Annotated in this window: 43 protein-coding genes, 3 tRNA genes and 3 rRNA genes; 29 read left to right on the plus strand and 20 right to left on the minus strand. The window is 35.3% G+C overall.

Features of this window, described 5'->3' with window-relative positions:
- The first annotated feature begins 9 nt into the window (after window positions 1-9).
- The 6 genes from ACOOWA_RS09375 (at window position 10) to ACOOWA_RS09400 (ending at window position 5558) form a co-directional block, all read left to right on the plus strand.
- The gene (locus tag ACOOWA_RS09375; protein WP_421374845.1) at window positions 10-399 is read left to right on the plus strand and encodes an HIT family protein; all 390 of its coding nucleotides are present in this window, start codon (window positions 10-12) and stop codon (window positions 397-399) included.
- 64 nt (window positions 400-463) lie between these two features.
- The gene (gene clpX / locus ACOOWA_RS09380; RefSeq protein ID WP_421374846.1) at window positions 464-1651 is read left to right on the plus strand and encodes an ATP-dependent Clp protease ATP-binding subunit ClpX; all 1188 of its coding nucleotides are present in this window, start codon (window positions 464-466) and stop codon (window positions 1649-1651) included.
- Between the two features lie 74 nt (window positions 1652-1725).
- The gene (locus ACOOWA_RS09385) at window positions 1726-3777 is read left to right on the plus strand and encodes a T9SS type A sorting domain-containing protein (protein ID WP_421374847.1); all 2052 of its coding nucleotides are present in this window, start codon (window positions 1726-1728) and stop codon (window positions 3775-3777) included.
- A 10-nt stretch (window positions 3778-3787) separates the two neighbouring features.
- Window positions 3788-4018 (plus strand): signal peptidase, encoded by a 231-nt coding sequence (locus ACOOWA_RS09390; RefSeq protein ID WP_421374848.1) that lies wholly within the window; start codon window positions 3788-3790, stop codon window positions 4016-4018.
- A 135-nt stretch (window positions 4019-4153) separates the two neighbouring features.
- A complete protein-coding gene (locus ACOOWA_RS09395) occupies window positions 4154-5440 on the plus strand; it encodes a peroxiredoxin family protein (protein WP_421374849.1) in 1287 nt (428 codons plus the stop codon).
- A gap of 44 nt (window positions 5441-5484) precedes the next feature.
- Window positions 5485-5558: transfer RNA gene (locus ACOOWA_RS09400), tRNA-Met, on the plus strand.
- A 93-nt stretch (window positions 5559-5651) separates the two neighbouring features.
- Here the strand turns inward: ACOOWA_RS09400 and ACOOWA_RS09405 are convergent.
- The 6 genes from ACOOWA_RS09405 to ACOOWA_RS09430 all read right to left on the minus strand — a co-directional run bounded on the left by ACOOWA_RS09405 (window position 5652) and on the right by ACOOWA_RS09430 (window position 11254).
- Window positions 5652-6596 (minus strand): ISAon1 family transposase, encoded by a 945-nt coding sequence (locus tag ACOOWA_RS09405; RefSeq protein ID WP_421374626.1) that lies wholly within the window; start codon window positions 6594-6596, stop codon window positions 5652-5654.
- Between the two features lie 28 nt (window positions 6597-6624).
- Window positions 6625-6978 (minus strand): ISAon1 family transposase N-terminal region protein, encoded by a 354-nt coding sequence (locus ACOOWA_RS09410; protein ID WP_421372726.1) that lies wholly within the window; start codon window positions 6976-6978, stop codon window positions 6625-6627.
- Window positions 6979-7515: 537 nt separating this feature from the next.
- On the minus strand, window positions 7516-8583 hold the full coding sequence (locus tag ACOOWA_RS09415) for a DUF3810 domain-containing protein (RefSeq protein ID WP_421374850.1): 1068 nt from the start codon (window positions 8581-8583) through the stop codon (window positions 7516-7518).
- The gene (locus ACOOWA_RS09420) at window positions 8573-10018 is read right to left on the minus strand and encodes a sugar MFS transporter (RefSeq protein ID WP_421374851.1); all 1446 of its coding nucleotides are present in this window, start codon (window positions 10016-10018) and stop codon (window positions 8573-8575) included. Before ACOOWA_RS09420 ends, ACOOWA_RS09415 begins: the two co-directional genes overlap by 11 nt.
- A gap of 48 nt (window positions 10019-10066) precedes the next feature.
- Window positions 10067-10792 (minus strand): lysophospholipid acyltransferase family protein, encoded by a 726-nt coding sequence (locus tag ACOOWA_RS09425; RefSeq protein WP_421374852.1) that lies wholly within the window; start codon window positions 10790-10792, stop codon window positions 10067-10069.
- 3 nt (window positions 10793-10795) lie between these two features.
- Window positions 10796-11254 carry a GtrA family protein gene (locus ACOOWA_RS09430; RefSeq protein ID WP_421374853.1) on the minus strand — a complete coding sequence of 153 codons (459 nt, stop codon included), beginning with the start codon at window positions 11252-11254 and terminating at the stop codon, window positions 10796-10798.
- Between the two features lie 230 nt (window positions 11255-11484).
- Between ACOOWA_RS09430 and ACOOWA_RS09435 the strand changes: the two genes are divergently transcribed.
- The 3 genes from ACOOWA_RS09435 (at window position 11485) to ACOOWA_RS09445 (ending at window position 14998) form a co-directional block, all read left to right on the plus strand.
- Complete coding sequence (locus ACOOWA_RS09435; protein ID WP_421374854.1) at window positions 11485-11748, plus strand: hypothetical protein; 264 nt, start codon at window positions 11485-11487, stop codon at window positions 11746-11748.
- Between the two features lie 86 nt (window positions 11749-11834).
- Window positions 11835-12686 (plus strand): ATPase, encoded by an 852-nt coding sequence (locus ACOOWA_RS09440; protein WP_421374855.1) that lies wholly within the window; start codon window positions 11835-11837, stop codon window positions 12684-12686.
- Between the two features lie 14 nt (window positions 12687-12700).
- Window positions 12701-14998 carry an NADP-dependent malic enzyme gene (locus tag ACOOWA_RS09445; protein ID WP_421374856.1) on the plus strand — a complete coding sequence of 766 codons (2298 nt, stop codon included), beginning with the start codon at window positions 12701-12703 and terminating at the stop codon, window positions 14996-14998.
- A gap of 125 nt (window positions 14999-15123) precedes the next feature.
- Here ACOOWA_RS09445 and ACOOWA_RS09450 read toward each other — a convergent pair whose 3' ends face one another.
- Together ACOOWA_RS09450 and ACOOWA_RS09455 are read right to left on the minus strand one after the other, a co-directional pair.
- A complete protein-coding gene (locus ACOOWA_RS09450; RefSeq protein WP_421374857.1) occupies window positions 15124-15507 on the minus strand; it encodes a DNA-binding protein in 384 nt (127 codons plus the stop codon).
- A 227-nt stretch (window positions 15508-15734) separates the two neighbouring features.
- Entirely contained in the window at window positions 15735-16112 is a 378-nt protein-coding gene (locus tag ACOOWA_RS09455) for a helix-turn-helix domain-containing protein (RefSeq protein WP_421374858.1), read from the minus strand.
- Window positions 16113-16249: 137 nt separating this feature from the next.
- On the opposite strand from ACOOWA_RS09455, the gene ACOOWA_RS09460 reads away from it, so the two are divergent.
- The 16 genes from ACOOWA_RS09460 (at window position 16250) to dusB (ending at window position 37941) form a co-directional block, all read left to right on the plus strand.
- On the plus strand, window positions 16250-17560 hold the full coding sequence (locus tag ACOOWA_RS09460; protein ID WP_421374859.1) for a hypothetical protein: 1311 nt from the start codon (window positions 16250-16252) through the stop codon (window positions 17558-17560).
- 10 nt (window positions 17561-17570) lie between these two features.
- Complete coding sequence (locus ACOOWA_RS09465) at window positions 17571-18104, plus strand: DUF6705 family protein (RefSeq protein WP_421374860.1); 534 nt, start codon at window positions 17571-17573, stop codon at window positions 18102-18104.
- Window positions 18105-18245: 141 nt separating this feature from the next.
- Window positions 18246-19139, plus strand: coding sequence for a hypothetical protein (locus ACOOWA_RS09470; protein ID WP_421374861.1), 894 nt, complete (start codon window positions 18246-18248; stop codon window positions 19137-19139).
- Between the two features lie 16 nt (window positions 19140-19155).
- Entirely contained in the window at window positions 19156-19740 is a 585-nt protein-coding gene (locus tag ACOOWA_RS09475; protein WP_421374862.1) for a DUF6705 family protein, read from the plus strand.
- Window positions 19741-19755: 15 nt separating this feature from the next.
- Window positions 19756-20310 (plus strand): hypothetical protein, encoded by a 555-nt coding sequence (locus tag ACOOWA_RS09480; RefSeq protein WP_421374863.1) that lies wholly within the window; start codon window positions 19756-19758, stop codon window positions 20308-20310.
- A 51-nt stretch (window positions 20311-20361) separates the two neighbouring features.
- Window positions 20362-20601 (plus strand): hypothetical protein, encoded by a 240-nt coding sequence (locus tag ACOOWA_RS09485; RefSeq protein WP_421374864.1) that lies wholly within the window; start codon window positions 20362-20364, stop codon window positions 20599-20601.
- A 177-nt stretch (window positions 20602-20778) separates the two neighbouring features.
- The gene (gene ruvA, locus ACOOWA_RS09490; protein WP_421374865.1) at window positions 20779-21363 is read left to right on the plus strand and encodes a Holliday junction branch migration protein RuvA; all 585 of its coding nucleotides are present in this window, start codon (window positions 20779-20781) and stop codon (window positions 21361-21363) included.
- Between the two features lie 6 nt (window positions 21364-21369).
- Complete coding sequence (sprA, locus tag ACOOWA_RS09495) at window positions 21370-28443, plus strand: cell surface protein SprA (RefSeq protein ID WP_421374866.1); 7074 nt, start codon at window positions 21370-21372, stop codon at window positions 28441-28443.
- A gap of 283 nt (window positions 28444-28726) precedes the next feature.
- Window positions 28727-29104 (plus strand): glycine cleavage system protein GcvH, encoded by a 378-nt coding sequence (gene gcvH, locus ACOOWA_RS09500; RefSeq protein ID WP_421374867.1) that lies wholly within the window; start codon window positions 28727-28729, stop codon window positions 29102-29104.
- Window positions 29049-29456 carry a VanZ family protein gene (locus tag ACOOWA_RS09505; RefSeq protein WP_421374868.1) on the plus strand — a complete coding sequence of 136 codons (408 nt, stop codon included), beginning with the start codon at window positions 29049-29051 and terminating at the stop codon, window positions 29454-29456. The genes gcvH and ACOOWA_RS09505 overlap by 56 nt, the downstream gene beginning before the upstream one ends.
- A gap of 1547 nt (window positions 29457-31003) precedes the next feature.
- A 16S ribosomal RNA gene (locus ACOOWA_RS09510) occupies window positions 31004-32520 on the plus strand.
- A 208-nt stretch (window positions 32521-32728) separates the two neighbouring features.
- Window positions 32729-32802 (plus strand) — tRNA-Ile (locus tag ACOOWA_RS09515).
- An 82-nt stretch (window positions 32803-32884) separates the two neighbouring features.
- Window positions 32885-32961: transfer RNA gene (locus ACOOWA_RS09520), tRNA-Ala, on the plus strand.
- A 202-nt stretch (window positions 32962-33163) separates the two neighbouring features.
- Window positions 33164-35930: ribosomal RNA gene (locus ACOOWA_RS09525) — 23S ribosomal RNA — on the plus strand.
- 149 nt (window positions 35931-36079) lie between these two features.
- A 5S ribosomal RNA gene (gene rrf, locus ACOOWA_RS09530) occupies window positions 36080-36187 on the plus strand.
- Together the 16S, 23S and 5S rRNA genes with 2 tRNA genes alongside form the textbook arrangement of a ribosomal RNA operon.
- 755 nt (window positions 36188-36942) lie before the next feature.
- Window positions 36943-37941 carry a tRNA dihydrouridine synthase DusB gene (dusB, locus tag ACOOWA_RS09535; protein WP_421374869.1) on the plus strand — a complete coding sequence of 333 codons (999 nt, stop codon included), beginning with the start codon at window positions 36943-36945 and terminating at the stop codon, window positions 37939-37941.
- Between the two features lie 47 nt (window positions 37942-37988).
- Here the strand turns inward: dusB and deoC are convergent, their stop codons facing one another.
- From deoC to ACOOWA_RS09560, 5 genes are all read right to left on the minus strand, one after another.
- Complete coding sequence (gene deoC, locus ACOOWA_RS09540) at window positions 37989-38735, minus strand: deoxyribose-phosphate aldolase (RefSeq protein WP_421375581.1); 747 nt, start codon at window positions 38733-38735, stop codon at window positions 37989-37991.
- Between the two features lie 2 nt (window positions 38736-38737).
- Window positions 38738-39208, minus strand: a complete 471-nt coding sequence (locus tag ACOOWA_RS09545) for an Lrp/AsnC ligand binding domain-containing protein (RefSeq protein ID WP_421374870.1) — start codon at window positions 39206-39208, stop codon at window positions 38738-38740.
- A gap of 22 nt (window positions 39209-39230) precedes the next feature.
- Window positions 39231-40172 (minus strand): endonuclease, encoded by a 942-nt coding sequence (locus ACOOWA_RS09550; protein ID WP_421374871.1) that lies wholly within the window; start codon window positions 40170-40172, stop codon window positions 39231-39233.
- A 277-nt stretch (window positions 40173-40449) separates the two neighbouring features.
- Entirely contained in the window at window positions 40450-41124 is a 675-nt protein-coding gene (gene trmD, locus ACOOWA_RS09555) for a tRNA (guanosine(37)-N1)-methyltransferase TrmD (protein WP_421374872.1), read from the minus strand.
- Window positions 41121-42383: an NAD(P)/FAD-dependent oxidoreductase gene (locus tag ACOOWA_RS09560; RefSeq protein WP_421374873.1), complete on the minus strand. Its 1263-nt coding sequence runs from the start codon at window positions 42381-42383 to the stop codon at window positions 41121-41123. The genes trmD and ACOOWA_RS09560 overlap by 4 nt, the downstream gene beginning before the upstream one ends.
- 64 nt (window positions 42384-42447) lie before the next feature.
- On the opposite strand from ACOOWA_RS09560, the gene ACOOWA_RS09565 reads away from it, so the two are divergent.
- Both ACOOWA_RS09565 and ACOOWA_RS09570 read left to right on the plus strand, forming a co-directional pair.
- On the plus strand, window positions 42448-43311 hold the full coding sequence (locus tag ACOOWA_RS09565) for a glycoside hydrolase family 25 protein (RefSeq protein ID WP_421374874.1): 864 nt from the start codon (window positions 42448-42450) through the stop codon (window positions 43309-43311).
- A 171-nt stretch (window positions 43312-43482) separates the two neighbouring features.
- Window positions 43483-44889, plus strand: a complete 1407-nt coding sequence (locus ACOOWA_RS09570) for a hypothetical protein (protein WP_421374875.1) — start codon at window positions 43483-43485, stop codon at window positions 44887-44889.
- Between the two features lie 97 nt (window positions 44890-44986).
- On the opposite strand, the gene gap is transcribed toward ACOOWA_RS09570, so the two are convergent.
- Both gap and pfkA read right to left on the minus strand, forming a co-directional pair.
- On the minus strand, window positions 44987-45991 hold the full coding sequence (gap, locus tag ACOOWA_RS09575; protein ID WP_421374876.1) for a type I glyceraldehyde-3-phosphate dehydrogenase: 1005 nt from the start codon (window positions 45989-45991) through the stop codon (window positions 44987-44989).
- Between the two features lie 35 nt (window positions 45992-46026).
- Window positions 46027-47013, minus strand: a complete 987-nt coding sequence (gene pfkA, locus ACOOWA_RS09580) for a 6-phosphofructokinase (protein WP_421374877.1) — start codon at window positions 47011-47013, stop codon at window positions 46027-46029.
- A 444-nt stretch (window positions 47014-47457) separates the two neighbouring features.
- On the opposite strand from pfkA, the gene ACOOWA_RS09585 reads away from it, so the two are divergent.
- The gene (locus ACOOWA_RS09585; RefSeq protein WP_421374878.1) at window positions 47458-48963 is read left to right on the plus strand and encodes a S8 family peptidase; all 1506 of its coding nucleotides are present in this window, start codon (window positions 47458-47460) and stop codon (window positions 48961-48963) included.
- Window positions 48964-49020: 57 nt separating this feature from the next.
- On the opposite strand, the gene ACOOWA_RS09590 is transcribed toward ACOOWA_RS09585, so the two are convergent.
- The 3 genes from ACOOWA_RS09590 to ACOOWA_RS09600 form a co-directional block, all read right to left on the minus strand.
- The gene (locus tag ACOOWA_RS09590; RefSeq protein WP_421374879.1) at window positions 49021-50190 is read right to left on the minus strand and encodes a carboxypeptidase-like regulatory domain-containing protein; all 1170 of its coding nucleotides are present in this window, start codon (window positions 50188-50190) and stop codon (window positions 49021-49023) included.
- A gap of 57 nt (window positions 50191-50247) precedes the next feature.
- A complete protein-coding gene (gene ygiD / locus ACOOWA_RS09595) occupies window positions 50248-51075 on the minus strand; it encodes a 4,5-DOPA dioxygenase extradiol (protein WP_421374880.1) in 828 nt (275 codons plus the stop codon).
- 110 nt (window positions 51076-51185) lie between these two features.
- On the minus strand, window positions 51186-51698 hold the full coding sequence (locus tag ACOOWA_RS09600) for a YceI family protein (protein WP_421374881.1): 513 nt from the start codon (window positions 51696-51698) through the stop codon (window positions 51186-51188).
- A gap of 293 nt (window positions 51699-51991) precedes the next feature.
- Between ACOOWA_RS09600 and ACOOWA_RS09605 the strand changes: the two genes are divergently transcribed.
- On the plus strand, window positions 51992-54133 hold the full coding sequence (locus ACOOWA_RS09605; protein WP_421374882.1) for a DPP IV N-terminal domain-containing protein: 2142 nt from the start codon (window positions 51992-51994) through the stop codon (window positions 54131-54133).
- 340 nt (window positions 54134-54473) lie between these two features.
- On the opposite strand, the gene ACOOWA_RS09610 is transcribed toward ACOOWA_RS09605, so the two are convergent.
- Together ACOOWA_RS09610 and dinB are read right to left on the minus strand one after the other, a co-directional pair.
- Window positions 54474-55946, minus strand: coding sequence for an alpha-amylase (locus ACOOWA_RS09610; protein WP_421374883.1), 1473 nt, complete (start codon window positions 55944-55946; stop codon window positions 54474-54476).
- A 39-nt stretch (window positions 55947-55985) separates the two neighbouring features.
- Window positions 55986-57080 carry a DNA polymerase IV gene (dinB, locus tag ACOOWA_RS09615; RefSeq protein WP_421374884.1) on the minus strand — a complete coding sequence of 365 codons (1095 nt, stop codon included), beginning with the start codon at window positions 57078-57080 and terminating at the stop codon, window positions 55986-55988.
- Window positions 57081-57180 lie beyond the last annotated feature (100 nt).

The raw sequence follows: 57180 nt of genomic DNA on the forward strand, positions 1-57180 counted from the left end.
TAGAGAAATATGAGCTCAATTTTCACAAAAATTATCAACGGAGAAATCCCGGCCTATAAAATTGCGGAGGATGAAAACTTTGTAGCTTTTCTGGATGCGATGCCTTTGGTAAAAGGTCATACTTTGGTTATTCCTAAGAAAGAAATAGATCTTATTTTTGATATGGAAAGCGAAGAGTACAAAAATCTTTGGGCTTTTTCGCAACAGGTGGCTAAAAAAGTGAAAAACGCAATTCCTTGCATTAGAGTAGGAGTGGCGGTTGTAGGATTGGAAGTTCCTCATGCTCATATTCATTTAATTCCGCTAAATAAAGTGGAAGACATGAATTTCAAAAACGAAAGACTGAAACTTTCTGCGGAAGAATATTCCGAAATACAAAATTCAATAATCAATTCTTAACTCAATAAAAGGATCGTAAAAAAGAAATTTTTTACGATTTTCTTTAATAATATACTTAATCAAAATGAATTCAAACCAATGTTCTTTCTGTGGTAAGAAAAGAAATGAAGTGCAGATGCTGATTTCGGGACAGAATGGCTTTATTTGTGAAAACTGTATCGAGCAGGCTCATACAATTGTAAAAGATACGGTGCATCCTGCAGGATTTTCGCCTGCAGAAAGTATTGATGAGCTTAAAAAACCTAAAGAAATAAAAGAATTTTTAAATTCTTACGTTATCGGACAGGATCAGGCTAAAAAACAGCTTTCAATTGCTGTTTACAATCATTATAAAAGATTGCTTCATGCAAAAGACGAAAACCGAGAAGTAGAGCTAGAGAAATCTAATATCATCATGATTGGTGAGACAGGAACGGGTAAAACGCTTTTAGCTAAAACAATTGCGAAAGAATTGAATGTTCCTTTCTGTATTGTTGATGCAACGATTTTAACGGAAGCAGGTTATGTAGGAGAAGATGTCGAAAGCATTTTGTCAAGACTTTTAATGGTTGCTGATTATGATGTAGAAAAAGCAGAAAAAGGAATTGTGTTTATCGATGAAATAGACAAAATTGCAAGAAAATCAGATAATCCGAGTATTACCAGAGACGTTTCCGGAGAAGGAGTTCAGCAGGGTTTGCTGAAACTTTTGGAAGGAAGCATTGTGAATGTTCCGCCGCAAGGAGGTAGAAAACACCCTGATCAAAAATATATTCAGGTAAATACTCAGAATATTCTGTTTATTGCGGGAGGAGCTTTTGATGGTATCAAAGAAATCATCGAAAGAAGAATGAATAAACAGGCGATAGGTTTCAGTTCTGAAAAAATCAACAAAGTAGAGGAGGATGAATATATATTAACAAATATTAATGCGATAGATCTTCGTTCGTTCGGATTAATTCCCGAACTTTTGGGAAGATTTCCAATCATTACTTATCTCGAAAAACTTACGAAAGAGACGATGATCAGAATTATGAAAGAGCCAAAAAACTCAATTATCAATCAATTTGTGGAACTTTTTAAAATGGACGGGACTAAATTGGTGTTCACAGATGAAGCAATTGAGATTATTGTAGATGAGACAATGGAAAAGGGATTAGGAGCAAGAGGTTTACGTGGTACAACTGAAAAAGTATTGGAAGATTACATGTTTACAGTTGGTGAACAGCATGAGATTATTTTAACAAAAGATAATATTTTGATTAATAAGTAATTTTAACTTTTTTTTTGGAAAATTATTCTATCTTTGCATGGAATATTGTATTAACACAAAAAAAATAATATACAATGAAAAAAAATTTATTAACGTTAGGTGTTTTAGCAATTAGCTTATCTGTTCAGGCGCAGACAGTTTTATTGCATGTCGACGATGCTGCAAAAATGTATGTAAGCGACGGTACTCTTGTGTATAACGGAGGCGGTGTTCAAACAAGAGGTGAAGGTAGTATTGATCTTCACGGAAATATGATGATTGTAAGTAGTGCATCATCAGATGTAATTAGAGCACTTCCGGCAATTTCAACAACTGCTCCCAGAACAGGAGATAACTTTTTTATCAGACTAAATGATCCTGTAAATTTTACCACTTCTACATATGGACAGTTATATATAAGTGGCTTTAGTCAGAATAATATTACTGCTATTGTCGATAAAGAGTATAAAGACGTTTCCCACGGAAGTTTTCAGCAGATAGCTATGCCCTTTTCGAATAAAACGATTGCGTCTATTGCGACTAATTTAGGTAAAGGAAGTAATTTTACTAACAATAGAACTACGAATGCTTTAGCATATTGGGATCATACCAAAACTGTTATGAGGGTTGTAAATCCTTCAATCACAACAGATTACGGTGATTTAAGCGTTTCTGCAAATAATTTGTATGGTCCTACAACCTATTTTGCGGTCGGTTCAACAGGTTGGAGTCCGAATCCATCACTTCCAACAACTTCTGCTGTACGTACATTAAAAGGTGTTCCTTATTCGGATACTACTGCTTTAACGAATGATGTAAATCTTGTAAATGGAGGTAAGCCTGGAGGAGTTGCAATAAATTATGGTTCTGTAGGTCAAAATTTAAATGAATTTAACGAAAGATATAATACTTATTTAGACGATCCATTTGATACCAGCTGGACAACCAATTACGGTAAAGAACTTTATCAATTTGGTAACCCTTTCCTTACTAACCTGGATTTTGCATGGATTGGTACAAATGCTGCCGAAACAGGTGCTGTAAATGATGGTAATATTTTGCCGGTAAGAGGAGTAAGATATGCTCTTTCTAATGTCAATTATTCACCAAGTACAGGAACAACGGTTACAAACCAATTTGTGACATTCAGTTATAACGGTTCAAATGGGAATGTTGCGACAGTTGTACCCGCAGGAGATGTTGATAATTTAATAATCAAACCTATGGGAACTGTTTATGTTAAATTAGACCGGGATTTAATTTCACTTTATCCAAGCGTTGGATTTAATAATAAGCTAAACTTTAACACGCTGAGAAGATTTTCTAAGAGATCTAGAGCTGCAAGTGTATCATATTCTGTTGCGGCAGCCAAAAACAATCCTACATCATCTTTAAAACAATTGGGCGTTATTGCGCTGGATGCTCAGGATAAAGAGATTTCAAGAACGTATTATGTGGTTCACGGAAATGGTTCAACAGGATATTCTACTAATTATAATCTGCAGGCAAACACAGGATTCAATTCAAACAATACTCCAGTAAACTCTGCAATCTATACTAATGAAGAATTTGTTTCCGGAGGCATAGATCCTACTTATGCATCGCAATATAATCTGTATATTAATGAAGCTAACGAGGTGAACTTCCTTCATAAGAAAATACCTTTAACTTTGAATTCTCCTGCCATCAGCAAGCTTAAATTTGAAATAAGAGAAAATGCAGCCTTAATACCGGATGCTCAATCTGCTCTAAGTTCTGGTGAAAGCTTCTGGATAAAATTGAATGGTAATAATATGATGTTATCACAAGGGCAGGTTATCAATACTTCAGCAGTTACAGGTAGTGGCCTTTATTATGGAGAGCCTGCGACCGAAGGATCTTTAGGAACTTCAGAAGCGGTAAAAGGTAGCTCAACAATTGTAGCTTATGAAAAAGCTACAGATAATTTTGTTGCTATTTTTGATAAAGGATGGAAAAATGCTGATATCACTATCTTTGATATGAGTGGTAAATTAATTAATTCCGAGAAGAAAATTAATACATCATCTAATCACGTATTAAATATTCCAAAACAAGTAAATAGTGGATATTTAATAACTATTAAGGCTGATAACGGGCAAGTATACAACACAAAAATAATGAGATAAATAAACAATTATGAAAAACAAATTTATACTACTTATAGCATTATTTATATCCCACTTGTCTTTATTTGCGCAAGATAATTCTGCACCGATAATAGTAAATAATCCTCCGAACCCACAAGTGGAAGGAACTGGTTTTGGGGTAGCCGCCTCACCAATCGATATGTATGTTTATGTTCTGGCTGGAATAGCGATTCTATCAATTGTATATTTCGCTAGAAAATATAAGGCTCAAAAAATATAAAAATTATATTAAAATATTTGAAACTCTCTGATTAGTCAGAGAGTTTTTTTAATTTTACAGAATAAATCGCTTAACATCAAAGATTTTGTGATCTGTATGTGCGATAATGACTATTAAAAGATTTAGTATCTACTTATGAAAAAGATATTTATAGTATCATCAATACTTTGCGCATTCACGATACAGGCACAATTCTCAATAAATATTCAGACCGAACCAGGATTTACCGAGCAGGAAGCAATTTTATATACCCTGAATGGCTCCAAGGATATAATTTTCACAAAAGAAAAAGCTAAAAATAACATTTGGAATTTTAAATATCCTAAAAACTATTCGGGAATGATGAAAATTTACTTTCCGACAACCAATAATTCGGTCAGCTTTATTTCAGAAAATAAAAATGTAAGCATTAAGCTGGATACAAAAGCAGATAAAATTCAAAATGTAATCTATCAGGATGAAGCTAATGAGGTAATGAGCAGTATTCAGGAAGGTTCTCAGAAAAAAGAATTAATTCTTCCGGCATTGGCTCAAATTAAAGAATATTATAAAGATAATACAGAGTTTGGAAAAGCATTGATTACTGAAATAGGAAAATTATCAGGTTCAGCCAATGGAATTGATCCGGTAAAACATCCGTTTGTATACTATTATAATACAAATTACAACAAATTTTTATCGAATAATCCGTCAAAGAAAGCTACACAGGAAGAAATTGTAAATTTCATAGACAAATCAAGCGATATGCTGGAGAGTTCATCTTTATTAAGACCAATTCTTATTTCATATCTTAATGTGGGAGGCAATACAAATGTTACCTCTTCTGTTGATACTTTGATCAATAAGCTAAATGTAGAAACTCCAAGAGGGCAAACTGTTTTATCGGAGTTGATTGATATTTTTGATGTCTATGATATGAGCGAATTTAAAACAAAATACCTTACGTTAGCAAAAGATTTGAAGTGTACCATCAATGATCGGCTTGCATCAACGCTAAAATCTAATGCAGCTACCGATATTGGTGCTGTTTTCCCGGCTTATAAGTTTAACGCTGCCGTGAATACTAATGCAAAGTCAATCGCTGATGTAAAGGCAGATAAAAAAGTAATTGTTTTTTGGTCATCAACCTGTTCGCACTGTGAAAACGAATTACCACAACTTCTTGCGAAATATAATGATCTAAAAGCTAAAAATGTGCAGGTAATTGGTATGTCTTTAGACCTTGACAAAAATTCATATACAACAAAGATTGCTGCATTTCCCTGGATCAACGATTCAGAATTAAAAGGGTGGAATAGCTCTTTTGCTGAGCTTTACAATATTCACGCAACTCCGACATATTTTATTTTAGATGCTAACAATAAGATAATCAATAAGCCTAGTCATGTTGGCGATGTTTTGGAGTATTTAAATGTAAAATAATTTTGGAGGTTTGTAAATATTTTCTATATTTGCACCACCAAAAAGGCGAGGTAGCTCAGTTGGTTAGAGCGCAGGATTCATAACCCTGAGGTCACGGGTTCAATTCCCGTCTTCGCTACAATTTTAAACCACAGATTTATTCTGTGGTTTTTTTTTTATCTGATATTTTGATTAAGTTTCCAGTTTATGGATCAGTAACAAAATCTGGGGACTAAGCAAAAAGTTTTGACAATCTGAATAAGAAAAATGATTTGTCCCTTACTCCTCGAAGTTGCATTCTGAAGTTTTTGATTTTAGCGTTAAAGCTTTCTGCAGAGGCATTGGTACTTCTTTGTTCAAAATAGTTAAGGATATCATTATAATGATTCATAATAGTATTTTTGAGTATAGAAAATGATTTAAAACCGGATTCTTCTACGTCTTTAAACCAACGAGCCAATTTGAGCATGGCTACAGACTTTGTCATGTTTTGGTTGTAAATTTTCCTGAGATTATCCGATAAGTTGTAAGCTTTTTCCAAGTCCGGATATTGAGAAAATAAAATTTTGGCTCTGGCAGATTGGTTTTCAGTCCATTTTTCTCTGCTTTTGTAGAGCAAATATCGGCTTCTGGCTAAAAGTTGTTTTTGGGTATCGCCATTTTCAAAGATTTCGATTTTCGCTCTTGCTTTGGTTTCTTTTGCGGTTTTTAATGCTTCATTTTCCTTGTCTATGGCTGCCCAACGATGTTTGATTCTTAATTCCTGAACAGCTTCGATGGCTAGTTTTTGTACATGGAAACGGTCGACAACCTGCACGGCATTGGGAAAACACCGCTTGGCAATAAGCTTCATAGAGCCCGCCATATCCAAGGTAACCTCCTTTACCTTTTGCCTTAATTTTCTGCTTATTTTTAAGAGTTTATCAATAACATCTTCGCTTCTTGTTCCTTTAATGACGGCAACAATACTGCCTTTCCTGCCCTTGGCATGCTTGGATGTAAGCACGGTGTAAAGTTCGCCCTGAGACAAGGCTACTTCGTCTAAAGAGAGTTGTGAGAGGCAGTTTGCGGGGTATAAAATGTAATCTTCGGCATGGGATTTCTGGTTCCAGTCTTTAAATTCACTGAGGGATTTTTTGTACTGTCTGCGAAATTTCTTTCCGTTGACACCATACATCTCGCCAATGATTTCCAAAGGAAGCGCTTTAGTATCGGCTGATTTTTTTTAAGAACTCTGCAAAATCCTGTGTCATGCGAGTGCCTTTAGCGATGAGATTCCAATCTCGTTGAACAATATTTCCAGACTTCATATCCGTCCATCTTCTACGCTTAATGTTGAGTTTTACGGCTTTGCCACGAAGCGGAAAATCATCAACGGCAATTTCTTCGTGAAATCCTTTCGATTGAAGATTTAATGAGGAAAACTCTTTAGGAACACTGTTTTTTTCTTCAAAGTAAAGATGAAGAAGTCCTTCTTTTTCTTCAGATTTTACGAAATCGAAATACGCCACTAAATATTCGGGAAGTAACAGTTTTAATAATTCTTGATCTTGAGACATGAAGAAAAGTTAAAAACTTTCAACAATTCTCCCCAGGTTTTGTGATTGATCCCAGTTTATTCCAATTCAAAATTTGTTTTTCAATCGAATAATTTCTGAATAAAACTCTTTCTGTATCATTTAATGCTTCATTTTGAAGCGTAATTTAATTTCAAACAGATAAAAATTGTAATTCGAGAAGATAATTTACTAATCAAATAAGAATTTTTTATTAAAATTGGTTAAAATTTTTATTCTTAAGCTACAGTTCTTGTTTTTAAATTATATTTACTGTTTAAACCAATAATTTATAATTAAGTTCTTATAATTAGTATTTTGCAACTGATTGTAAATCTATATTTAGAGAAAAATGAAAATTACGAGATTTTTAAATCATAAAATTTTCATAAAACTTACATAAAATTTGATCTTGTATTTTGAAATTTAGAAAAATGTTGTATTTTTACAGTGCCTTGAATGAGGGAACAAGTCAAGGTAATAAATTTTTTTTCATCATTTGTGTTTTTAGAATCGTATCGCCTGATACGATTCTTTTTTTTATTCAGAGCTCATCCATTTATAACGTACCAATAGATCAATAAAATAAGAATAGGTGACTGAACCTTCCTGCTGATTGCTTTTCAAAAACAGATTATTGGTAAATCCGAAAAAGTCGTTAAGATAACCTTGATGCTCTGCCACGAATTTCTTTTCATTCAACCGGTCTCTTTTCATTTCTTCAGAATATTTTGTTAAAGTACTTTTCACAAACTTTTCATCTTCATAAACGATAGAGTTTAGCAGGCTTTTTAATGTATAATATTCTGTGCTGTATTTTAGTTCAGGATTCTGAGATTCCACACCGATTAAGTATCCGATAAAATTGGCTTCCTGCTCTCGAGCAAAACCAAATTGATGCGAACTTTCATGAGCTAAAGTAAAAGGCAGATAAGAAGCCGGTAATTCGGCATTGAATTGAGCTTCTGCTGTAAAAGGATTGTAGTAACCTAAGATACCGGTGAAACTCATCACATTTTTAAATAAGCTGGGCTTAAAAGAATTAATCCCGCTGTTTCGTTTATCACTTATAAAATTGGGAAGTTTTTTTTGCTGATTGAGAATTTCTTCTTGAACAGATAGTAAATCTTTAATAACGAAAACTCCATTTTTGTCTTCGTGTACCAGCTTTCTTGTTGCTTTTGCTTTTTCTAAGTATTCTAAAGCTAAAATTTTTCTTTTTTCAAGTGATGCGTCAGTTTTAGGAAGTTTTGCGATAATTGGTGTCTGAAAATATAGCATTCCCCAAAATATCTGATAGATGAAATAAAAAATATTTAGAATAATTAATATTCTGAATGCTGCGCTATTTCTTGTTGTCTTTTTAAATAAATTAATAATGAAATAAATCAATAAAATTCCTGATAAAACATAAAGTAAATCTCCAAAAGAAAAAGGAATCCGGGAGAAAAACAGCTGATGAATTTTCTTTTGAACCTCAAATAAATTTTCAAAAAAAGAAACAGCAAATTTAAGTTTCGAAAAAATATAGAATAAAAGAAATTGGGCAAGTAAAATACCTGCCCAAAATCTCTTTTTGTAGTATGTTTTTGTTGTATTAATGACCACTTCCTTTTGAGATTTTATCTAAATCAACTCCTTGAGATTTTAAAATTCCACTTACGCGGATTGCATAGAATGCAAGATAAGCGAAACATAAAACTCCTACGATATAACTTGCGTGAATTGACGTTAAATCTGCCACATAACCTTGTAACAGACTCACAATTCCACCACCCATAATCATCATAATCAAAAGACCAGAACCTTGATTGGTATATTTTCCAAGCCCGTTGATTGCCAAAGCAAAAATACATGGCCAAAGTGTAGAACAGAATAAACCAACACTTGTGAAAGCATAAACAGAAATCATTCCTGTTGTAAACATTCCGATAAGAAGGGCTAGAATTCCCGCTGAAGAAAAGATGAGAAGCATTCTGGCGGGATTACCTTTGCTCATTACATCACAAACAATCATTGCAATAATGATTAATCCGTAAACATAAAAAGGCTCAAGATTATGTTTCGCAATGGCATTAACCAAAAGGAAAACTCCAAATGCTAAATAAGGGGCTAAAAATCGTAATATTTTTTTAATTCCTGCATTAAAATCAAAAGCGTCAACAGCTCCCGTCCAACGACCAATCATCATCGATGCCCAATAAAGAGAAATATAAGGGGCAACATCTTTCGTTGCAAATCCTAAATCTTTTTCCATGTAAGCAGGTAAATTACTCGCAGTAGATACTTCTACACCTACATATACAAAAATGGCAATCATTCCTAAAATAAGCTGGGGAAACTGAATTGCAGATGTTCTGTGATCTCCGGGTTTTGTATCTGCCACTTCTTCTACATTTGTAGGAGTAATTGCTGGTAATGATGAAAACTTTAGCATAATCGCCACCAAAACAAATGCTGCTCCCAAAATCAGATAAGGAATTTTCACACTTTCTACACTGATGTCACCACTTGCAGCCGTTGCAGATCCGAAAATCGCAAAAGAAACAATTAGTGGTCCTATCGTAGTCCCTAAATTGTTGATTCCTCCTGCCATCGTTAATCTTTGAGAGCCCGTTTCTGCAGGACCTACTTCAATTGCCAACGGATTAGCTACAATTTGCTGAAGCGAAAACCCTAAACCGACAATAAATAATCCTGAGATCATTAAAGGAAAAGAATGCATATTGGCTGCAGGATAGAACAGTAGAGTTCCTGATGCTGAAATCAAAAGACCGACTATTAAACCATTTTTATAACCAATTTTATTGATTAAATCTTGTTTTAAACTCTTAGAAACTGCCATGTAAATCAAAGAACCGACAGTGTAGGCTACATAAAAGCATATTTGTACCAACATACTTTGTGTCTGTGATAAATTAAATGCTTCTTTGAATACAGGAATCAGAATATCGTTGCTGGCCGCAACAAATCCCCAAAAGAAAAATACAGTAACCAATGGAATAAACTGCGCCCAATTAGTTTGTTTAGAATAGTTTGACATATTTGTTTTTAATAAAATCTTAACAACAAATATAATTTTTTTCTTTGATTAACTGTGTTCTGCCAAAGTTTTTTTTATTGTCTCAAAAGCAGACAATTTTAAAGCTTTCGGAGAGTCAGTGGGTTCAAGGATATCATTAAAAAAAACTTTTACTTTTCCGGGATAACCTTTAGAATTATCAAACGGAAACATTTCCTTTAAACCTATAAATGTAAAAACTGCAATAGGAGAATTGTGTTTTGAAGAAAGGGTAAATGCACCATCTTTAAATTCATCCAGAACAATCGAGGTGTCATTGGGAACTCCGCCTTCCGGGAAAAGTACAATACTGTTGCCTTCTTCCATTTTTTCGGCGCATCTTCTGTAAACATCGGCGCGGCTTCTCGCACTTTTCCGGTCAACCATCACGCAAATTCTTTTATACACCGTTCCAAAGATCGGAATTTTCACCAATTCCTTTTTTCCAACATAACAAAGTGGATGATCCGGAAATAAAATACACGGAAGCATGATGTCCATAATCGAAGTATGATTAGAAATCACAACGTATTGTCGGTTCTTATCGATTTTTTTGTCGGTGAGATTAATAAGTTCGTAGCGCAAACCCATTCCGAAAAACATTCCGTAGCACCAGATTCTGATCAGTTTGTAAGCGTATCTGTAATTTTTTTTGTTGAAAGACAAAATGTAAACGGGTATTCCCAAAACAATTGTCAGAACAAAAGCCAAAATGAAAAGCCAGAATCTCCAGAGATAATTTAAAATTGTAGTCACAAATCAACCGTTAAATATTACTTTTTTCTTTACAGAATAATTAAGAATGGAAACCAGTAAAATTGCGGCAATCTTGCTGATCATTTCCGGACTCAAGGTATAAAAAATTAAATCAATATTGTCTTTAAATATAAAACTGTAAAAAACCTGGAAGAAACTCAAGCTTAATATCGTAGAAATAAGAGATACAACCATGAAATATGCGAACTCCTTTCGCTTGGAGTGTTTTCCTCTTTCAAAAACAAACCAGATGCTCAGAAAATAATTAAATAAAATTCCGCAGCTTGTCGATAAAATATTGCTTAAAGGATAATGTATTCCGTGAAAATTCTGCTCCTGAGAAACAGCTTGTGGAAGATAAGTACTGAAGATCTTGAAACTCCCGATTTCCACAATCGCACTGAGCCCGCCTGCAACGATAAAAAGTAATACCTGTCTGTGGCGTAGAAGTAGTGTTCTCATTAATTTTAATAATACACAAATTTATAACTATATGTTAAACAGTGAAAAAAGTTGTTAAATTTTTTTTTCATGTTGAAATAATTTCTAAATTTAATTTTCAGAACGAAAGAAACTGTACCTGATAAAAAACTCATTTTCAACTTTTTCTGTTGATGGTATTTCTATCTTGTAACGCTTGATGAAAAGTACCTGCATAAGTTTTTTAAACCCACATTAATCTAAATATTTGTATGAAATCTCAAAACAAATACAGAAAATTTCAGCTTCAGCAACAAAATATAGAAGCTTTAGAAAAAGAAAATACACGTTTCAAAAGAGTATATTCCGAGTATGAAAATATGTCGGACGAGCTCTGGAATTTAGAAAATTCAAATAGCAATCCTGTTCCGGATGACTTTATTAATGCCATGATGGTACAGACTTCCTACCTTGAAGAAGAGATAGAAGACTGGTTGATACAGTTTAACCAAAATAAATCTGAAGTCAAAAGCTAATTTAAATCATGTTATGAAAGGATCAGCCGCTGTTTTAAGATCTAATTAAAGATAAATTCATAATTTAGCCACTTAAAATTTGAATTATGGTTGCTATTGTTGATAGTGGTTCTACTAAATCTGACTGGGTAATCTTGGATGACTTTAAAAATGTTTTCCTGAAAACAGAAACCATTGGTTTTAACCCGAATTTTATCAGCAAAGAGCTTATCGTACCCGAAATCGACAAAAACAAAAGTTTACAATCGGTTAAAAATTCAATTACTAAGATATTTTTCTATGGTTCAGGATGCGGTGTGAAGCAGAACTGTCAAACAATAGAAGAAGAAGTCGGGAAAGTTTTCATCAATGCAAAAATCGTTGTGAAAGAAGACCTTTATGCTGCTGCGTATGCTGCTTATAATGGAAAACCAACGATTGTCTGTATTTTAGGAACGGGGTCAAACTCATGCTATTTCGACGGAGAAAATTTAAATATAAAACTTCCTTCACTAGGTTACTTAATGGGCGATGAAGGAAGCGGAAGTGCCATCGGAAAACAATTGGTGCGTAGATTTTTTATGCAGAAACTTCCGCCAGATTTACACCTTGAGTTTAAAGATACATATGGTTTAACGATTGAGGAGGCATTAAAAAATATGTATCACACCACAAGACCAAATGCCTATTTAGCCGATTTCAACAAATTTGTTGTTGAGAGAAAAGATCACCCTTATTTTCAGGAAATGGTTTTGGAAGAGATGAAAAATTTCTTCGATTATCAGGTTCTTCCTTATGAAGAATCTCAGAATGCCGAGATTAATTTCATCGGTTCCATCGCTTATTATTACGAAAATATTTTACGTTCTGCAGCGTCAGAACTCAATTTGAATGTGGGGCACATCGTACAGAAGCCAATCGAAAGTCTGGTTGATTACCACATTAAATATATACTTTAAAAAAAGAAAATTCTATGTCAAGTAAAACTCACCGTGATGAAAAAAAATTTAGCCAGGCAGCATTAGATTATCATAAAGCAGAGCCGAAAGGAAAAATCGAAGTAATCCCCTCAAAACCCCACTCATCGCAGAGAGATTTGTCTTTGGCATATTCTCCCGGAGTTGCGGTTCCGTGTATGGAAATTCACCATAACCCTGAAACGGTTTATGATTATACAGGAAAAGGAAATTTGGTAGCGGTTATTTCAAACGGAACGGCAGTTCTTGGTTTGGGAGACATTGGTGCGGAAGCTTCAAAACCCGTTATGGAAGGAAAAGGTCTTTTGTTTAAAATATTTGCAGACATCAATGTTTTTGATATTGAAATTGACGAAAAAGATCCTGACAAATTTATCGAAATTGTAAAAGGGATTGCCCCTACTTTTGGCGGAATCAACCTTGAGGACATTAAAGCTCCCGAAGCTTTTTATATTGAACAAAAATTAAAGGAAGAACTGGATATTCCATTGATGCATGACGATCAGCACGGAACCGCAATTATTTCTGCAGCTGCATTAATCAATTCACTTCAGATTGCCAATAAGAATATCGGAGAAGTGAAAATGGTGGTGAATGGAGCAGGAGCTGCAGCAATTGCGTGTACCAATCTTTATATTTCTTTAGGTTTAAAAAGAGAAAATGTTTTGATGTGCGACTCAAAAGGCGTTATCAATCATAAAAGAGAAAACCTTACGCCTGAAAAATTAGATTTTATCGCTCAGACAGATATTGAATCTCTGGAAGATGCCGTAAAAGGTTCAGACGTTTTCATTGGTTTGTCTAAAGGAGATGTGATGACTCCGGAAATGTTGTTAAGCATGACAGAAAATCCTATCGTGTTTGCTTTGGCAAATCCGGATCCTGAGATTGCTTATGATTTGGCACTTTCTACAAGAAAAGATGTAATCATGGCGACGGGAAGAAGTGATTATCCTAATCAGGTGAACAATGTTTTGGGTTTCCCGTATATTTTCCGGGGTGCTTTGGATGTTCAGGCAAAAGGAATTAATGAAGAAATGAAATTAGCTGCCGTTCATGCAATTGCAGATTTAGCTAAAGAACCTGTTCCTGAAGCGGTAATTTTAGCATATAATGTTAAAAATTTACAGTTTGGAAGAGAATATTTTATTCCGAAACCATTTGATAACAGATTGATTACCAAAGTTTCAAGTGCAGTGGCAAAAGCGGCAATTGAAAGTGGTATTGCCAGAAAGACTATTGCAGATTTCGACGAATACGAAACGCAGCTTCTCGACAGAATGGGAAGAGATGAGAAGTTGGTAAGAATGATGCAGAACCGTGCAAAGGCAAATCCGAAGAGAATTACTTTAGGAAATGCCGAGGAATATAATGTTCTGAAGGCTGCGCAGATTTTATATGAAGAAGGTATTGCTCACCCGATTCTTTTAGGAGATAAAAAATATGTGAAAGAACAGATGGAACGTTTCGGAATTGATATTGATGTTCCGATTATCGATCCAAGTGACGATGACCAAAAAGAAAACAGAAAAAAATACAGAGAAACCCTCTGGAAACTTCGTCAGAGAAAAGGGATGAATGAGTACAAGGCGAAAAGATACGTTCGCCAGAGAGACTATTTCGGACCTTTGATGCTGAAACACGGAGATACAGACGGATTGATCATTGGTTTTTCTAAAAATTATGTTTCAACTTTACGTCCTGTTTTAGAAGTTATCGAAAAAGATAAAGGGGTTGATAAAGTGGCGGCAATGATGATGATTTTGTCTGAAAAGAAACCGATTTTCTTCGCAGATACATCCATCAACCAAAATCCTTCTGCTGAAGATTTGGTGAATATTGCTAAAATGGCGGAACACACGGTGAAATCTTTCGCTATCGAGCCAAGAATTGCTATGTTAGGTTTTGAAAATTTTTCAGCAATTTCTGAAACTTCTAAGAAAGTGGCAAAAGCAGTAACTATTCTACACGAAAAATTCCCGAAAATGATTGTTGACGGAGAAATTCAGCCGGATTTTGCGATGAATTCGGATCATTTAAGTGATTATCCGTTCTCGAAATTGGGAACAACTCCTGCCAATACATTCATCTTCCCGAATCTTGAATCGGCAAACCTTTCTTACAAAATCATCCGAGGAATGAAGGTTGCTCAGGTAATCGGTCCAATTCTGATGGGACTAAAACAACCGGTTCACGTCTTACAGATGCGCTCTAGTGTAGATGAAATTGTAAATCTTGCAACGGTTGCAGTTTTGGATGCACAGAGAAGAGAAGCTAAAAGCAAAAAAGACTAATTAAGATAATCAAAAAAAAGTCACTAAAGGGACGATTTTCTAAGGAATAGGATAAAATCCTATCAATAAAATAAATTTCAAAGTCGGGCAGAATTCGTAGAATTTTGCCTGACTTCAGTTTAGGTTTATCCTTTCTTTTTAAAAGAAGCAAGCTTCAGTGTATCTTTAATCATCTTACCCGGTCGGAAGATTGTTTTTACACTTTTTATGCTCGATGCATTTACTTCACCCGCAGTATCTTTCCCTTCGCTGGAACCACCTGCCTGTAAGGTGAAATACTCACCTACATAGACGATCTTTCCGTCGGCTACATCATCGGCAATTTTAGAGAATGTGCTTTCCAGTACGGCAAGAATGTCGGCTTTTGATACGGTGGAAACTGAGGCTGCATGTTTGGCAAGATCTGCAAGAGTGGTTTGCCCGTTGCCTACAATATCTGCATAATACTTCGGCGGGTCGTTGGGCTTCTGAATGTTTTTTCTTGAAATAACGTTAAATGTAATTGGCATTTTTTTTCATTTTTTTAGTTAAACGTGTTTTTAGTAATTCTGTAAAACTAATTTATAAAAAAAACAGATACCATATCATGATGCACAAAATTATCTTTAATATTTTGTAGTTCAAAAACTCATGCGCATGAGTTGATCAATTCATGCGCATGAGTGTAACGATTCATGCGCATAAGTTTTCTGGTTGATGCGCATGAGTTTTTAAGATTATAATGAGGTTACTAGATTTACCTTTTCAACAGACTTTCTATAAGCTTGCTTTGTGCTTCTATAAGCTTTGCAATCTGCTCCTGATTTTTAAGAATGCTTTCTGTGAGCTCAGGAGATTGCATATTAAAAACAGGATTATACTGATTTACAGCAGCTACAGCATGATCACTAAATTCGTTATTTGACATAATATTACTGGTTAACTCGCTCAGCAATTCATTGATGTCAACCTCCAGTTCTTTAGCAATTTTATTTAATAAAAGAGAATTGGGAATGGTTTTGTCAGATTCGATGTTGGAAATTGTTCCTTGAGTAACATCTAAACGCAAAGCCAGATCATCCTGAGACCATCCTTTTGCTTCTCTGTACTTTCGTACTTTACCTCCTATTTTCATTTTATTAATAATTTAATCAAAAATATTAAAATATTAATGATACCCACAAGAAAAATCTTTTAGTTTTGCTAAAAACAATCACATTATTGTGATTATAGAATTTTTTATATATTTAACTCATTAAAAACAAAATGACTATGGAAAAAAAATCATTTCTCAGGCTTTGCCTGATTCTTATGGCAGCACTGTCACTTTACTCCTGTATTCACGATGAAATCATTTCATCATCAGATTCTACTTCTACGGAATACGTCAACAAAAGCCTTTGGAAGCAAGACGAAAAGTATATTAAAAATGTAATGAAAGTCTATGCCGAGAACGAAGCCGAGATTAAAAAAGTAAACGGCATCCCTTACTGGAACTTTGCAACTACAGTAGACAGCTTTGATGAAAGCTATGTAGCAATACCTGTAGTAAACAACGAAAAAGTAGTTTCTGTACTGAAAGTACCAAGACACGGAAAAAACATCTATTTTTACTACACCAATGAAGAGAGCGATCTTAAGTTCTTTCAAGGATTGGTTTTTGCTAAAACGAAAAAAGCAGGAACATCCGATGGATCAATTGCTCAGACAGATGGGATGGCGTGTACCAGACAATGGATATCGATGTGGTTTCCTGATAATGAACAATTCCCTACACCAGAGACCGGATCGGGGCATTGGGAAAGTGTATCTGTGGTGAAATGTAAATCAATCAAAGACGAATGTGTAGGCGTTGTCAATGAATTTGGAATTTGTGAAGGAGGTACCGGTGATGAAGGAGGTTATCCTTATCCAGGACTTGGAGGCGGTGGTGAATCTGAAATAGAAGAAACACCTTGTCAGAAAATACAGGAAATAGGAAAGCATACAAAAACGAAGTCTTTATTTGAAAATTTAAAGACAAAAATTAATTCTACAAAAGAATTCGGAGAAATTCTTATAGAATCTAATGGGCAAATCGATAACATTTCTAAAGAAGGGGAATCTGGTGCAGGAGGTATTGATATTTCTTATTCTGGAGGACAGATTGATGGCTTTATCCATTCGCACTATGCAGGGTTATTATCTATTTTCTCACCTGGAGATATTGCATCACTCTCCGCAATATATGCAAGCGGCAGCATCAGAGATATAAATACTTTTGTAATGGGTGTAGTAACGGCGTCTAATACCCAGTATATGATGGTGATAGACGATCCTACAAGTTTTGCTGCTTTTTCACAACAATTTTTATTACCGAATGGAGAGATTGATCAAATATTTACTAATGGATATGGTGTTTTGACTTATGGGTTGTATAACATTCAAAAAAATAATCTAGGAGCAACTAATGAATTAGGATTTGTAAAGCTTCTATCAGAACAAAACTCAGGTCTGAAAATATTAAAAGGGTCAAATAATTCTAACGATTGGTCTGAACTAAAAATAACTAATGGACAAGTTGTTCCACAACCATGTAATTAAAAAATATAATATGAAAAATATAATTTATTTACTAAGCATTATATGTTGTATATCTTTCAACAATTGCTCAGCACAAAACATTGTTCAACATATTTTAGATCCTTCATCAGATAAATTTACAGGAATGTGGAAATGGGGAGGTGCTACTAATGGAGTAACTTTGATAATGAAAAAAGAATATAATGTACATCTGCTTGGAAATAATGACAATACAATAGCAGATGTAATAATAGGATTTCATAAAATCAATAAAAATGGTCAAATAACCGAAGATCATACTATATTTAGTAATACCAATTTTGCAGATAAAAAAAATTCTTTTGTTGGAATGACAGATATACACACTCCTAATCCTAATGAGTTAAGAATTTGGATGTCTCATAAAAATAAAAATATAGAATTGGAGATTTTATATATAGATTTAACTCATATTAAAATTGTTGGTGTAAAAAACCAAGAAGGTGCAAGATTTATTAAACCAGGACAAGCCCCTACAGATTGGTCAATAGATATACCAAATAATATTATATTGACGAAACAGTAATACCAGAACCTCCTAAATGAAGGTTTTTGTAATTATTTAGTACATCTACGAAGAAAGTGATCTTAATTTTTTCAAGGTCTTATTTTTACAAAGCACAAAAAATCAGGAACGCCCGATGGATCAATTGCTCAGACAGATGGGATGGCGTGTACCAGACAATGGATATCGATGTGGTTTCCTGATAATGAACAATTCCCTACACCAGAGACCGGACCGGGGCATTGGGAAAGTGTATCTGTGGTGAAATGTAAATCAATCAAAGACGAATGTGTAGGTGTTGTCAATGAATTTGGAATTTGTGAAGGCGGTACCGGTGATGAAGTCGGTTATCCTTATCCCGGAGGTGGAGGAGGCAGTGGTGAAGAGGAAGAAGAGGAGGAAGATCCTTGTGAAAAAATAAAAGCAAATTTTACAGATGACCGTTTTAAAAACCAGTTTAATGCCTTGAATACGACAGAAAATTTTAATAAAGATCACGAAGTAGGATTCTATGAAAAGGCTTCTGTGGTAAATGGCTCTACCATAAAGTCTTTTAATAGTACGGTTGGTCCATCCTGTGGGAATACGGCACCGATACCTAACGTAGCAGGAATTACCGGTTTTGGGCATACCCACAATGATAATGGTTGTAGCAATAATTCTTACACTATACGTGTTCCTTCACCAGATGATATTATGGTATTTTTGTTTAAAATGGTAAGGCAGTCTTATAACTATTATGGAAATTATTCCAATGCCTATTATCTTACGGTAACTTCGCAAGGAAGTTATAATTTAAGCTATACCGGAAGCATTCATCCTAACGATTTGTCTTTTGATATAAATAAATTAAGAAATGATTATCGAGATTTATATCGTGATGTAGAAATATCAACCGTCTCCCAAGATAAAATAGAAAAAGTATTTACCAAGTTTCTGAAAGAAAAGGTAAATATAGATGGATTGGAAGTCTATAAAGTTACCCCTACTTCGAGCGAAAAGCTGGATTATGATCCTGTTACAAAAACCATGAACAAAGTACCATGTCCGAATTAACTAAAAAATATTTATTATGAAAAGTATACTATTTATTCTATTAATGATGATTTCTTGTAAATCTTTTCCTCAGTCAAATTGTCAAACAACAATCACAGTACCCTTCAGAACTTATAATATTCAGAATAAAGAATGTTACTATTTTAAAGATACTCATAACGAACTTCCCGAATATGAAGGAACATGGAAAGGTACTTGGAATAACAAAACACTCGTCATTTCTTTTACAAAAATGACCAATATATATAGTGATGCACTAGAGTATAATAGAGATTATTTGGCTGGAAAATTTAAAACATTAGATAATAATGGAAATATATTGTTCAATAATTTAAATTTACAAAATAACGAAGCCAAAATTAGAGGAATAAATTTTCAAGAAACTACTAATAAATATATAATGTCTTATACAGATAATGATCTATGTGGTATAGGTGGAAGCATTAAAATATCTTTTGCCAATACAGCCAAAACACAATTAAATTTAGATTTTGATCAAGATCGTCAGATTATAGATACCGATTGTTATTATTACAGCTATCCACCAAGTCAATATCCGGAGCCGCTGCCAAAGAATAATATTGTGCTGATAAAGCAGTAGAAACTTAAATTAGATATGAGAAATATAATTTTATTGTTAGTGATTTTGCTATTAAATTCTTGTGCTAATGAATATATACAATTTACTACTAAAAAACTATATGTTTATGATAATGAGGTCAATGTAAAACTTGTACCAAAGAAAAAAAGAACAAAAGTTATCTTATCATATTATGATACGCTTATTGAAACAAATGCTCCAAAAAGAACAAGAATTTTCCGTATTGTACACAATAAAAGGATTAAAATTAAAAAAATTGATACTCTTAATAATTATCAAAATATAATTGATTCTTTTGAGAAAATTGATGAAAACCTTATGAAATTTCCTAAAGAAATTATTGATTCTAATGGGGTTGCAGGTATTTCATTTGTTTCCGGAGATGCTGCTAGTGTAAAAATATTCCATAAAAAAGGTAATAATAAAAAAGTTGTATTATCTAATAGTGGTCTTTTACCCGAATACGGATATTTTTACACTACATCAAAGATGATATTAGAACATGCAAACATATCTATTGATAGCGTTAACTCATTTGGAGAAAAAAGAAAAATTATTAATGAAAATTGAGTAATTGAAATAGACCACATCAGTAATTTTGGAAATCAAGGTGCAGAATTTTTGGGAATATTCCCCAGTTTAGATATCCCGGAAAAAGATACTATACTTTTCTTTCCGAAAGATATGTGGAGAAAAACTGCAACAATACATATTACAGCTATTACTTCTAGTCAAATGACATTAAAGCTAATTTTTGATCCTAGTTATTATAAAGGAAACTGTATTCACAATGCTTATGTAGCACAGCATGGTGACTGGCCAATTAATTTCCCTAAAGATATTGTGCTTACAAAGCAATAAACTAAAAATATCCAATAATAGCCGATTAAACAGATTACTCCAATTTTTTGGAGTTTTTTGTTTTTTACGCTAAATCATTGTCTTTCCAATTACAAAAAAAGTTAAATACCATTCTTGTGTTAAATGAATTTATTACTTATTTTAAATTACTATATTTGGAAGTTATAAAAATTAATAATGATATTTTCTTTACAGGGCATCGTTCAGGAGCTTACCCCGACTTACGCAGTGATCAACGTAAACGGAGTAGGGTATTACACCGGGATCAGCCTCATGACTTCTCAAAAACTTACTTTAAATAAAGAAACGTTTCTTTTCATTCAGCAGATCATCCGTGAAGATGCGCATCTGCTTTTTGGGTTTAACACTCGTTTGGAAAAAGAAATGTTTAATCTCTTAATAAGCGTTAACGGTGTAGGTGCTGTCTCTGCTCTTATTTTATTGTCTACTTTAGGCATTGATGAAATTGCTGCGGCAATACTTTCAGGAAGCAGCCTTATCATTCAGAAAGCAAAGGGAATCGGAGCAAAAACTGCTGAAAGAATCATCGTTGATTTAAAAGATAAAGTGCAAAAATTCAGCAATCCGGAAGAAAATATTTCTTTGGCAGTAAATAATAAAATTAAGGAAGAATCGTTATCTGCATTAGAAGTTTTGGGGATTCCGAAAAGGTCTAGTGAGAAAATTGCTGACCGTTTTTTGAAGCAAAATCCAGATATTTCTGTAGAAGAATTAGTAAAACAAATCTTAAAAAATATTTAACATTTGGTGAAAAATAATAAGTTTCTCAGCATCTATATATTCTTGTTGTTTTTGTTCTGTTCGGTAAACACTTTCGGACAGCAAGAAAATCAACAAGGTTTTTCTATAAAGAAAAATTACGAAGTTACCGACCCTACCTATTACGAAGCGTATTACGATATCAAAACGGGGATGTATTATGTATATCCTAAAATTGGTAATACAATTACCGGACCAGGTGTTGCCATGTCACCCGAAGATTATAAAGAGTTTATGCTTGCAGAGCAGTCTAAAGCTTTTTATAGAGATAAATCTGAACGCTATAATTTGATGTTCAGAAAAGATAAAACAGACGCCGCAAAAAGAGGTTTAATTCCTTCATTAACGATTAATAACAGACTTTTTGAATCTATTTTTGGAAGCAACAAAATTGAAATCATTCCTTCGGGATATGCTTCATTTGATTTTGCAGGGCTTTATCAGAAAATTGATAATCCTTTGATTTTGCCACAAAACAGAACCAGTTTTACTTTTGATATTGATCAAAGAATTCAGTTAGGTTTAATTGGAAAAGTGGGTGAAAACTTACAGCTGAAAGCCAACTACGATACGCAAAGTGGTTTTGCATTTGAGAACAGAATGAATTTGGTTTGGCAGTCAAAAGGAACATGGAAAGATCTTCAGACAAAAGGTTTGAACGATGTTAATAAACCCAGTGCAGGAGGTGAAGATAAAATCATCAAAAGGGTTGAATTCGGTAACGTCAATATGCCACTCTCTACGAGTTTAATTCGTGGTTCGGAATCTTTATTCGGGGTAAAAACTGAATTTCAGTTAGGTAAAACTTTCGGAACGGTTGTGCTTTCACAACAACAGGGTGAAGCCCGGAATATTGTCGTACAAGGTGGTGGAACGATGAGTAGCTTTAAAGTCAATGCTTTAGACTACGAAGAAAACCAGCATTATTTTATCGGACAATATTTTTTAAATAATTACGATACTGCTTTGCTAAATTATCCTCAGATTAATTCAAGAATCAGTATTTCGAGAATGGAAGTTTGGGTTTTAGATCAGGGAAATTCAAATTTAGCTTATCAGAAAAGTTTAATAGGAATCAGAGATTTAGGTGAAGGGGTTTCTGGTTTACCCGATAATTCTCAAAACGGATTGTATCAACAGGTGAATTCAGCAATTGGAACTCCGAGAGAACAGGGAAAAAACTATCTTCCGAATTTCCAGGGACAAACTTTTCCGGGAAGTACACAACCTTATGACAACGGAGAACAGTTTGTACTGACCACAAAAGCGAGAAGAATGGATGCGAATGAGTATACCTTTCATCCGCAGTTAGGTTATATCTCTCTAAATCAAAAATTAAATGACAACCAGCTTTTAGCGGTTTCATATTCATATACGGTCAACGGAACCAATCAGGTTTATAAAGTAGGAGAGTTCTCTGAAGAAAGCCCGGTTTTAGTTACAAAACTTTTAAGACCAAATAACAAAGTAAACGTTCAGTCTCCGATGTGGAATCTAATGATGAAGAATTTCTATTCTTTAGATGCAGCGCAGGTTGATCGTGACGGATTTATTTTAAATGTATACTATCGTGACGCAAAAACAGGTGGTAAAGTAAATTATTTACCCAATACTCCTGTTCAGGATACCAATCTATTAAAACTTTTCAATTGGGATAGGCTAAATGTAAACGGTGATTTACAAAGCAATAATGGAGTTTTAGGTGATGGTGTTTTCGATTTTGTGGAAGGTATTACAATAAAAAAAGACCAGGGAAGAATTATGTTTACCAAAGTGCAGCCTTTCGGAAGTTATATGGCAGGCTTGGTAGGAAACGATCCTCAGTATGTATTCTCAGATTTGTATACCCAACAGAAACAGGTCGCAAGCCAAAGTAACCTTTCCCAACGATATACGATGGAAGGCCGCTACAAAGGAGCTCAAGGACAGGGAATTTCTTTGGGTGCAGTAAACGTTCCTCAAGGCTCGGTAAAAGTTTCCGCAAATGGAGTACAGCTTACAGAAGGGATTGATTACACTGTTGATTATATGCTCGGAACGGTTACGATTATTAATGAAACAGTAAAGCAGTCGGGTCAGGCAATAAATATTTCTTTAGAAAATCAATTGACTTTTAATACCCAGAGAAAGAGGTTTTTAGGGTTAAATTTAGAAAGAAGAGTAAGTGAAAACTTTATTTTCGGTGGTACAGTTGTTAATTATTCTGAATCTCCGTTAACTCAAAAGGTCAATTACGGTCAGGAAGCTGTAAACAACACGATGGCGGGAATCAATATGATGTACAACAATCAACTTCCTTTCCTGACAAGATTAACAGATAAAATTCCGGGAATTAATACAGAAGCCCCGTCTAATTTGAATTTTAAAATGGAGGGAGCTTATTTAATTCCCGGGATTAATAAAGGAACAAATGATCAATCCTACATCGATGATTTTGAGCAGACCACAGCAAAAATATCATTAAAAGAACCTACAGCATGGAGTTTGGCTTCTAAACCTGAGAAAAATCAAAATAATCCGATTTTTGCCGGAGCGGGTGCTAATGATAATTTGACGAACGGATTTGGCAGAGGTTTATTATCTTGGTATAATATTGACCCAAGATTTTGGGGAGTAGGAGGAAGACCACCACAGGGAATTACTGCTGCCTCAGTCTCCAATCACGCGTCAAGACGTGTACAATTCTCAGAGATTTTCAATAACAGAGATTTTGTTGCGGGAGAACAAACGTTTACCAATACTTTTGATATTTCTTATTTTCCTCAGGAAAAAGGTCCTTACAATGCCAATCCTGCAACTGAAACCACTCAACAGAGATGGGCCGGAATTATGAGGCCGATAAGTGTTTCTAACTTTGTAAATTCAAATATAGAATATGTAGAATTTTGGATGATGGATCCTTATGCAGACGGAAATACTTTAGGGGCAAACCCGAAACTACTTTTACATTTAGGAAACGTTTCAGAAGATGTTCTTAAAGATGGATTGATGCAGTACGAAAATGGTTTACCAACAGGAGGTTCTCCATCAACTACAACAACATCAAACTGGGGAATTCAGCCAAAACAGCCACCAATTTTATATGCTTTCTCAACAGAAGGTGCAGACAGAACAGCACAGGATTTAGGGTATGACGGTTTAAGCTCTGATCAGGAATCAGCGAGATTCGGAACTACATTTGTAAACCCGGTAACCAACCTTTTAGATCCGGCTATTGATGATTTTGTATTTTATATGTCTGATAAATTTACCGGAAACCAGGCTGCATCTATCGTACAGAGATATAAATACTTCAGAGGCCCGGAAGGAAACTCGCAGAGTAATTCTTTGGAAGTTGCTACACAAACTCCGGATGCGGAAGATATTAATAAAGATTATAATTTAGATCAAAGTGAAAGTTATAACGAATATATTGTCGACTTAGATGCTGCAAGTTTAGTTACTGGAACAAATAATTATATTGTTGATCAAAAAACAGTAACGGCAACCTTCCAAAACGGTCAGACTGATGAGGTGAAATGGTATTTATTCAGAATTCCTGTTTCCAATTATAATTCAGGAAAACCGAATTTAGGAGGAGAAAAAGATGCGGCTATTCTCAATAATGTAAGATTTGCGAGATTGGTTTTAACAGGTTTTGATCAGCCATCAACTTTGAGATTTGGTACGATGGATCTTGTAAGATCTGACTGGAGAAGATACAGCAAAAATATTGCAAAATTTCAGATTCCTGCTACGCCTAATCCTATAATACCAGATCCAGCACTTGATGAAGGTACCGATTTAGTAAACATAGATAATTTCGAAGTTGGAAGTGTAAATATTGAAGAAAATGCATTAAACCAGCCACCGTATGTACTTCCTCCGGGAATCGACAGACAGGTTCTTAGTGGAAATGCAGGTGCACAGAGACAAAACGAATCTTCACTATACATGAAAGTGAAAAATATGGGAGATGAAGCAAGAGGAGTTTTCAAAAATACTCAGCTTGATATGAGAAGATATAAAAAACTGAGACTTTTTGTTCATGGACAAAATTTGGATAATACATCATCAAATGTATTAGATCAAGATGTTAAATTTTTCATTCGTTTCGGTAGTGATGCTACAGATAACTATTATGAATATGAATCATCATTAAAATATACCTCAATCACTTCAACAACACCTTCTGAAATTTGGCCATTAGAAAATGAAGTGGATTTCAACATTCAGGATTTTGTGGATGCCAAAATACAGAGAGATAAAAATACCAGCTCTATTGTCAAGAGAACATGGATCTCAAACTGGGGGGATGTTAATAAAAGAATTTATATAAAAGGTAGACCATCATTAGGAAATATCACAACTATTATGATTGGGGTGAGAAATAATAATACGAGAATTAATAGAGGTCGAGTTTTATGGGTAAATGAAGTTCGTCTCTCAGAGATTGAAAATGATGGCGGTTATGCAGGAAATGCAAGTTTAAATTTCAACTTAGGAGATTTTGCAACAGTTAATACAAGTGCTTCTTATTCATCAGTTGGTTTTGGAAATATAGATTCCAAACCGGCAGAAAGAAGTCAGGCGACTCAATCTGCGTTCAGTATCAATACCGCAATAAACGTTGATAAATTCTTACCGGAAAAAACAGGGATGAAAATTCCGGTGAACTATTCTTATTCTCAGACCATTGAAGATCCGAAGTATAATCCTTTAGATACCGATGTAGAATTTAGCAAAGCGGCAAACAAAGAAGAACTTAAAAAAGTTGCAAGAACGTATACTCAGCAAAGAAGTATTGGTGTTGTAAATATGCATAAGGAAAGGGTGAAACCAAACAGTAAACCTAAATTTTACGATGTAGAAAACCTTTCATTAACAGCCGTTTATAATGATGATCATTACCGTGATATTTATACCAAGAAAAACTACAGACAGTATTTCAGAGGTTATTTAGATTACAATTATACTTTCAAACCCTGGGTTGTAAAGCCATTCAATAAAATGATTAGCGATACGGCTAAATCCACAAAATATCTGAGATGGATAAAAGAGTTTAATATTAATCCTATCCCGACAAGATTGTCTTTCAGAACTGAGCTTGACAGAAATTATAACGAGCTTGAATTTAGAAATATCGATGCAATTCTCAGCGGAAATCTTAATGATGACTTTGCTGCTTTGAAAAACAGAAACTTCTATTTCGGGTGGCAATATGGTTTAGGATTTAATTTTACTAAATCTTTAAAACTTGAAATAAATTCAGCAACGAGAACTTTAAATGACCAGGTTGATGTCAATACAATGGATAATTCTTCAATTTTTGGAAATATTTTCAGAGCAGGAAGACCCGTTTTGTATAATCACAGAGTTCAGCTGAATTACAAATTACCGTTCCAGTATCTTCCTTATTTAGATTTCATTGATGCAGAATTGGGTTACGGATTTACTTACAACTGGAATGCAAGATCTACTGCGCTTCTTAGAAGTCCGGAAGGAAGTTTAGGTTCAATCGGGCAGAATACCAATATTATTTCGGCAAATGCAAGTGCAGATCTTCCGAAATTCTTTGGTCAGTTCAGCTATTTCAAGAAGATGTCGACTACGCTTCAGAAACGTAAGCAGGAGCAGGATTCATTAAATAATGCTTATACTCAGGCTTGGGAGAAAAACAGATATGCATTCAAGAAGTATAAGTTTAAAAACAAACTTTCTATTTTGCAAAGTGCAGCATTTGTACTGACTTCTATGAAGCAGCTGAATGTAACCTATACAGAAAACAACGGAACTGTACTTCCGGGTCTGCTTTCTGCACCAAATGGTTATGGTTACGGACAGACTTTGGGAGGTCCTTCTTTAGGTTTCCTTTTCGGTTCGCAGGCAGATATCAGAAGATTGGTAATGGAGCGAGGTTGGGTAAGCGATTCGCCTTTCATGATTGATCCTTATATAAAGATGTCAACACGGGAACTCAGATCAGATTTACAGGTTTCGCCAATGAACGATTTTAATTTTAGTTTTAATATTTTACAGACGTACAACAGGAATTTTTCACATACAGGATTTAATTATGTCGATCAGCAGACAGGATTTGCAAACCCGAATCTTACATTTGCGAGTGATATGGTTTCTTATTCGAACACGGTGGTTTTGCTTAATTCTTCCTTTAAAGAAAGTCCGGCTATTTTTGATGCAATCCGGGCAAATGCTAAAGTAATTTCTCAACAATTAGGAGGTGCTTTAAATGCAGACGGATATACAGATGGTCATAGTATCTCAAATGCGTATGTTTTAATTCCTGCATTCCGGGCTGCGATGGAAGGGAAAAATCCTGAAACAATGGGTAATGCCAAAAAAGCAGGCTTCCCGATTCCGAACTGGAGAATTATTTATTCAGGTTTAAGAAATGTCCCGATAATTAATGGCCAGTTCTCCAAGTTTGATATTTTACACAGTTATAGTGCAACGTATACGGCAACCGGAGTTCAGTCGAATATTGATTATTTTAATATTCAAAATGATGTTGAAAATTCTCAGCGAGACGTAAATAATAATTATATCAATCCTTACACATTCTCTCAGGTAAGTTATACAGAATCATTCTCACCATTGATCGGCGTTGATGTTACGATGAGAAATAATATGCAGTTTGGTATTCAGTATAATAAAATGCGTACAATGATTCTTGGTTTGGTTAATCATTCTCTTACCGAAGATTCCAATACAGAATATGTTGTGAGATTGGGGTATATCGTAAGAAACTTCAGATTAGGCACCAATAATCAGAGAGGAGCAAGAGCGAAAGGATCAGATCTGAACATCCGTGGAGATATTTCTCTTCGAGACAGCCGAACAAGTATTATGAATATTCTGCTAAATGATTCTCAGGTAACAGGTGGACAAAGATTAATGAATATTAAACTTTCTGCCGATTATAATGTTTCAGAAAATCTGAATTTAAGATTATTCTACGAACAGATGACTTCGAAATACAAAATCTCAACGGCATTCCCGTTATCAACCATCCGAGCAGGTTTATCTGCAACATTTACTTTTGGTGATTCCGGAGGCCTTTAGAATAAATTGATAAAATCCCTTTCGAAAAAGAAAGGGATTTTTTATTTCACAGCTATTGGAGGATAAGATTTTAATTACTATCTTCGGTAGGTAATAATAATTAATTTAAATCAGAACGAAAGATGCACAGTATTGTGTGTCTTTTGTTTTTTATTGAATTAAGAGATTTTTGTATCAAATCTATGTAATATAATAAATTGAATTATAAAACTTGTTGAAAGTTTTTCTTTGAGTATATCTCTATTTTGAATAAATTTGCTAACATTAAAAAAAGAAAAGAAAAATGAATACACCATCAGAATTAAAATACACCAAAGACCACGAATGGGTGAAAATCGAAGGTAATATTGCTACAATTGGTATCACAGACTTTGCGCAGGGAGAGCTGGGAGATATCGTTTATGTAGATGTAGATACTGTAGATGATGATATCAATGGTGGAGACGTTTTCGGAAGTGTTGAAGCAGTGAAAACAGTTTCAGATTTATTCTTGCCAATTTCAGGAAAAGTTACGGAATTTAATGCTGCCTTAGAAGATCAGCCGGAATTACTAAACACAGACCCTTATGGAAACGGATGGATCATCAAATTGGAAATCGCAGAAGATGCAGATCATTCAGAATTGCTTTCGGCAGAAGAATACCAAGCTGTCATTGGATAAAATTTCAAACATATTTATAAAGATACTGCCCATTTATTGGGCATTTCTTACTTATATGCTCCTGCGTCCCGGAGTCGAAAACCACGAATATTTCTTTATGTTCAACGGAATCGACAAAGTTCTGCACCTGAGCATTTTTGCGGCATTGGGTTTTTGCTTTATTGCTGCCTTTCCCAAAATCAGATTTTCTTATTTTTTTCAGATCATTCTTATTTACGCATTTCTCACAGAAATTTTTCAGGAAGAAATGAAGCTCGGCAGATCCATGGAAACTCTCGACATTGTTGCCGATACTATTGGATGTCTTATTGGTTACTATATATATAGAATACTCATCAAACGTTTTTTCTAATTTTTTTATTGAGATACTTATTACAAGCAGAAAAATATTGTAATCTCGAAAATTACCTGCTCACAAAATTTAAAGTTCTTTACGTTTATTTAATTTTTTTTCATGAGCTTCCACCCGCTCTCTCCTTTATCTTTTGCTCTTTGTTGCTCATCACAAAAGGATGCCGTTTCGATCGGAGCTATGGATTTAGGTTTACGAGAGATCTTATGCTCTTGTATGTTTATATTTATAACTCCCATTCATTATTCCTGAATCAAGATGTAGCTTAACAACAAATTAGCTCCAAGCTTTTACTTAAATTTAATGTAAGGAAAAATTAATTATAATATTACGTTCCCGGATATTGCTCAAAACTTCTACTGAGCTTAATCTTATCAGAATCAACAAATTAGTTTGATCTACAGCTCCTACTTAAATTTAATATGAGCGGAAAATTAATTATAATAATACGTTTCCGGATATTGCTCAAAACTCCCACGAGCTTAATCTTAACAGAATCATCAAAGTAGTTTTATCTACAGCTCCTACTTAAATTTAATGTAAGGAAAAATTAATTATAATAATACGTTTCCGGATATTGCTCAAAACTTCCACTGAGCTGTATCTTAACAGAATCATCAAAGTAGTTTTATCTACAGCTCCTACTTAAATTTAATGTAAGGAAAAATTAATTATAATAATACGTTTCCGGATATTGCTCAAAACTTCCACGAGCTGTATCTTAACAGAATCATTAAAGCAGTTTTATCTACGACTCCGTAGGAGCTAAACCTTTGTAGAAAGATATTTCAAAACAACCAGAGCTCCTTAGGAGCGGCACTTATGTCATCTTTGATAAAAGTTTGCCGGTTCTCGTTTTGTTGATCGCCAAATCTCCTTCAAATCCCCACGAACAGTACTTCTCTTCGTTATATCCACCCCTTTATTGCTCACCGCACATCAAATATCAACCCGTTTGATGCAACCGTAACACCCAACAGTCAAAATTTTCTTTGCACCAAACCAGTGAGTTAAGCTTTAATATGAATTAAATAACAACATTATGTTAAATAAATTAGGTTGGTAAAGGAAAAATTTTCTACTTTTGCCGCACTGAAAAACGAGAGAGCTTCAGTAGCGCAGAGGAGCTTTTAGATAAGCGGGGAACATTAAGAAATACTTTTATTAGGGGATGTGTGATCGAAAGGTGATGCATTATTTAATAGGATATGAATTAAAAAAAACTTTTAAAATTTTTAGAGATAAGAGTTGCGGGGGTTAAAAATATTTGTATCTTTGCAGTCCCAATACGGGGAGCGCAGGAGTAGAATTGAGGAGATGTAAATAAAAGGAATTAAGGTCATCAAAAAACTTTAAATTTTCTTTAAAAACATTTTGTCAATTAGAAATAAAGTTTTACTTTTGCACACGCAAATACGATAAGCGAAACGACAGAAAGTAGCGAAGTAGGAAGCGGAAGATAAGAGATCATTGAAATACAATATAACAACCAAAATAAGGAAAAACTAAAGCGTATTAAATAAACTTTGAGTGAGTCAGACAAACATACAATGGAGAGTTTGATCCTGGCTCAGGATGAACGCTAGCGGGAGGCCTAACACATGCAAGCCGAGCGGTATTTCTTCTTCGGGAGAGAGAGAGCGGCGTACGGGTGCGGAACACGTGTGCAACCTGCCTTTATCAGGGGGATAGCCTTTCGAAAGGAAGATTAATACCCCATAATATATTGACTGGCATCAGTTGGTATTGAAAACTCCGGTGGATAGAGATGGGCACGCGCAAGATTAGATAGTTGGTAGGGTAACGGCCTACCAAGTCAGTGATCTTTAGGGGGCCTGAGAGGGTGATCCCCCACACTGGTACTGAGACACGGACCAGACTCCTACGGGAGGCAGCAGTGAGGAATATTGGACAATGGGTGAGAGCCTGATCCAGCCATCCCGCGTGAAGGACGACGGTTCTATGGATTGTAAACTTCTTTTATACTGGGATAAACCTACTTTCGTGAGAGTAGCTGAAGGTACAGTATGAATAAGCACCGGCTAACTCCGTGCCAGCAGCCGCGGTAATACGGAGGGTGCAAGCGTTATCCGGATTTATTGGGTTTAAAGGGTCCGTAGGCGGATCTGTAAGTCAGTGGTGAAATCTCATAGCTTAACTATGAAACTGCCATTGATACTGCAGGTCTTGAGTAAAGTAGAAGTGGCTGGAATAAGTAGTGTAGCGGTGAAATGCATAGATATTACTTAGAACACCAATTGCGAAGGCAGGTCACTATGTTTTAACTGACGCTGATGGACGAAAGCGTGGGGAGCGAACAGGATTAGATACCCTGGTAGTCCACGCCGTAAACGATGCTAACTCGTTTTTGGGCTTTCGGGTTCAGAGACTAAGCGAAAGTGATAAGTTAGCCACCTGGGGAGTACGTTCGCAAGAATGAAACTCAAAGGAATTGACGGGGGCCCGCACAAGCGGTGGATTATGTGGTTTAATTCGATGATACGCGAGGAACCTTACCAAGGCTTAAATGGGAATTGACAGGTTTAGAAATAGACTTTTCTTCGGACAATTTTCAAGGTGCTGCATGGTTGTCGTCAGCTCGTGCCGTGAGGTGTTAGGTTAAGTCCTGCAACGAGCGCAACCCCTGTCACTAGTTGCCATCATTCAGTTGGGGACTCTAGTGAGACTGCCTACGCAAGTAGAGAGGAAGGTGGGGATGACGTCAAATCATCACGGCCCTTACGCCTTGGGCCACACACGTAATACAATGGCCGGTACAGAGGGCAGCTACTTAGTGATAAGATGCGAATCTCGAAAGCCGGTCTCAGTTCGGATTGGAGTCTGCAACTCGACTCTATGAAGCTGGAATCGCTAGTAATCGCGCATCAGCCATGGCGCGGTGAATACGTTCCCGGGCCTTGTACACACCGCCCGTCAAGCCATGGAAGTTTGGGGTACCTGAAGTCGGTGACCGTAACAGGAGCTGCCTAGGGTAAAACAAGTAACTAGGGCTAAGTCGTAACAAGGTAGCCGTACCGGAAGGTGCGGCTGGAACATCTCATTTTAGAGCGTCTAAAGACGTTAAACAAAACAGTACGCAAGTACAAAAAGTACTTATTTAAAGTTTTTTAGCTTTAGTTTTTTATTTGGTTGTCATATATAATAAAATACAAACCCACTAGAAATTAGTATCAGGGAACAGAAGAGACGGGAGAAGATTTTGTGAATCGTTAAAACTCGAAACACAAAACTCGAAACTCGAAACAACAAAGAGTCTCGTAGCTCAGCTGGTTAGAGCGCTACACTGATAATGTAGAGGTCGGCAGTTCGAGCCTGCCCGAGACTACTAATTGAAGCGGATGGCGAATAGCTTTTAGCTGCTGGCAATTAGTCAATAGCAAGAAGCGATAAGCTGGAAGCACCTAGAGGGGGAATTAGCTCAGCTGGCTAGAGCGCCTGCCTTGCACGCAGGAGGTCAAGGGTTCGACTCCCTTATTCTCCACCATCACCGATGGTTTATTCTTAAAAAAGCAGATAGAGCCAAAAACAATATTTTGCGGAATAGATCAGAAGTAGCAAAAAGATCATTGACATTAACGGTAAAGATATCACAAAGAGAAAACCGAGCGCAATAAAGCGTTTGAGTTTACAAAAATATTTTAGCAGCAATGCTAGGAAAAAAATACTGAACTAATGTAACAATTAGGAAAGAAATCGTTAAGGGCGTATGGCGGATGCCTAGGCTTTCAGAGGCGACGAAGGACGTGGTAAGCTGCGAAAAGCTCGGGGGATTGGCACACACGAATTGATCCCGAGATGTCCGAATGGGGCAACCCGTCTGGTTGAAGACCAGTCATCCCGCTTAATGCGGGAAGCAAACCAGGAGAACTGAAACATCTAAGTACCCTGAGGAAAAGAAATCGAAGAGATTCCGTAAGTAGTGGCGAGCGAACGCGGATTAGCCCAAAAGCTTTTATATGTTTAATAGAATGTTCTGGAAAGAACAGCCGTAGAGGGTGATAGCCCCGTATATGAAAGGCATATTAGAGTGATAAATGAGTAGGGCGGGACACGTGAAATCCTGTTTGAATATGGGGGGACCATCCTCCAAGGCTAAATACTCCTGAAAGACCGATAGTGAACAAGTACTGTGAAGGAAAGGTGAAAAGCACTTCGAATAGAAGGGTGAAATAGAACCTGAAACCGTACGCCTACAAGCGGTCGAAGCCCACAAGTTGGGTGACGGCGTGCCTTTTGCATAATGAGCCTACGAGTTAATGTTACTAGCGAGGTTAAGTACTTCAGGTACGGAGCCGGAGCGAAAGCGAGTCTGAATAGGGCGCTTAGTTAGTAGTATTAGACGCGAAACCTTGTGATCTACCCATGGGCAGGTTGAAGCTTTGGTAACACAAAGTGGAGGACCGAACCGGTTGACGTTGAAAAGTCTTCGGATGACCTGTGGGTAGGGGTGAAAGGCCAATCAAACTGGGAGATAGCTCGTACTCCCCGAAATGCATTTAGGTGCAGCGTCGTGTATAAGTTTATTAGAGGTAGAGCTACTGATTGGATGCGGGGGAGTCAAATCCTACCAATTCCTGACAAACTCCGAATGCTAATAAATGTTCCACGGCAGTGAGGGCGCGGGTGCTAAGGTCCGTGTCCGAGAGGGAAAGAACCCAGACCAACAGCTAAGGTCCCCAAATATATGTTAAGTTGAAGCAACGCGGTTGGACTGCATTGACAGCTAGGATGTTGGCTTGGAAGCAGCCATTCATTTAAAGAGTGCGTAACAGCTCACTAGTCGAGCGGTCCGGCATGGATAATAATCGGGCATAAACATATTACCGAAGCTATGGATTTACAGTCATAGGACTGTATCTGGTAGGGGAGCATTCTATAGGCACAGAAGCTGAGTCGTGAGTCTTGGTGGAGCGTATAGAAAAGAAAATGTAGGCATAAGTAACGATAAAGCGGGCGAGAAACCCGCTCACCGAAAGACTAAGGTTTCCTCAGCCATGCTAATCAGCTGAGGGTTAGTCGGGACCTAACGCGAACCCGAAAGGGGTAGTGGATGGACAATGGGTTAATATTCCCATACTTGCTCACACTAAAAAGGGGACGGAGTGCCGTACTTACTGGAGACTGACGGAATAGTCAAGACCTAGCCTTCGGGCGAAGTTGCTGTAAGGAAAGTGCTTCCAAGAAAAGCCGAAGTGAAGCAACCCGTACCAAAACCGACACAGGTAGTCGAGGAGAGAATCCTAAGGTGCTAGAGTGAATCATGGTTAAGGAACTAGGCAAAATAGTCTCGTAACTTCGGAAGAAGAGACGCCATCAGCAATGGTGGCCGCAGTAAAGAGGCCCAGGCGACTGTTTATCAAAAACACAGGACTCTGCTAAATCGAAAGATGCTGTATAGGGTCTGACACCTGCCCGGTGCTGGAAGGTTAAGGAAGGGCGTTAGCAGCAATGCGAAGCGTTTGACTGAAGCCCCAGTAAACGGCGGCCGTAACTATAACGGTCCTAAGGTAGCGAAATTCCTTGTCGGGTAAGTTCCGACCTGCACGAATGGTGTAACGATCTGGGCACTGTCTCAACCATGAGCTCTGTGAAATTGTAGTCTCGGTGAAGATGCCGAGTACCCGCAATGGGACGAAAAGACCCTGTGAACCTTTACTATAACTTCGTATTGACTTTGAGTAAGTAATGTGTAGGATAGGTGGGAGACTATGAAGCAGGCACGCTAGTGTTTGTGGAGTCAACGTTGAAATACCACCCTTTACTTACTTGGAGCCTAACTTCTGAAAGGAAGGACACTGCGTGGTGGGTAGTTTGACTGGGGTGGTCGCCTCCAAAAGAGTAACGGAGGCTTTCAAAGGTACCCTCAGCACGCTTGGTAACCGTGCGTAGAGTGTAATGGCATAAGGGTGCTTGACTGTGAGACCTACAAGTCGATCAGGTGCGAAAGCAGGACATAGTGATCCGGTGGTTCCGTATGGAAGGGCCATCGCTCATAGGATAAAAGGTACTCCGGGGATAACAGGCTAGTCTCCCCCAAGAGCTCACATCGACGGGGAGGTTCGGCACCTCGATGTCGGCTCGTCACATCCTGGGGCTGGAGAAGGTCCCAAGGGTTGGGCTGTTCGCCCATTAAAGTGGCACGCGAGCTGGGTTCAGAACGTCGTGAGACAGTTCGGTCTCTATCTATTGCGGGCGTTAGATGTTTGAGAGGGCTTGAATCTAGTACGAGAGGACCGATTTGAACAAACCTCTGGTGTATCAGTTGTTCCGCCAGGAGCACCGCTGAGTAGCTACGTTTGGAAGAGATAAGCACTGAAAGCATATAAGTGCGAAACTCGCCTCAAGATGAGACATCTTTTAAGGGTCGTTGGAGATGACGACGTTGATAGGCTACAGGTGTAAAGTTGGTAACAGCATAGCCGAGTAGTACTAATTACCCGTAGATTTATAGCCTGATTGGCTGATGCTTTATTGCGCAATTAAAGGTTCTCTCTTTGTGAATGTTTTTATCGATTAAAATCAGAAGTTAGAAACTAGAGATTAGAAGTTAGTCATTCACTAACCTCTGACGACTAAAATCTAACCTCTTAATATACAGCCTTTAGGGTGGTTTTAGCGGTGGGGCTCACCTGTTCCCATTCCGAACACAGAAGTTAAGCCCACCAGCGCCGATGGTACTGCGAAAGCGGGAGAGTAGGTCGCCGCCAGTTTTTATTCAACTCCTCAATCGAAAGATTAGAGGAGTTTTTTGTTTTAAGTCTCATACAGTCTCATAAAGTTTCATACAGTCTTATACATCTTTGTATCAGACTTTTTTGGATATAAACTAAAGGATATGCAAAAAGAATTCAAATTAACAATTTAAAAAGGCAAAGGGCAAATTCAAATGCAAAAGGCAAAAGACAAATGCAAAAAGAAAACAACATCCAAAATGTAAGTTTTAATATTCTTAGTTCAATATTTATAGTTCAAAACTGAAACACCATTACCAAAATTAAAACTTCAGAGCTCAACATGAAAATTCTAAATTCTCTGCTGTAAATTATATTGATAGTCAACATCGGAAATTTCTTATCCAAGCTCAAAATTCAGATTCATTTATAGTATAAACTTTATATTAAAGCTGACTAGAATTAACAGCAAAAATCTTGAAAAAGTAATGAATCTAGTAGTTAATGTTTTTAGAATAGTAGTGACTTTAATGCACACTTATTGTAAATAACATTTTACTATCATAAGTAGCTGAAGAAATGTTTCTTGAAACTTCAGAGTATAGGTTACCCCGCAGCACGAAATGGTAAGCTGGTGGAATTGATGCTGGAAGTAAGGGAGTGAGGAGTAGTAGCGAATAGCTGGAAATATCTCCTAAAGTAATCTATAATTATTATAACTTACTTTATTATAAAAATCAGAGTAATAGATATTATTGAATTGTTTAAAGTTTGAAAATTCGTAAATTTGCAGTATGATAAAAATTGGCAATATAGAACTGCCGGAATTTCCGCTTTTGTTGGCTCCGATGGAAGATGTGAGTGACCCTCCATATAGACGTTTGTGTAAATTGCATGGAGCGGATTTGATGTATTCAGAATTTATTTCTTCTGAAGGATTAATACGTGACGCGATAAAAAGTAGAAAAAAACTGGATATTTTCGATTATGAAAGACCTGTCGGAATCCAGATTTTTGGTGGTGATGAAGAGGCAATGGCTATGTCTGCAAGGATTGTAGAAACTGTGAATCCTGATTTAGTAGATATTAATTTCGGGTGTCCTGTTAAAAAAGTAGTTTGTAAAGGTGCAGGTGCAGGAGTTTTGAAAGATGTCGATATGATGGTGCGTTTAACGAAAGCTGTTGTCAGTTCTACGAGCCTTCCTGTAACGGTAAAAACGCGTTTAGGATGGGACAGTAATTCAATTAACATCGATGAAGTTGCTGAACGTTTACAAGAAACAGGAATTAAGGCTTTAACCATTCATGCGAGAACGCGTGGACAAATGTATAAAGGCGAGGCTGACTGGGAACATATTTCAAGGATTAAACAAAATCCTAATATCGAAATTCCTATTTTTGGAAATGGAGATATCGATTCACCCGAAAAAGCTTTAGAATACAAGCAGAAATATGCATGTGACGGAATTATGATTGGTCGTGCTGCAATTGGTTATCCATGGATTTTTAATGAAATTAAGCACTTTTTTAAGACTGGTGAGAATTTGGCTGCTCCAACAATTTCAGACCGTTTACTGGCTGTTCGTCAACACGCTGAATGGAGTGCAGAATGGAAAGGTGAAAAGTTAGGATTAATTGAAATGAGACAACATTACAGCAATTACTTCCGTGGAATTCCGCATTTCAAAGATTTCAGAAGAAAGTTTTTAGAAGTATACAGTTTGGAAGAAATGGATGCTGTAATCCTGGAAACACAAGATTTTTACGCAGAATATCAAGCTCAGCAAGTATAAAATAACCCATCAAACTTTGATGGGTTTATTTTATCAATCTAATTTATTCAGTAATCCTGAGAGGAAGATTCATTTTTTATAAGTGCAATAGCTGAAGAAGTCCCAATTCTTTTTACCCCCAATTCAATCATCTTTTCGGCATCTTCGGGAGTTCTTACTCCACCCGCAGCTTTCACGGGAAGTTTTCCGGCGTTATTGAGCATTATTTTGATACCTTCGAAGGTAGCTCCGTTTGGTTTTCCAGCTTCTGTTACAAAAAAACCTGTTGAAGATTTTACAAAAATATTTTTTAAATCTTTTTCCTGGAAATTCTTTTCTGCCCAAGTTGAAATATTTTTTGTAATGTCTGCAATCTGCTCATCTGTCAAAGCAGCAATTTCGATAATCCATTTTACTACTTTATGATGCTGAACACATAATTCGGTACATTTTAGAAACTCATCTTTTATTACGCTTAAATCTCCTTTAAGATAAGATTGGTAATTGATAACAAAATCCAGTTCATCTGCTCCGTTATTAATAGCTTGTAAAGCTTCAGACAGTTTTTCATCAACAGAATTAGTTCCTTCATGAAAGCCAATCACTGTTCCTAAAACAACATCAGAATTCTTTTCATTTAAAAAAGTTTTAATATCAGGAACATAATCAGGACGAATCATCACTGCAAAAATTTGATGATCTGTCGCTTCCTGAGCCAGATCTTTTACTTTCTGTAAGGTCTCTTCATCGGAAAGACCAGATTGTTGCGGAGTTTTTAAATAGGTCGAATCTAAATATTGTGCGATGTTCATGATAGTTAAACTTTCAGTTGTCGGGAAATACCTTGTTCCAAAGATATGAAAGTTTCAGTTCTTGTTACACCTTTCAGTTTTTGAAGTTTGCTTAAGATCTGCATTAAATGATCATTGTCTTTGCATAATACTTTTATGAAAATTGTATAATTTCCTGTCGTGTAGTGCGCTTCTACAACTTCATTTACTTCTTTTAAAGATTTTACCACATCGGTGTAATGACTGGGTTGATCCAGAAACATTCCGATATATGAAACCACTTTATAACCTATTTTTCTTGGATTTAGAAAAGAAATAGAATTTTCAATAACGCCTGCCTGTTCCAGTTTTTTGATTCGCTGATGAACTGCTGTTGTGGAAATCCCTACTTGTTTAGAGATATATGCCAATGAACTCTTAGAATTATCCATTAGCATATAGATAATTTCTTTGTCTAGAGGGTCTAATTCGTAAATTGTATTGTTTGTGTTTTTCATCTTGATATCTATTACTTTATACTCAATTATTTTCTTTAAAAGTCATGTAAACCGGAAAATGATCACTAAAACCACCAAGATACCTTGTTCCTGCATACGTTCTGAAAGGTCTTCCTTCAAAGCCCCGGTTTTTGGTACTTATGCTTTCAGGACTAAAAATTTTAGCTTCCTGAAAAGATAATGATGCTCCAATCTCAAAAAAAGAATCAGACAGCAAAATCTGGTCAAACAGTAATCCGGATTTATAATGAAAAGCAGAATATTTTTTAGATGAAAACAGCCTTTGAAAAGGATTGTGCATGATCCTTTTCTCTTTCTCTGAATCGTCGTAAAGAATGTTAATTATATTTTCATCATCCGGGTTTTGATTAAAATCACCGCACAAAATGACGTGTTCTTTTTCTTTTATAATGTTTAAAATTCTGTTGCGAATTTCATTCATGATAAATTTTCGTTTGGGCTGATTAATGTCTTTTTCTCTTTTCGAGGGAAGATGAGCAACAAAAACATTCATTAGTTCTCCTTTACATTTTAGCTTTGCAAAAAGAACATCCCTTGTGGTGTCATAATTGTCGGGGTCGTTATCTACAATTTCAAAAAAGAAAGTAATTGGTTCAGAATCTATGATTTCAACTTTCGATTTGTCATATAAAAGAGCAACGTCTACTTTTCGCTCATCCAAAGAATTATAATGTACAATTCCGTACTGTGAGCTGAAAGGATCAAGCTGTACAAGCTCTTCGAGAACCTTTTTTCCAGAAATTTCACATAAACCGATGATGGCTGGTAAAACTCCGTTTTCTTCCTTCATTAAACGAAAAACATGTGCAATTTTTGAAAGTTTAATTCTGTACTTTCTGTCGTCCCAGTTTCTTAACCCTGATTTTGTGGGGTCGAGTTTATGTATCTGCGGCGGATCGGGCAAAAATAAATTTTCAACATTGTAAAAAGCAAAAAGCTCCATCAACACTTTTTCTAATTGTAGTATCTTAAAATTAATTTAATTATCATTTCTGTATATTAAAATTTTAAGTATAAATAAATTTACATTTAAAATATAATAATGTTATCAGTATAACCAATAAGTCACAAATCTACAACATAAATTCTAGATTATACCGTGCTTTTATGATTAAAAAATAATCCATTTAAAAGTGAAATAGATAGGATAAAAAACTAAAGTATGGTATTAAAAATGTAAAATTTTCAACAATAATTATTTATTGCCTAAGTTTTATTATTTATTCTAAAAGATCAGGTCGCTTTTCTGTGGTAATTTTTATAGCTTGCTCGTGTCTCCACTCTTCTATTTTGGCAAAATTTCCGCTTAAAAGGATTCTTGGAACTTCCAAACCTTTGTAATTTTCCGGTCTTGTATAAATCGGTGGAGAAAGTAGATCATCCTGAAAACTATCTGTTAAAGCACTTTGCTCGTCATTCAAAACTCCCGGAACAAGGCGAATAATAGAATCTGCCAAAACACATGCGGCCAATTCACCGCCTGTCAATACAAAATCTCCGATAGAAATTTCTTTGGTTATATGCAGATCTCTCAAACGCTGATCAATTCCCTTGTAATGACCACATAAAAAAATTAGATTTTTTTTAATAGAAAGTGTATTGGCAATTTTTTGGTTTAAAGTTTGTCCGTCGGGTGTTAAATAAATAATTTCATCATAATCACGCTGAGATTTAAGTTCAGAAATACATTTATCCAAAGGCTCAATCATCATCACCATTCCTGCACCTCCTCCGTAAGGTTCGTCATCAATTTGACGGTGCTTGTTGATCGACCAGTCTCTCAATTGATGAAAATGTACTTCTACAATACCTTTATCTACTGCTCTTTTCAAAATAGAAGTTTGGAACGGACTTACCATTAATTCTGGAAGCACGCTTATAATGTCAATTCTCATTGCTGCGTATTATTTTTTTGAGATGGCGAAATAATCAATCGAAGAGAAGAATCTTTATTAAAATAACTCCACATCCAGTTGAAAAAGATCGCCAGTTTATTTCGAACGCTCAAAATAAGCATTAAATGTAAGAACATCCAAAAATACCAGGCTAAAAATCCCTGAAATTTTATGAATGGTAAATCGACAACAGCTCTGTGTTTTCCGATTGTCGCTAAAGAACCCTGATCTTTATACTCATATTCTACCCAATCATTTTTACTTTTCCTCAGAAAATTTTTGCCCAAATTTTTTGCCTGATTGATGGCAACATTAGCAACCTGAGGATGACCTTGAGGATATTTCGGGGTTTCCATATAGGAAATATCTCCGATAGCGTAAATATTTTCGTAACCTTTTACTTTATTGAAACGATCGACAATGTATCTGTTTCTGACTAGATTTTCAGTAGGAAAACCATCAATTACGTTTCCTGTAACGCCTGCAGCCCAGATTACATTGTTTGACGGAATTTCTTTGCCGCTTTTCATGTAAACTTTATCGCCGTCATAATCTGTTACTACTTCACCACTGAGGAATTTTACGCCAAGCTCTTTTAAATATTTTTCAGATTTTTCCTGAGCTTCAGGACTCATTACAGCAAGAGGCTTTTCGGTGGAACTTACCAAAATAATTTCAAGCTGATCAAAATTCATATAAGGATAATCACGGGGAAGAATTTCTTTTTTCATTTCTGAAAAAGCTCCGGCTAATTCTACTCCGGTCGGCCCGCTTCCTACGATAACGATATTCCAGTTTCCGTTGTCACTTCGGCTTTTCTCAAGAATCAGTTTTTCAAAAGTCATTAAAACATGATTTCTGATTCCGATGGCTTCCTGGGTATTTTTCATCCCGAAAGCCTTGGTTTCAAGATCTTTGTTGCCGAAAAAATTAGTTTTACAACCTGTTGCGATAATTAATTTGTCATAGGTAAATTCAGCTTCGTCTGTGATCACTTTATTGTTGGCGTGATCGATAGATTTTACATCGGTCAGGCGGAACTGTGTATTTCTGGATTGCTGAAAAATTTTTCTGAAAGGAAAAGATATATTGGAAGGCTCTATCCGTCCACATGCAACCTGATAAAAAAGCGGCTGAAACATATGATGGTTTACTTTGTCGAGAACAATTACTTTTTTGTTTTTATTGTTCAGCGTTTTTGCAAGCTGCAAGCCGGCAAAACCACCTCCAATGATGATAATCTTTTCACGTGTTTCCATAATATCAAATTTACTGATTTTATTTAGTAATGTAAGCCTTAAAAAGTTAGTTTTGCAAAACTTAATGAGCGATAAAAAATACACCAAAAAAACTGCCAAAAACATACATAAGAAGAGACGAAAGAACTATTTTTTGCGTCGTAAAATTGTATTGGCAATATTGGTGATTGCACTTATCGGAACGGGTTTATATCTGAAGCAGTCAATAAGTTACTATTACGCTTTATACTTTAATAAATTCACTCATAAGAAGCTGAAAAATAATGAAAATGAAACTTTGAGAATTCAGAAAATTCTTGCTGATAATCTCGATAAAACATATGGTTTTGATATTTCTCATTATCAAAATACAAAGGATATAAAATGGGACAGTCTGAGTATCGGAAACAAAACAATACCTCTGGAATTTGTGGTGATGAGAGCTACGATGGGAAATCGAAATGCTGATAAAAATTTTGATGAATTTTGGGCATCTGCAAAAAAGCATAATCTTATTCGTGGAGCTTATCATTTTTACCGAGCAGATGAAGACCCGGTGATCCAGGCTAATAATTTTCTTGAAAATGTAAAGCTTGAAAATGGAGATCTACCACCTGTTTTAGATATTGAAAAAATTCCGAGAACAAAATCCAGTAAAAAACTGATTGAAGATTTAAAAGTCTGGTGTAAAATTGTGGAAGAAACGTATGGCGAAAAACCAATCATCTATACTTATTACCATTATTACAAAGATTTTCTGAGAGGTGAGTTTGATGATTATCCGATTTGGCTTGCCAATTACAATGATGTTCCCGAACCTTCCCCTGAAGATCAATGGCAGTTTTGGCAGTTCACAGAAAACGGAATTGTCTATGGAATTAATTCTAAAATAGATCTCAATATTTATAATGGCGGAATCTGGTCGCTGAAGAGTTTGACTTTGGATTAACTGAATATTAATAATTACAATTTTATTAAAAATCACCCTTTTGGGTGATTTTTTTATTTGCTAAAAATTCTAATATTTGTGATAAACTATAAACTTGAAAACTCGATTACGAATGCTTTGTGTATTAGTCGATGTTCCTTTTAAAAAAAACTAACTAAAAACAAAATAATTATGAGAACAAAAATTTTATTGCTGATTATGATTGGATTGGGAAAGATTATTTCAGCGCAGGGATGCATAGATTCAAATCATGATGTTTTAAAGAACTCTTCACAAATTTGTATTAATCCATTTGATATGGATGATTATCCTAAAGGAATTAAATTTAAAAAAGGAACTACTTTAAAGTTTGTAATAAAAAATGTAAATCCTCTGAAGGTTAAAGGTAGCAATATAGTAAGTAAAGTTGAAAATTTTCAATTTGAAGTACCTAAATTAATTCAAGATAATAATATTACTTCAAAAGAGAAAGATAGCAATAAAGATAATCAGAAGGGTAGAAATCCTGCATCGACCTCCTTTGTTACCAAAGATGATTTTATTGAAGAGTATAAAAATTTTTTAGAAATTATGTCAGTAATTGAGAAGAAGGCTAATTTTAACAACTTGCTAATTAATTTAATTGGAGATAATGTTTTTATAAAAAATACTGATGTACTTAAAAACAATGTTGAAAAAATATACGAAAGTACATATGATCTTGATGATTTAATATCACAAGATATGTTGGAATTACAAAAGTCTTATTTGGAACTAAAAAATATTTACGACGAAATCAATAAAGCATCAAGTGATATTTCTATTTCTGGAACAATTTCAATTAACGGTTCAACAGCAAAATTAGATAATACAAAACTAGTGACAAATAAACTAATGTATGAAGAAGAATTTAATGTTGCTAAAAAGGCTGTGGAAATTATTAATGATGAAAAAAAGAAAAATGATTTAATTATTAAGGCTATTGGAGGAATTAATACCTATCAATTAATCAAAAATAATGATTTTACTGAAATAACTAATGCAATACAATTAAATGATGATGCTACTATTGTTACACCTATTTTAATCGGAAAGGATGATAAAGAGTTAGTAAAGTTCAATCCTATTAAAATTACAACTTATGGAGGTATTAAGGTTAACTTTAGTTCGGGCTATATGTTAAGTTTTATTAGCAATGATGATTATCATTTAAAATATAATAATGAAGGAGGAGCAGTTGGAGTATATAAAAATGAAAATAGTATTCTTAATCATGCTTTGGGAGCTTTAGCACATGTTTTTTGGGATGAAGGAAAAACATATATGTTTGGTTTATCTTCTGGGATAAGTGTAAATACCGATGCTAAACTTAATTTTTATGCAGGTCCATCATTTGCATTTTTAGAAAAAAACAGGTTGATTTTCACAGGCGGACTTTCTTTCGTAAATGTAAAAAGATTGAATAGAAATAATTTAACTTCTAATGATGAGTTTATAAGCCCAAATCATTTAGATATTACCTATTCTGAAATTTATAAACCAGCAGTTTTTTTTAGTGTAACTTATAATTTATTTTCTAAAAGTGATGAAGCTAAGTGAATCAACTAAATTTTTAATTCAACGAATAATTCTTTTATGATATAAAAAAAACCTTCCGCACGGAAGGTTTTTTTTATATCATAAAAGATTAAATCAATTACAAAGAAGCTGCATGAATCAACATATCAACCAATTTGTTTGAATAACCCATTTCGTTGTCATACCAAGAAACAAGTTTCACGAAGTTTGGAGAAAGCATAATACCTGCATCTTTGTCGAAGATTGAAGTTCTCTTATCACCTACGAAATCCTGAGAAACTACGGCATCTTCAGTATATCCAAGAATACCTTTCAATTCACCTTCAGAAGCTGCTTTTATAACTGCACAAATTTCTTCGTAAGAAGCACCTTTTTCAATTCTTACGGTTAAATCTACTACAGAAACATCAACAGTCGGTACTCTGAAAGACATCCCTGTCAATTTTCCGTTCAAAGAAGGAATTACTTTTCCTACTGCTTTTGCAGCACCTGTAGAAGAAGGAATGATGTTATTTAGAGCAGCTCTACCGCCTCTCCAGTCTTTCATTGAAGGACCGTCAACTGTTTTCTGGGTTGCTGTTGTAGCATGTACAGTTGTCATTAAACCTTCTACAATTCCGAAGTTATCGTGAATCACTTTAGCCAAAGGAGCTAAACAGTTTGTAGTACAAGAAGCGTTTGATAAGATTTTTACATCGTCAGTAAGTTCTTTGTGGTTTACACCCATTACAAACATTGGCGTATCATCTTTAGAAGGAGCAGAAAGTATTACTTTTTTTGCACCTGCTGTAATATGTTTTGCAGCACTTTCTTTATCTAAGAATAAACCGGTTGATTCTACTACGTAATCAGCACCGATTGCGTCCCATTTTAGGTTAGCCGGGTCTTTTTCTGCAGTAACTCTGATTTTTTTACCGTTTACCACAAGATCGTTACCTTCTACAGAAACTTCCCCTGGGAAAACTCCGTGTACAGAATCGTATTTTAACATGTAAGCCATGTATTCTGCATTGATAAGATCGTTGATTCCTACAACTTCGATGTTGCTTCTTTCTGTCATTGCTCTGAAAACAAGACGACCGATTCTACCAAAACCGTTAATACCTACTTTAATTGTTGACATAGTGTTTTACTTTTTTTAAAAATTATATTAAATAGTTAGATTGCTAAAATTTCTGAAATCAACAAAAGATCTTTATTGATTTCGTTGTGTTTTTTAATGGCTTCTTCAATCGGAGTGTACGTTAAATCGTTAGAACGCATTCCTGCCATTACGTTGGTTTGTCCTTCCATTAATCCTACCACAGCTCCGTAACCCAGTCTGCTTGCTAAAACCCGGTCTGCACAGCTCGGGGAACCGCCTCTTTGCATGTGTCCTAAAATAGCAACCCGAATGTCATAATCAGGGAATTCTGATTGTGTTTTTTCTGCTAATTCGTAAACATTGGCTAGTTTTTCACCTTCTGCTACCACAACGATGCTTGAAGATTTTCCTGTTTTCTCGGCATTTCTGAATTTGATGAATAAATCATCAATACTGTCTTTTCTTTCAGGGATTAAAATTTCCAAAGCTCCGGTTGCCAAACCACTGTTTAAAGCGATAAATCCTGCGTCACGTCCCATCACCTCAACAAAGAAAACTCTGTTGTGAGAAGTTGCCGTATCACGGATTTTATCAATTGCATCCATGGCGGTGTTTAATGCGGTATCGTAGCCAATGGTGTTGTCGGTTCCAAAAATATCGTTGTCGATAGTTCCCGGAACTCCTATTGTTCTGATTCCGAATTCTTCATTGAAGATTTTTGCCCCGGTAAAAGTTCCGTCTCCGCCGATACAAACCAAGCCTTCAATACCATATTTTTTACAGTTTTCAAAAGCTTTTCGGCGACCTTCTTCTGTTCTGAATTCTTTGGAACGGGCAGATTTTAGAATTGTACCACCCTGATTGATTATATTTTTTACGGAACGAGGCCCCATTTTCAGGAAATCATCGTGGATAAGACCATTATAACCTTCTCTTACTCCGTAACATTCGATATTGTAATAATTTGCAGTTCTAACGACTGCTCTTAATGCTGCATTCATACCCGGAGAATCGCCTCCAGAAGTAAGAACTGCAATTTTTTTTACAGCACTTTCTTTCATCTAGTAAAAAATTTCAAAAACAAATTTACGAAAACAAGTTCAGATAATCGTAGTATCTGGAGAATAACTTTCAGGAATGAATATTTAAGGGTTTTAATAAATTTTGATATTTATTTTTAGTTTAATAATCTTTTAAAGAGCAGAGTTCAAACAAAATAATATTAAATAATCGGTCTTGATTTGTTTTAAAAATTATTAGATTCTCCGTAATCTCTTATAATTGAAAGTCTTTGTATTTCCTTGTTAAGTTTAGACCTTTGTACAACCCAAAGAAAGTTTAATGTTTAAAATTCTTTTTTTTGACTTTGCATTAAATTTTAATGTTGTAAATAATAATTAATGTTCATAGTATTTAAAAGATATTTCACTTCAATGTAAAATTTTAATATTTCTATATCATTAGAAATTAATATCTTGTGATACCAAATTTTAAATATTTAAATCATGAAAAAATGTGTATTCTACCTGCTCACAGTTTTTGCGCTGAGCTCATGTTCTACAGAAGAGATGCAAACCAGTTCGGTTGAAGCAGAAATTGTACAAACCGATCCATTAAGTGCAAGACAAATCAACGATCAAATTAATCAAACCACTAAAACAAAAGGAAAATTTTCCTGGAATGAAGCTTCTTCCCATTTTTTATGGAGCGGAATTGTTCAGGGAAATAAATTGGCTTCTATCGGTTTTGGGGATTCAAAAGATGATTTCGACAGAAGTAAATCTGCCAATTCTGAGACTTTACAGAATGAAATTTTAAAAGTAATTCAACAATATGAAGGCAAAAAAGACAGAGTTTTGTTGGCTTCAGACGAATATTTAAATCAGATTGATGTCTATATAGAAAAGCAGGAAACCGTGATTGCCCTGAGAAAACTCAAATCAATCCGTTATTTCGAGCCTGCAGATTACCGTTATTTTGAAAATGAAAATAAGATCAATGGATCTACAGCAAAATCAAGCGGAAGTTCTTCAGGTTGTGGTCTGGAATCTGAAGCTTTAAATGCAGCAGATTACACAACGGTTTCTCCCAACGCAAAAGCACCGTGGTCATTTGCCAAACATAATATTACAAGCGCATGGAATTACAGCACCGGAGCCGGAGTTACCATCGGATTAATTGATTCCGGAGTTTCTTTTAATCAAAGTTTATTGAGTGGAAGTTTTAATAATGGTTCATCTTCAGGAAGAACAATCAGTAAAAACGGAGTATATGTAGATTCTGTTTGGCCGTGGAGTTCGGGTTATGACGGAGCAGATGATAAATGCGGTCACGGAACGAGTATGGCTTCTGCGATGGCGGCTCCGAGAAACAATTTAGGACAACCTGTTGGTGTTGCTTATAATTCAAATCTAATTTCTTATCGTGCGGCTTCCAATGTGGTTTTAGACGGGTATCACGAACAGGAAGGTGTGAAAATCGCCTTTACAAATCTTGGAAACACAGCAAGCGTAAAAATTATTTCAATGTCGATGGGACATATTTTCTCAGTCGGAAAAATTGAAGACGGTGTAAAATATGCGTATTCTAAAGGAAAACTGATTTTCTGCGCAGGCGGAACTTCAACAAGCTTTACCACTTTTGTTGGCGTAATTTTCCCGGCTTGGATGCCCGAAACACAGGCAATTACAGGTGTGAAAGAAAACACATCTAATCAAAAATGTGATGTGTGTCATTCAGGAAGTGAAATTGATTTTACGTATCAGATGGAAAGAGCTTCAGGAAACAATATTCCGGTGTTGAGTTATTATAACGGACAGACAGATTATGTAGGTGGTTCTTCCGTTGCAACTGCTTCTACCGCAGGAATTGCAGCTTTGGTGTGGTCTAAAAATCCTTCTTGGACAAGAGATCAGGTTTTAAATAAAATGAGACAGTCTGCAACGTATTATCCAACCAAAAATGCAGATTTCGGATATGGAAACATTAATGTTTTACAGGCTGTGCAATAAATTTTAAATCAATTTACATAATGAAAGCTTCCGTTTTTGGAAGCTTTTTTATTTAAACTAATCACCTGGTTGATAATCCAACGGCAACAATTTTTCAATTTTATCTTTGGCAAAATTTCCTTGATTGGTTAATTGACCGGGATTTGACGTGTTTCCGTTATCATAAATTTCATAAGATTGATTTTCAGGATGAAGAAATGATGTCTGAATAATTGGGAAACTGCTTTTCACAAAATTGCCTTTAACCAATTCGTAGAAATACTTTTTGAAATTAATCTGCATCATATAGTCATAGTCTAGAAATAATTTTCCATCAGTCTTTTTAGTATAATCAGACTCCGGAATCTGGATTTTTGTGACTGCAATCTTGTATGGTGGTTCGTTTCTTTTTTTGGTTCCAATATCAAGTAAATCGGGTGGAACTTGTGTTATTGTTTTAGATTTTAAAGATTGGGCAAAATCTTTTAAGCGTTGTAACTCTTCTTCTGTAGGGTATTTTGAATTAGGATATTTTGTAATCTGATTTACAATAAAACCTTCACTTTTCACTGTTTCCGTGAAGACCGAACGGAAAAAATGCACCTGGCTTCCATCATAAGCGTTTATTCGGTTGAGTTTTACTTTGTCTGTATTTTTAGTTTCCTTAAAAAAGCTTGTCCCTATAAATCTTGTTGTGTTTTCATCAAAACTGGCAATAAATTCTTCGAGATTATAGTCAATTGTGTAACCCAGATTTTTATTTTCTATAATTAAAGTCTGCGGAGCTTTTACTCTTAAAATTTTATTTGTTTTATCGTAAGAAAACTTCAATGAACGTTGATTTTTGATCCTCACATTTACCTGATCTTCACCAATAAAAGAATCCAGGAAAAATTTGATGTAATCTTTATAAGCTTTCTCAGTAAACGGAATAATGACAACTTCTTCAATCTCTTTGGCTTTAATCAAAACCACTTTTAGTTTTTTATTTAAAACTTCGGAAGTATTGACGGTAAAAGTTTCGTAATTATCTTTTTTGAAAACTAAACTGTTGTTATTTTTGGAATTGAGATTTAAAGAAAAACTTCCATCTTCGGCAGAAACAGTTCCGGTTCTTGTTCCATCAAGATAAATATTCACATTCGCAATCGGTTTTTCGATGTCATTGACGACTGTTCCTTTTATAGTCTGCGATAAAAGTACATACAACGGACACAAAATAAAAAAAAGTAATATTGCGTTTTTCATGGTAAACAATATTACTAATTTTATAGTGATAAAAAAAGTTTGTTGAGGAAATTTAACTTATCCGATTTTCACACTCGTCATACTCAGCGAACCGCCAATTAACTCATCATTAAACAAAAACAGTTCTTCCGATTTATTTTTTAAACCTAAAGAATAAATCAATGGCAAATAATGATCGGGAGTAGGAATTGCGTATTGTAATGAAGTTCCTTGTTTTTGATAATCAATTAAATTTTGAAAATTTCCGTCCAAGAGCCAATTATTGGTGAGTTCACGGGCTTCAATTGCCCAGTCCCAACCCACACCAACGCTATCTATATTTCTCCAATCTATTAATCTTAAATTATGAACGATGTTTCCACTGCCAATAATTAAAATTCCTTTTTCTCTCAGTTTTTCTAATTTTTTAGCCAAATCAAAATGATATGGTGAAGGTTTTGTATAATCAATACTTAACTGAATCACAGGAATATCTGCATTCGGATACATATGTTTTATCACCGACCACGCTCCGTGATCAAGTCCCCAATGGTGATCTTCTTCTACCAAAACAGGTTTTAGAAGTTCCTTAGTTTCATGAGCTAATTCAGGATTTCCGGGAGCAGGATATTCTACATCAAACAAAGCTTGCGGAAAACCACCAAAATCATGAATCGTTCTTGGCATTTTCATAGCAGTAACTTTCGTTCCGTTGGTGTACCAATGTGCAGAAATACACAGAATAGCATTTGGTTTCGGGATTTCTTTAGCTACATTTCGAAATCCCTGAACGAATTGATTTTCTTCAATTGCATTCATCGGAGATCCATGTCTAAGAAATAAAACCGGCATTTTCTGTGAGTTCTTAAACTGACTGCTGATATTTTGGAGATCGTTAAGATTCATTTTACTTAAGATTAAAAAAGGTTCAAGGCTAAAATCCCCTGAACCTTTCTGATTAAAAAAACAATTGATTTCACTATTCCACTACTTGTGGTTTAGCTGAAATCTTTTAATTAAGCTTGTTTTACAAACTGCAGTTCACCTGCAATTTTTACATCTTCACTTACCATTACACCTCCTGCTTCAAGAGCTGCGTTCCAGTTCAGACCAAAATCTTTTCTGTTGATTTTTCCTTCAAAAGAGAAACCAGCTTTAGTATTTCCCCAAGGATCAACGTTAATTCCACCAAACTCTACATCCAAATTGATTGGTTTTGTCACTCCGTTTACAGTAAGATTTCCAGTTACTGTGTTATTTAAAGCATCAGATTCAAAAGTAATTGTCGGATTAGCTTCTGCGTTAAAAAATTCTGCAGATTTTAAATGATTATCTCTGTCCGTGTTATGAGTAGAGATAGAGTTTACCTGAATGGTTGCTGTAGTTTTTGCATTGGCAAAAGTATCGTCTTCAGCTTCGATTTCAGCAGTGAAATCTGTGAAATTACCTTTGATATTAGAGATCATCATGTGTTTTACTTTAAAAGTAATTTCACTGTGAGCCGGGTCTAAATTCCATTTTGTAGCCATTGTATTTATTTTTTGTTGTTATTTATAGTGCAAATCTATCGCAACTTTGATACCTAAAACATTGATTTAGGATAAGAAAATCATTTTAATTTAAATTTAATCATGCTTGATTACTCATTACTCATTTTTTTTCGGAAGCTATTTCCCGTTTTCACTTTAGGTAACTTCCAAAAAACCTATGAGGTTTAATAATAGCGTTTAATCGTAAAAACCATACATTATCAATGTTTTATTTTAACATTTTTTAACGTGTGACATTTATTTCTTACTTTTGACGGATTCAATTTTTAGAAATGAAACTACAACAATTTTCTTTATTACTGGTAGTTTTGGGTGGAACAGCTTTTGCTCAGACCCAGAAATTTACCATGGCAGAAGCTGTAAACGGGCTCAGAACCAATCTTGCCGTTAAAAATCTCTCCCAGTTTTCATGGTCAAATGATAACAAATCTTATATTCAGGCTGTGAAAGGTGGATATTTAATGACTGACCTTAAAACAAACAAGCAGGATACTTTAATTTCTCTGACTCAGGTTAATAAAAATTTTGCAGATAAAAAGCTGAAAGGTCTTCCTCCGGTGAAATTCATGACCAATTCTGAAGCCTATTTTTCAGCCAATAACCAAATGTACTGGGTAGAAAAGTCAGGGAGTGAATGGAAAGTGAAACGTGCGGCAGCTTTGGGAGATAATCCTGCAAACATTAAAACTTTTGCTGATAATCAGACTTTAGCCTATACAAAAGGGAATAATTTATTTATCAATAAAAACGGGAAGGAAGTTGCGGTAACGAATGATTCCAACGAAAATATTCTGAACGGAGCTTCTAATGTTCACAGAAACGAGTTCGGAATCGATACAGGAATTTTTCCTTCTCCCAATTCTGAAAATGTAGCGTTTTACAGAATGGATCAAACAATGGTTGCAGATTATCCTATCATCGATTGGTCTGTAACTCCTGCTGTAAATACGAATATTAAATATCCAATGGCTGGAAAAACCTCTCATGAGGTGACTTTGGGAGTTTACAATATTAAAAATCAATCAACAACATTTTTGAAAATTGATGGTGAAAAAGATCAATATTTAACGGCAATTACCTGGAGTCCGGATTCTAAATTTATCTTCGTGGGTGTTTTAAACAGAGCTCAGAATCATTTAAGGATGAATAAATATGACGCTGTTACCGGGAATTTCATCAATACATTATTCGAAGAAACCAGCGATAAATATGTTGAGCCGCAACATCCGCTGACGTTTTTCCCAAATTCAAATACCGATTTTATCTGGCAAAGTCAGAGAACGGGATATAATCATTTATTTCATTACAGCTTAGAAAAAGGTCTGATCGCTCAGATTACCAAAGGGGAGTGGTTGGTGACTGATATTTTAGGTTTTAATGAAAAGAAAAAGGAAATTTATTATACCTCAACACAGGAAACTCCTACTGAGAAGCATTTATACCGAATCAACTGGAATACTTTTAAAACGCAGAGATTAGACAATGCAGAAGGTGTGCATAACGGTGTGTTGAGCAGTGATGGAAATTATTTATATGATTCGTACAGCAATGCTACAACACCAAGAATCGTAGATATTGTAAATACGACGACTTTGAAGGCTACTAATCTTTTAAAATCGGATAATCCACTGAAAAATTACAACCGTCCTGAAATTAAAAATATCACTTTAAAAGCTGATGACGGAACGATTTTGTACGGAAAAGTGATTCTTCCCACCAATTTTGACCCGAATAAAAAATATCCTGCCATTGTTTATTTGTATAATGGTCCACATCTGCAGCTTGTGACTAACACTTTCCCTGCTTCAGGAAATCTTTGGTATGAATATATGGCTCAGAACGGATATATTATATTCACAATGGACGGAAGAGGTTCTTCAAACCGCGGAATGAAATTTGAGCAGGCTGTTTTCAGAAATTTGGGAACCACAGAAATGAATGACCAGATGAAGGGTGTGAATTACCTGAAATCACTTCCTTACGTAGATTCTGAGAGAATGGGAATCCACGGGTGGAGCTTTGGAGGATTTATGACAACAAGTTTTATGCTTCGTCAACCTGATGTTTTCAAAGTGGGAGTTGCGGGAGGACCTGTAATCGACTGGAGCATGTACGAAATTATGTACGGCGAAAGATATATGGATACTCCGCAGGAAAATCCTCAAGGATATGCAGCTTCCAATCTTTTGGATAAAGTTCAGAATTTGAAAGGTAAATTATTAATGATTCACGGCGCTCAGGATGATGTTGTGGTTTGGCAACATTCTATGAAGTTCATCAAATCGGCAGTTGATCAAGGTGTCCAAATGGATTATTTTGTATATCCGGGACATCCTCATAATGTCATCGGAAAAGACAGAGTACATTTGATGCAGAAAGTCACCGATTATTTTGATTTATATCTAAAGAAATAATACTATAAAATCCAGTCTTTGAAAAGGCTGGATTTTTTGTTTTTATCGCTCTTATGAAATTTTTATTTTTTAGATTTTAGGATATGGCTTTTTTTTACCGCCAAAGAATCAAAAGATTTTACTAAGATCAATTTAATCAAATGTTAGCAAAACAAATGATTAGATTTTTTCACATTTGTAAACTTTTGAATACTTATTTTAAAAAACATTTCTTTTGATTTTTTTGCGGTAAAATCATTTTTGTAACGTATTAAGATTGTAAATTATAATGATTGAACAGATTAAAAATTTTAAAATAAATCTGCGTCATCACCAAAATCTGCGAGAGCTTTAAAATTAATTATTCAGAAATCCAAACACTCACATTTCCTGCCGGAACAGGAAAATCTGCCCATCCGTCTTCTCTGATTTCTACTTTTTCCTCAAATCTGCCTAATGCATCGTAAAATGTTCTTCCAACATATCTTTCACCCATTTCCATAGGTTTAGTGTACGATTCTTTATTGCTTAAAACGACTGCACAACCTTCGTGATCTTCATCGCCTTCACGAACCCAGCCTAAACAGTTTGCATCTTCAAAATAATCTCTCTGGATTCCGTAAGCATTTTCTTTTCTGGCTTTTAAGAGTTCTTCAATGCTGTCTACCTTATCCAAAGTTATTTCATATTCATTTCCATCATTTCCGTAATCTTTATAATTTGCTCCGTACAAATCAGGATAAAACACACAAGGATATCCTTTTTCTCGTAGTAAAATTAATGCATAAGCTAATGGCTTAAACCATGCTTCAACTGGTGCTTCCAAATCCTGTAGGGGTTGTGTATCATGATTATCAACCAAACTTACGGAATGGAGAGGGTCAGCTTCTGTTAATGTTTCAGAAAAAATATGTCTTAAATCATAAGAATCTCCTTCTTTTGAGGCAGTGTGAAAATTATTATGCAACGAACTGTCGAAAAGGCTCATACATCCTTCAGTTGCCTCAATGTATTTTTGTAATAGATTAAGTTGTCCGGGAGCCCAATATTCTCCGACAGCAAAGATGTTTTTGCCAGTATTGGAGCGAAGTAAAGTGAGCCACTCTTTGTAAAATTCAAAAGAAATATGCTTCAAAGCGTCTAATCTCACACCGTCAAAATCAATTTGGTCATAATACCATTTTGCCCAATTATTCAATTCTTCCCGAACGTGAGGATTTCTGTGCTCAATGTCGTTAAACATTAAATAATCGTAGTTTCCTTTTTCGTCATCAATCATTTCTTCCCAATCGTCACCGTACTCAGATTTGATTTTATAAATATGAGAATCTCTACCTTCAGCATAATCAACACCGCTGAAACAAGTGAAATTCCATTCAAATTCTGAATATTTTTTTCCACGTCCCGGAAATGTAAACTTGGTAAAAGATTCTATCTCTATTTCTGAAGAAATAATTTTTTCACGATTGTTTTCGTCAACTTTTACAACTTTAAATTTTTCCAATTCATCACCTCCGGCTTTATGTCCTAAGACAATATCCACAATAATCTGGATATTTTTCTTTTTTAGAGTTTGAATGGCATTTGTGTAATCGTCTTTAGTTCCGTATTTTGTTGAGATAGAGTTTTTTTGGTCAAACTCTCCTAGATCAAAGAGATCGTAAGCATCGTATCCAACTGAGTTCTCACCGTCTGTGCTTTTATAAGCTGGCGGAAACCAAACAGAAGTAATTCCTAATTCAGATAAATATTCAGCTTGTTCTTCGGCGTGATTCCATAGCTTTCCACCTCCTTCGGTGTACCAATGGAAAAATTGTATCATGGTCTGGTTCATAATAAAAGTAAATTTTGTGATATCAAATTATTGAAAATTTTATGAGTCAAAATCCTCAAACGGAATTTTAAGCTGAACTGAAATCTGCTTTTTTTCTTCTGTGTTGAGATGAGATAATGACAAGCCCAATAATCGTACCGCTTTATCAAATGGACGGAGTTCCCAAAGTTTTTTTGCAGTTGCAAGATACTGTTCGGGTGAAATGAAATACTCTTCTTTTGTAAAACTTCTCGTAAATAATGAGAAATCTTTGTACTTGATTTTTAAAGTTAAAGATCTTCCGAGAATATTGTGTTTCTGAAGTCGCTGGTGAAGTTCCTGACTTAAATTTTCAAGTTTTTCGTTGATTTCCTGTTCATCTGAAAGGTCTTCAAAAAAAGTCCTTTCCACCGCAATACTTTTTTGGATTCTGTTTGGTTTTACTTCAGAATGGTGAATCCCACGGACAACGTTATAATAATACTTTCCTGACTTACCGAAAAGTCTCGTTAAATCTTCCAGCGATCTTTTTTTTAAATCTTTACCTTTAAATATTGCTAAGCTGAACATTTTATTGGCGGTCACCTTTCCGACACCGTAGAATTTCTCAACAGGTAATTCTTCTAAGAACTTTTCTATTTTTTCGGGATGAATGGTTTTTTGGCCGTTCGGTTTATTGATGTCTGATGCAACTTTAGCTAAAAATTTATTGGTAGAAATTCCTGCAGAAGCAGTCAAACCGGTTTGTTCGAATATTTTCTGACGGATTTCTTTCGCAATCTGATTGGCAGATTCTATATCTTTCTTATTCTCCGTAACATCCAGATAAGCTTCATCCAGAGAAAGTGGCTCCACCAAATCGGTGTATTCATAGAAAATCTCACGGATTTTTCTTGAAATTTCTTTATATCGAGCAAATCTTGGCGGAACAAAAATCAAATGAGGACATTTTTCTTTTGCTGTTTTACTCGGCATCGCAGAACGCACCCCATATTTTCTTGCTTCATAACTCGCCGCTGAAACTACGCCGCGATGACCACCACCAACAGCAATCGCTTTTCCTCGCAATGCAGGATTATCAAGCTGCTCCACGGAAGCATAAAATGCATCCATATCAACATGAATTATTTTGCGGAGCGGAAACGGAGAATCCATACCGCAAAGATATGGATTCTTAGATTTGTTGGTTCAAAGTTCTATGTTTAAGGTTCGAAGTTGTAACCGCAAAAGAAACAAAAGCTTTATTTCTAAATTT

It is taken from the genome of Chryseobacterium sp. GP-SGM7, assembly GCF_049166575.1.
Classification (GTDB): Bacteria; Bacteroidota; Bacteroidia; order Flavobacteriales; family Weeksellaceae; genus Chryseobacterium.

Bases quoted from the DNA above. Each gene is read 5' to 3' on its own strand.
- ACOOWA_RS09430 (WP_421374853.1), bottom strand. From the start codon at position 11,254: ATGAGAACACTACTTCTACGCCACAGACAGGTATTACTTTTTATCGTT.
- ACOOWA_RS09605 (WP_421374882.1), top strand. From the start codon at position 51,992: ATGAAACTACAACAATTTTCTTTATTACTGGTAGTTTTGGGTGGAACA.
- ACOOWA_RS09395 (WP_421374849.1), top strand. From the start codon at position 4,154: ATGAAAAAGATATTTATAGTATCATCAATACTTTGCGCATTCACGATA.
- gcvH (WP_421374867.1), top strand. From the start codon at position 28,727: ATGAATACACCATCAGAATTAAAATACACCAAAGACCACGAATGGGTG.
- ACOOWA_RS09390 (WP_421374848.1), top strand. From the start codon at position 3,788: ATGAAAAACAAATTTATACTACTTATAGCATTATTTATATCCCACTTG.
- ACOOWA_RS09475 (WP_421374862.1), top strand. From the start codon at position 19,156: ATGAAAAGTATACTATTTATTCTATTAATGATGATTTCTTGTAAATCT.
- ACOOWA_RS09505 (WP_421374868.1), top strand. From the start codon at position 29,049: ATGCAGATCATTCAGAATTGCTTTCGGCAGAAGAATACCAAGCTGTCA.
- ACOOWA_RS09560 (WP_421374873.1), bottom strand. From the start codon at position 42,383: ATGGAAACACGTGAAAAGATTATCATCATTGGAGGTGGTTTTGCCGGC.
- ACOOWA_RS09460 (WP_421374859.1), top strand. From the start codon at position 16,250: ATGGAAAAAAAATCATTTCTCAGGCTTTGCCTGATTCTTATGGCAGCA.
- ACOOWA_RS09550 (WP_421374871.1), bottom strand. From the start codon at position 40,172: ATGGAGCTTTTTGCTTTTTACAATGTTGAAAATTTATTTTTGCCCGAT.
- ACOOWA_RS09545 (WP_421374870.1), bottom strand. From the start codon at position 39,208: ATGAAAAACACAAACAATACAATTTACGAATTAGACCCTCTAGACAAA.
- ACOOWA_RS09405 (WP_421374626.1), bottom strand. From the start codon at position 6,596: ATGTATGGTGTCAACGGAAAGAAATTTCGCAGACAGTACAAAAAATCC.
- ACOOWA_RS09455 (WP_421374858.1), bottom strand. From the start codon at position 16,112: ATGAAAATAGGAGGTAAAGTACGAAAGTACAGAGAAGCAAAAGGATGG.
- ACOOWA_RS09570 (WP_421374875.1), top strand. From the start codon at position 43,483: ATGAGAACAAAAATTTTATTGCTGATTATGATTGGATTGGGAAAGATT.
- ygiD (WP_421374880.1), bottom strand. From the start codon at position 51,075: ATGAATCTTAACGATCTCCAAAATATCAGCAGTCAGTTTAAGAACTCA.
- trmD (WP_421374872.1), bottom strand. From the start codon at position 41,124: ATGAGAATTGACATTATAAGCGTGCTTCCAGAATTAATGGTAAGTCCG.
- ACOOWA_RS09450 (WP_421374857.1), bottom strand. From the start codon at position 15,507: ATGCCAATTACATTTAACGTTATTTCAAGAAAAAACATTCAGAAGCCC.
- ACOOWA_RS09375 (WP_421374845.1), top strand. From the start codon at position 10: ATGAGCTCAATTTTCACAAAAATTATCAACGGAGAAATCCCGGCCTAT.
- dinB (WP_421374884.1), bottom strand. From the start codon at position 57,080: ATGGATTCTCCGTTTCCGCTCCGCAAAATAATTCATGTTGATATGGAT.
- dusB (WP_421374869.1), top strand. From the start codon at position 36,943: ATGATAAAAATTGGCAATATAGAACTGCCGGAATTTCCGCTTTTGTTG.
- clpX (WP_421374846.1), top strand. From the start codon at position 464: ATGAATTCAAACCAATGTTCTTTCTGTGGTAAGAAAAGAAATGAAGTG.
- ACOOWA_RS09445 (WP_421374856.1), top strand. From the start codon at position 12,701: ATGTCAAGTAAAACTCACCGTGATGAAAAAAAATTTAGCCAGGCAGCA.
- ACOOWA_RS09385 (WP_421374847.1), top strand. From the start codon at position 1,726: ATGAAAAAAAATTTATTAACGTTAGGTGTTTTAGCAATTAGCTTATCT.
- ACOOWA_RS09410 (WP_421372726.1), bottom strand. From the start codon at position 6,978: ATGTCTCAAGATCAAGAATTATTAAAACTGTTACTTCCCGAATATTTA.
- ACOOWA_RS09480 (WP_421374863.1), top strand. From the start codon at position 19,756: ATGAGAAATATAATTTTATTGTTAGTGATTTTGCTATTAAATTCTTGT.
- ACOOWA_RS09435 (WP_421374854.1), top strand. From the start codon at position 11,485: ATGAAATCTCAAAACAAATACAGAAAATTTCAGCTTCAGCAACAAAAT.
- ruvA (WP_421374865.1), top strand. From the start codon at position 20,779: ATGATATTTTCTTTACAGGGCATCGTTCAGGAGCTTACCCCGACTTAC.
- ACOOWA_RS09465 (WP_421374860.1), top strand. From the start codon at position 17,571: ATGAAAAATATAATTTATTTACTAAGCATTATATGTTGTATATCTTTC.
- ACOOWA_RS09590 (WP_421374879.1), bottom strand. From the start codon at position 50,190: ATGAAAAACGCAATATTACTTTTTTTTATTTTGTGTCCGTTGTATGTA.
- ACOOWA_RS09610 (WP_421374883.1), bottom strand. From the start codon at position 55,946: ATGAACCAGACCATGATACAATTTTTCCATTGGTACACCGAAGGAGGT.
- ACOOWA_RS09420 (WP_421374851.1), bottom strand. From the start codon at position 10,018: ATGTCAAACTATTCTAAACAAACTAATTGGGCGCAGTTTATTCCATTG.
- ACOOWA_RS09585 (WP_421374878.1), top strand. From the start codon at position 47,458: ATGAAAAAATGTGTATTCTACCTGCTCACAGTTTTTGCGCTGAGCTCA.
- gap (WP_421374876.1), bottom strand. From the start codon at position 45,991: ATGTCAACAATTAAAGTAGGTATTAACGGTTTTGGTAGAATCGGTCGT.
- ACOOWA_RS09565 (WP_421374874.1), top strand. From the start codon at position 42,448: ATGAGCGATAAAAAATACACCAAAAAAACTGCCAAAAACATACATAAG.
- pfkA (WP_421374877.1), bottom strand. From the start codon at position 47,013: ATGAAAGAAAGTGCTGTAAAAAAAATTGCAGTTCTTACTTCTGGAGGC.
- ACOOWA_RS09470 (WP_421374861.1), top strand. From the start codon at position 18,246: ATGGCGTGTACCAGACAATGGATATCGATGTGGTTTCCTGATAATGAA.
- ACOOWA_RS09440 (WP_421374855.1), top strand. From the start codon at position 11,835: ATGGTTGCTATTGTTGATAGTGGTTCTACTAAATCTGACTGGGTAATC.
- ACOOWA_RS09600 (WP_421374881.1), bottom strand. From the start codon at position 51,698: ATGGCTACAAAATGGAATTTAGACCCGGCTCACAGTGAAATTACTTTT.